Raw genomic sequence first — 57,671 nt, 5'->3', positions numbered from 1 at the left:
CGCATCCAGGAACACCACGCCGGTCACGTCGTCATGCGTGGCGGCGTATTGGGCAAACACATGGCGCATGGCCGGGAAATCCTGGCGCTCCACCACGGGCAGGGTAGCCAGGAAGGCCACGTCGCGTTGGCGCTCCTCCATCCAACGTTCGATGAAGCCTTTGTCGTACTCCAGCACGTGGTGCAGGGTCTCGTAGGCCCTGTCCTTCAGATAAGAGAGGGCATAGACGGCGAAAAAGCCCAGGCCGAGCGTCGGCGGCAGCAGGATGAGCGCAAGGCTCAGCAGCCGCAGCCGGCTCTTGATGGTGTTTCCCTGGAGTAATACGCGCATGGCATGGAGGGGTTTTGGTGCAGAAAGGATATCCATGCCATGATTCTTCTCAGATTTCAAACAAGTCCTTGCGGTGTGCGCCTGTGGCGGACGCCCGGCTGGGCGCAAAAAAACCGGGGGAAGCGGAAGTGGTTCCGCTCCCCCCGGCATGGAAGGCAATCCGGACTACGTCAGAATTGCTTAGGCGTAGGCAGAATCGTTCCGGCGCGGCTGGCGGGAGTCCTGGCCAGTGCGGCTGGTGCGCTGGGGTTGGCCGGGGCGTGGCCCGGCACGGCGGGCGTCACCGCTGCGGTCGGCCGCGGCACGGCGAGGCTCGGGCCGGCGGTCTTCCGTCTGGAGTCTGCCCTGGTCCTGGCGGGGGGCGTTGGCCACCAGACAATCGCACTGCGGGAAGACTCCGCGTTCGATGCAGCAGCCCAGGGCGCGTTCGATGTCGCGCATGAGCCGGCGGTCGCTGCTCGTCATCAGGGTGACGGCCATGCCGGAGCGCTCGGCGCGGCCGGTGCGGCCGATGCGGTGCGTGTAGGCTTCCGCAGTGTCCGGCGGATCGAAGTTGATGACGTGGCTGACGCTCTTGCAGTCGATGCCGCGGGCGGCGATGTCCGTGGCCACCAGGACGCGGTACTTGCCGCTCTTGAAGCCGGACATGGCTTCCTGGCGCTTGTTCTGGGACATGTTGCCCTGCAGCGAGGTCACGGTCAGGCCCTTGCCACCCAGCTTGAGCGCCAGGGACTTGGCCCGGTGCTTGGTGCGGGTGAAGACGATGACGCTTTCGGCGTCTTCCTGCTTGAGCATGGTTTCCAGCACGGCCAGCTTGAGGCCGTCTTCCACGGGATACACCGTGTGCGACACGCTGGCTGCGGGCGCAGTGTTGGAGACCTTAATCATCTGCGGCTTGGTCATCATGCCCTCGGCCAGGGTGCGGATCTGGGCCGGCATGGTGGCGGAGAACAGCAGCGTCTGGCGATTCGTGGGCAGCTTGGCCAGAATGGCCTTGATGGCCGGCAGGAAGCCCATGTCCAGCATGGTGTCGGCTTCGTCGAGCACCAGGGCGTCCACATTGGAGAGATCTGCCAGGCGCTGATCCATGAGATCCAGCAGCCGGCCGGGGCAGGCCACGCACACGGAGGCCCGGCGCAGGGCTTTCACCTGGCCAAACTGGCTCACGCCGCCGATGACGGCCGCGCTGCGGTAGCCGGTGTGGCGGCCCAGGGCCGTCCAGTCCTGTTGAATCTGCACCGCCAGCTCCCGGGTGGGGGCCAGCACCAGGGTGCGGATGGGACCTTCTTTTCTGGCCCCGGAAGCGATCATGCGCTGCAACAGCGGCAGCACGAAGGCGGCGGTTTTGCCGGTGCCGGTCTGGGCCAGACCGATGACGTCGTGCCCTTCGAGCAGGACGGGAATGGCCTGGGCCTGGATGGGCGTAGCCGTGGCGTAGCCGGCATCGCGGACGCCAGCCATGATTTGCGCATTAAGCGCAAATGCTTCAAAATTCACAAAAAGCTCCTACGTTGGAGAAGAAAAGGCGCCGCCGGCGTGACAACGAGCAGCGCAGCCGCAAGGCGGCTTGTGTGGGGTCGGACTCTGAAAACGAGAATCTGTCGTGGCGGGGATGCGCCGGCCGGGGAGGCGTCGAGAGAGGGGCTCGTATCCAATCACGCAGAGCCAAATGACAATACGCGTTTTTTTCAAAAAGGCAAGCACAATGTTTGCATGGGCAAATTTTTTACGCCCTCTTTGCACGCCGGGCGCGCCATCAATGTTGGCGACTCCAGGGCAAATCACCTGTGTCGCAAGGGAGTTGTGCGGGGGAAGATCCTGCTGCAAGGAAGATGTTCCCCCGACGACTCTTTTCGAGAATCCCGAGTCCCGGTGTTGCGTCCTCAAAATACGTGTGCGTACAAGCAACCCCAGGAACAGGCCCAGAGGCTACATCGCGCAGTCCGCTTCTTTGGTGGAGCCGGGACCAGCCAGCGGGCGGAAGCATTTTTTGGTGGCCCGGCAGATGGGGCAGAACCAGTCTTCGGGCAGGTCTTCGAAGGTGGTTCCCGGCGGGATTTTCTTGCGCTTGTCGCCTTTGTCCGGATCGTAGATGTAGCCGCAGTTCACGGTCTGGCATTGCCACATGTCTTCGGGTCTGGCCATGCGATCCCCCTTGTGTGCATGCAGTAAATTACCCCGGGCAGGCCGGGACGAGTCTCCCTTCCTACCAGGGGAGGAGCGGAAGTCAAGCCGACGCAACAACATTGCACGCCACGCCGCCGCCCCGGCACACGGGGTGGACATGCATTGTCTCAGCCGCACAAACAGGATATGGTGGCGGCCTTCACACGTTCAAGGAATAACACATGCCTAAAACTATTCAAGAAATCAACGCAAAGATCAAGGCCGGCAAGGCCGTGGTCCTGGATGCCGAAGAGATGGTCCAGGCCGTGCGGGACATGGGCGTCAAACAGGCGGCGGAAAAGGTGGATGTGGTGACCACCGGCACCTTCTCCCCCATGTGCTCCTCGGGCATGCTCTTCAACTTTGGCCAGGAGCCGCCCACCATCAAGGCGTCGTCCGTCAGCCTGAACAGCATCCCGGCCTATGGCGGCCTGGCTGCTGTGGATGCGTACCTGGGCGCCACCGAGCTGCCCAAGGACGACCCGCTGAACAAGGTCTACCCCGGCCAGTTCAAATACGGCGGCGGGCACGTGATCGAGGATCTGGTGGCCGGCAAGGCCGTGCGCCTCAAGGCCAAAGGCTACGGCACGGACTGCTACCCCCGTCGCGAGCTGGAAAAGCAGGTCACCCTGGCCGACCTGCCCTACGCTCAGCTGCTCAACCCCCGCAACGGCTATCAGAGCTACAACGTGGCTGTGAACCTGGGGGGCAAGATCATTTACACGTACATGGGCCCCATCAAGGCCAAGCTGCGCAACGCCAACTACGCCACGGCCGGCTGCCTCTCGCCCCTGTTCAACGATCCGCTGTTCAAGACCATCGGCCTTGGCACCAAGATCTTCCTGGGCGGCGGCGTGGGCTGGGTGCTTGGTGCAGGCACGCAGCACAACCCCGCACCCAAGCGCACGGAACGGGGCATCCCCCTTTCCGCCGCAGGCACCCTGATGGTTCGCGGCGACATGAAAGGCATGCAGGCGCGCTATCTGCGCGGGGTCTCCTTTGTGGGCTACGGCTGCTCCCTGGCCGTGGGGCTGGGCATCCCCATCCCCATCCTCAACGAGGAGATGGCCTTCTACACCAGCGTGAGCGACGACGACATCCCCATGCCCGTGAAGGACTATTCCCACGACTATCCCCAGGGCGTGCCCCGGGTGCTCAAGCACGTGACCTACGCCGAACTCAAGGCCGGCAGCATCGAGGTGGACGGCAAGCAGGTGCCCACCGTGCCCCTGACGAGCTGGGTGCGCTCCAAGGAAATCGCCCAGACCCTCAAACAATGGATCCAGGGCGGGCAGTTCACCCTCACCGAAGCGCAGGAGTTGCTGCCGGCGGGATAATGCAGGAACACACGCTGGACCATTTGCTGCAGCAGCTGCGGGAGGTGCTTTCCCGGCGCACTCCCGCGCTGCTGGCCTGCTCCGGAGGCCTGGATTCCCGGCTGCTGGCGCATCTGTCCCGCCTGTGGGATCTGGACGTGGACGCCGTGTTCGTCACCGGCCCGCACCTGACCCCTCACGAAATCGCCTGGGCCAGGGACTGGATATCCCGGCGCGGCCTGCGGCTGCACGTGCTGCCCTTCAATCCCCTGCACGACGAACGCGCCCGCCAGAACCAGCGCGACCGCTGCTACCACTGCAAGCGGGCCATCTTCACCCGCGTCAGACTTCTGGCGGCAGATCTGGACCGGCCCCACGTGCTGGACGGCACCAACGCCTCCGACACCCGGGAATACCGCCCCGGCCGCGCCGCCCTGGAAGAATTCGGCGTGGCCAGCCCCCTGGCCCTGGCCGGCCTGACCAAGGACCACATACGCCAGGCCGCCAAAGTCACAAATCTGGACTGGCCGGACCAGCCCTCGCGCTCCTGCCTCATGACCCGCCTGGACTACGGCCTGGCCCCCACCGAATCCATGCTGGCCCGTCTGGCCCTGGCCGAAGACGCCCTGACCCGCCTGGGGTTGCGGGACTTCCGGCTGCGGGTGTCCCTGTCGCCGCCGCAGGAAGGCCCGCCACGGCCGCAGTACACCCTGCACATTGCCCAGGCGGAACAAACGCGCTGGCTGGATATCCGGGCCCGGGGCGTGGCCACCTTGCGGATGGAAGGATTCTTCCCGTGCAAGGTGCGCCTGGAAGGGCAGGTGAGCGGCCACTTTGACCGGCCGGCGCCGCCGGTGCTGAAGAATTCTGCTGGACAGGACGGCGACGCCTAGGCTATGCAACTTTCTTTTGAAATCATCATCCGAGATCCACAAAGGAGCACCCATGGGCGCCCACAAGAAAATTGAACGCAAAAAAGAAATCGACCGCCGCCGCCACCGCCGCAAGGAACGGCTGAAGGAACGCATCCGCGAAGCCAAGGCCGCCGCGGCCAAGGGCAAGGCGTAATCCGGCCGCAGCGCGTGCTGCCCGGCTGGCCCGGTTCGTGCATCGTCCCCTCCCATGAGGATCGGGCGGTTGCCGAGAATTGACAATCTCGTGCAGGCTGCTTAGAGGTTCTCCCCTGAGCAAAGGTTTTTGATTGGAGGGAGTCATGCCAATTTACGAATACCGTTGTCAGGATTGCGAGCAGATTTTCGAAGAGTGGCAGAAGGATTTCAAGGAGCGCGAAGTGTCCTGCCCGGTGTGCAACGCCAGGGCGGAACGGCTCATTTCCAGCACGTCCTTCATTCTGAAGGGTACCGGCTGGTACGTGACCGACTACTGCAAGCGCTCTGAATCCGGCGGGGCCTCGGCATCCTCTGGTGGGAACAGCGCCAAGAGCGCCGCGACCTCCGATGCCGCCGCACCGGCGCCTGCTGCAGCGCCTGCGACCCCTGCCGCGCCCGCCGCTTCTGCCGCCACGGCATCTGCTGCGACGGCGGACTAGCGCCGCCGTCATCCACACAGTCCTTTTCGGGCCGCGACTGCCGTTCGTGCTGCCGCGGCCCGAGCTTTTCCCGGAGTCCATCCCATGCTCGACCGCTACAGCCGCCCGGTGATGCGCAATCTCTGGTCCCCGGCCGCCCGCCTGCAGGCCTGGCTCCAGGTGGAACTGGCCGTATGCGAGGCCTGGCACGCCGCCGGCGTCATCCCTGCCGAGGCCATGGCCGAGATCCGCGCCACGACCGCCTTCGACATCGACCAGCCCTTTGTTGATCGCGTGCTGGAAATCGAGGAAACCACCCGGCACGATGTCATCGCCTTCCTGTCCGCCCTGGAAGAGCGTGTGGGACCGACCGCCCGCTTCATCCACCTGGGCTGCACCTCCTCCGACATCGTGGACACGGCTAACGCCGTGCAACTGGCCCAGGCCGGCACGGTGCTGGACCAGGGCTTCCAGCGCATCCTGGGCGTGCTCAAGCACATGGCCCTCACGCACAAGGGCGTGCTCTGCATGGGCCGCACCCACGGCGTGCATGCCGAACCCACCTCCTTCGGGCTGAAGATGGCCGGGTTCTATGCAGAATTTTCCCGCCACTACGAGCGCTTTTGCCAGGCGCTGGAACAGATCAAGGTCGGCAAGCTCTCCGGAGCCGTGGGCACCTACACCCACCTGAGCCCCGAGATCGAGGCCGACGCCTGCGCCCGCCTGGGCCTGGGGGTGGATCCCGTGTCCACACAGATCGTCCAGCGCGACCGCTACGCCCAGTTCTTCACCGCCCTGGCCCTTGCCGCCGGCGGCGTGGAGCGGCTGTGCGTGGAGCTGCGGCACCTGCAGCGCACCGAAGTGCTGGAGGTGGAGGAAGGCTTCGCCAAGGGGCAGAAAGGCTCCTCGGCCATGCCGCACAAGAAGAACCCCATCAGCGCGGAGAACATGAGCGGTCTGGCCCGCGTGCTGCGCGGCAACGCCCTGGCGGCCATGGAAAACATGGCCCTGTGGCACGAACGCGACATCAGCCATTCCAGCGTGGAGCGCATCATCATGCCGGACTCCACCAGCCTGCTGGATTACATCCTGCACCGCCTGAGCGGCGTGCTGGAGCGGCTGGTGGTGCGCAGTGACAACATGCTGCGCAACATGGAGGCCTCCTTCGGCCTGCATTTCTCCCAGAAAGTGCTGACTGCCCTCATCGAAAGCGGCCTGCCCCGGCAGGAGGCCTATGCCATGGTCCAGAAAAGCGCCATGCAGAGCTGGGAAACGCGCACCAGCTTCCCGGCCCTGATACGGCAGGATCCGGCCGTGACGGCCCGGCTTTCCGCCGAGACCCTGGACGCCCTGTTCGACCCCGCCGCCTGTCTGACCCATGAAGCCGCCGTGTTCGCACGCGTGTTTGGAGCCTAGCATGACCGCCGCCTCCATGCAGGATCTCAAGGGCCGCCTGGCCCGCCTGCTGATCCAGAAATCCTACAAGGAAGGGGACTTCACCCTCACCTCCGGCCGCAAGTCCGACTATTATTTCGACTGCAAGCAGACCGCCCTGCACCCCGAAGGGGCGTACCTGCTGGGCCGGCTCTTCCTGCATCTGCTCCACAACGAGCCCGTGGACGCCGTGGCCGGCATGACCCTGGGGGCAGACCCCCTGGTCACCGCCGTCAGCCTGGCCTCCTACCTGGCCTGCGAAGGCACCCTGCCCGATCCCGCCCCGGCCGCACCCTGGCCGGCCTGCATCATCCGCAAACAAAGCAAAGGCCATGGCACCAACCAGTATCTGGAAGGCTTGGCCAACCTGCCCGCCGGCTGTCGCGTGGCCCTGCTGGAAGATGTGGTGACAACCGGCGGCACGCTGGTCACCTCCATCCAGCGCGTGCAGGATGCCGGCTTCACCGTGAGCGTGGTGGCCACGGTCTTGGATCGCGAAGAAGGCGGCCGCGAGCACCTGGAGCGCTCCGGGTTTTCCCTGAAGGCCCTGTTCACCCGCAATGAATTGAAGGCCTTGGGCCTGGCCTGACGCCGGGCGCGCCGCCCTGCGCCCTCCGGCTGCCAACCTCCCGCCGCAGTTGACATTTCCTGGTCGTTTGCGATAGGAGGTATGCATGGCGCAATGGGTGGTGCGGCATGGGGATGTGACGCAAGACGATAGGTAGTGATTCCAGGACATTCGCCAGTCACCCCCAGTGTCATGCGGCATGACCCTGCCGAACACCAGCCTTGGAGCATCGAAGCACGGCAACCGTGCGCGGTGTCCTGGCTTGTGGCGGCACCAAGAGTCGGCTCTGCAAATTGGCCCTGAGGGGTGGCCAATGTGGGGGAAGATGCACGCATCGTTATTGAGAGCAGGAACATTGTGCGGTCGCTCCATGGCCATGATCCGGCAAACGCTGCAAGGCGTGCCGGGTCTTTGTGCGTTCGCACTGGCGGCGCTGTTCCTTGCGGCGGCCCCCGCAATCGGGCACGCCCAGGGACGCATCGTGGGGCAGGTGGTGCAGTCCGGAATGCCTTCCGGCGACGCGGTGCTGGCAACCAGCATCCCGTCGGGCACCTCGCAAGGATGGCTGGCCCAGTTTGCCGGCAACCCGGCCGGCCCGCCGCAATTTTTGGCCGTGAACAAGCAGGCTCAGGAACTGTACGTCTTTGAGCAGAAAAGCCCCCTGGCCATGGTGGAAAAGATCACCTGCACCACTGGCGAGCGCGAGGGCGACAAGCTCGTGGAAGGCGACCTGCGCACCCCGGAAGGCGTGTACTTCATCCAGCAACGCCTCAGTGCCGGCCTCGACTACAAAGACTACGGCACCCTGGCCCACACCCTCAATTATCCCAACCCCGTGGACCGTCTCAAGGGCAAGACCGGCGGCGGCATCTGGATCCATGGCCGCGGCCACCAGATCACCCCGCGCGAGACAAAAGGCTGCGTGGCCCTGAACAACGACGCCATCCTGGAGCTGGACAAGCGTCTCTCCCGCAACCTGCCCGTGCTCATCGCCCACAACGTGGACTGGCGGCCCGAAGACACCAATTTCGCCGAGTCCGAAACCCTGGTCCGGCTGGTGGAAGACTGGACCCGGGCCTGGGAATCGCGCTCCGACACCTTCTTTGACTTCTTCGACGCGGAAAAATTCTCCAAATCCGGCGACGAAAGCTTCCAGGCCTTCAAGGCCCACAAGGCCAATCTGTTCAAAAATCTGCCCTGGCTCCAGGTCCGTTCCCACAATATCCACGCCCTGCCCGGGCCGGATTACTGGGTCACGTGGTTCGAGCAGTATTACCGCTCCCCCTCCCTCTCCAGCGGCGGCATCAAGCGGCTCTACTGGATGAAGGACGCCACCGGCAACTGGCGCGTGGTGGGGAACGAATGGGTGGATGCGGACCAGGAATCCCTGCGCGGCATGGAGGCCCGGTACCTGCTGGACTCCCTGCAGCAGGTGCGCGAGCTGGTGGACGCCTGGCGCGACAGCTGGCTGAAGGCCGACCTGGATCGCTACATGGCCTTCTACGGCAACGCCGCCAGCCAGGGCGGGCGCTACGGCAAGCGCGCCATCCAGGATCACAAACTCGCCATCTGGACCGACAAGCGGCCCACCAGGGTCGAATTCGGCGCCTTGGACGTCAAGCTGCATCCCCAGGGTCTGGTGGTGGGATTCTCCCAGGAGTACGAAGACGCCAAGGGCTACAAGGACAAAGGGTTCAAGACGCTGGTGATGCAACCCCGCGGTAACGGCTGGGAGATCCTTTCCGAGGATTGGCAGGCCATGTAGCGGGCAGCGTTTCTCCATTATGGCTTCCAAAACGTACAATGTCATCCTCATGCGGGATGACGCGCATGTGAGAAGACTGCGCCTCAAGCCCATCTGGCTCAAGCTCGCGGCGTATTTGCTCTCGTGCGTGGTGCTCCTTGCCGCCCTCGCCAGTTGGCTCTCCTTCCAGTTCTGGACCCAAAACGAGGCACTGCTGGACGAAGTGGCGGGCCTGCAGCAGCAAGCCCACGAAAATGCCGTGGAACTGCAGCGGCTGCAGAACATGGAGCGCATGCTCAAGGCCGCGGATCCCCTGGGCCAGCAGCCGGTGCTGGAAACCCTGACCCAAGGCTCGCAAAATCAATCCGCTCCCTCGGGGGTGGATCTCAATGCACTGCTGGGCGAAAAGAATACCGGGCGCGCCGTCGTCAAAAAGGTTGCGCTCACGCAGGGCGACCTCACCTGGAAGCTCTCCTTCGAGCTGTCCAACGCCGAGCCGCAACGCGCCCTGGAAGGCCTCTATCTCGTGCAATTGGTGGGCACGGACGCCAAGCATCACGATGTCAGCCTGGACAAGGAGCAGCTCCAGTTCCAGATCCAGCGCTTCAAGCGCATTGAAATCGAGTTTTCGCCGCCGCCGGACCTCCTGCCCACCGACATTTTCGGCCTCCGGTTGACCATCGACCAGCTCGGTGGCCCCACCCTCTTCTCCAAGGTCTGGCAAATCTCCTCCATTTTGCAGGTTTCCTGAGCCGGGCGCATCCGGCGCTACGGGCAATGCGAGCAACACGGGCGACGCATGGCGATCTTTTTTTCCTTTCCCCTGCGGGCCATTGCGCTGGAACCGGACTGGCCGGCCGCCTTCGCGGCCCGGTCCCGGACGCTTTCGCAGGCCCTGGGCCGCGATGTCTGCGTTGGCCCTGAATTCACCTTCGATTGCACCACCCTGCAAACCCGGCCCGCCGCCTGGTTCACCGCCCTGGGCCGGACCCTGCGCCGCCTGGGCCTGCCCTGCACCGTGCACCTGCCCTTCTGGGACCTGCACCCCGCCAGCCTGGACGACAACATCCTGCGCGCCACCCGCAAGACCCTGGCCCTGGCCGTGGATCGGGCCCTGCGCCTGCAGCCGGCGCACATGGTGGGGCACGTGTCCTTCCTGCGTTACGTCCACCAGCTCGAATACACAGAGTTTCTGGACCGCAGCCAGGCCACTTGGCAGCCCCTGGCAGCCGCAATCCAGGACCGGGAGCGCCCCCTGCTCCTGGAGAACACCCACGACGAATCCCCCCAGGTGCTGGCCGACGTGCTGGGCCGGCTGAACGACGCCAACAACGACGCCGACAACGATGCCAACAGGGGCGCCTGCGGCGTCTGTTTCGACGTGGGGCACTGGAGCTGCTTCAACGGCGGCCTGCGCAAAAAGGATCTGCCCCACTGGCTGGACGTGCTGGGGCCATGGATCCGCGCCTGCCACGTGCACGACAACGACGGGTCCGGCGATCAGCACCTTGCCCCGGGCTGGGGCGGCATCCCCTTTGGGTTGTTCTTTGCCGAGTTGGACCGCAGGAAGATCGCGCCAACCATTGTCCTTGAAGCCCATGGCCAGGATGCGCTACAAGGAGCCATGCAGTTTCTGGAAACCGCGGACGGCCCCTGGCAGCGGAACTTCTGAATCCAAGGCCGCCGCGTTCCAGCCCGCCCGGCGACGCGTCAGGCAAAGGCGGCGTGATGGAAGCATTGGAGCGCAGAGCGCTGGCGGCGCACGGTCGCAACAGGCCGCGGCGGCGCTGGCGCATCGTCCTGGGAATTCTCGGCGGGCTGGTGCTCCTGGCCCTGGCGGCGGCCCTCTTCTGGCTGCGCCCGGAATCCACCACCCCCACGCCCCGGGAGCATGCCGAGCTGCTGGCCGTGTTCGGCGGCAACGCCACTCCGGGTCCCCCCCGGCACACGGGCCTGGTGCGGCGCTCCTTCCACCTGCCCATGCGCGATGGCGTGGATATCGCCGTGGATCTGCACCTCCCCGCCACGCTGAAAGCCGACGAGACCGTTCCCGTCGTCCTGCTGCCCACGCGCTACTGGCGACGCTGGAACCTGCGCTGGCCGGCCTCGGCCCTCAGGGATGCCCCCCTGGCCACGCGCATGCTGGTGGACTACGGCTATGCCGTATTAAGCATCGACGCTCGCGGCACCGGCGCATCCTTCGGGGTGCAGAACTACCCCTGGTCCCGCGATGAGATCGAAGACTACCTCGAAGTGCTGGACTGGGCCGTGCAGCAGCCCTGGAGCAACGGCCGGGCCGGCGTCTCCGGCGTCTCCTATGGCGGCACCTGCGCCGAACGCATGGCCGCCGCAGGCCATCCGGCCCTCAAGGCCGCCATCATCCAGTTTGGGTTGTACGATGTCTTTACGGACGTCGCCTATCCCGGCGGCGTGTTCAACTCCGGATTCGTGGGCCGCTGGGGCCGGTTCAATCAGGCCCTGGACAACGGGACCCTGCCGCAGTTCATGCCCTGGTTCGCCCGTGCCTTCGTGCTCGGCCCCGCCCCGGTGGATGGTCCGCAAGGGCGGCAAAAGCTGGCCCTGGCCGCCCGCGAACACGAGGCCAATGCCGACATCTACCTGGCGGCAGCCGGCGCGGCGGCGCGCGATCAGACCGCCGTGACCGAGCGTGGTGTGGCCGTAGCCATGGACGATTTCAGCCCCCATGTGGCCTGGAAGCGCCCCTCCCGCGCCCCGCGGCCGGCGGTGTACGCCTGGGGCGGCTGGTTCGATGGCGCCTATGCCGCCTCCCTGCTGCGGCGGCTGTGCGAGGTGGACGTGGAACAGCGCGCGGTGCTCGGTCCCTGGAACCACGGCGCCACCCAGGACACCGATCCCTTTGCCCCGGCCGATGCCCCGGCCTCCCCCTCTGCTCGCGTACAACTTCTTGAGCAAATTAGATTTTTTGACTGGTATTTGAAGGATCTCGGCGAAAAGCCCGCGCCCGGGCTGCGGTATCGGCGGCTTGGGGAGCAGGCATGGCTGCAGGCCCAGGGCTGGCCGCCCCGCCCGATGACGGATCTGAACTTCCGCCTGGAGCACGACGCCAGCCTGCAGCCCGGACCGGCGACCCTGCCGGTGGCAGGCACGGGTCGCGTGCTGGCGCAGAGCCCTGCGCCCACCGGCGCGCAAAACCGCTGGCGCACACAACTGGGCCGAAGTGACGTGATCTATCCAGACATGGGCGCGCAACCCGGCCAGCCGGGCCGCCTCTCCTGGACCTCCGCGCCGCTGGAGCAGGGCCTGATCCTGGAAGGCACGCCCCTTGTGCGCACGGCCGTCGCCGTGAACGCCACGGATCTGAGCCTGTTCGCGTACCTTGAAGCCGTCTCCCCGGACGGCAAGGCGCACATGCTCAGCGAAGGGCTCTTGCGGGCCCTGCACCGCAGCGAAATCACCCCCCTGCCCGCCGTCCGATGCGAAGGCGTGCCGGCCCTGCATTCCTTCACCCGGGACGCCATGGCCCTGCTGGAACCCGAAACGCCGACGGTCATGGCCGTGCCGCTGCTGCCCACGGCGGCCTCGGTGCCCCAAGGCTGGCGGCTGCGGCTGACGCTGACCACCTGCGACACCGGGCAGTTCACCTGCCTGCCCTACGAGAGCAACCCGGACGTGACCATCCTGCCCGGCGGCACCCTGCGCCTGCCGGTGCCGGAATCAGCAGAACCGCCCAAGTAAGCCAGATTTCTCTGGAAAAGAGTTTTCGGGGGGAACCCTTTCTGGCGAAAGGGTTCCCCCCGACCCCCCCCTCCCAAAGACTTTTCTTAAAATTACCGAATACTATCAAAGTTTTTGAAGGAGCGAGAGAGGGAAGAACCTGTTGCAACAAGATTTCCCCTCTCGCACGGCCCTTTTTCACGTGTCCTTTTCTCTCGAATGCCCCCTGCTCATCCCGCGATGCGCAGCCGCTTCCACTCCAGCACCAGATGCAGGAGCGTGCGGGTGGCGAAACCCGTGCCGCCGGCGGGGCAATCGGGCGCGGCCTTGGTCTTGAAGGCCGGGCCGGCAATGTCCAGATGGACCCACGGCACCCCGTCGGGCACAAACTGCTTGAGGAACAGCGCCGCGTTCACCGAGCCGCCCATGCGCGTGCCCACGTTCTTCATGTCTGCCACGTCGCTCTTGAGTTCCTCGAAATAAAAGTCCCACAGGGGCATGGGCCACAGCAAATCCCCCACGGGCATGGCCAGCCGCTGGATGGCCGCGGCCAGCAGGGGGCGGTTGCCGTAAATGGCGGCCACGTGATCCCCCAGGGCCACCACGGCCGCGCCGGTGAGGGTGGCCACGTCGATGATTGCCTCGGGCTGGAAGCGGCCGGCGTAGGCCAGGGCATCGCAGAGGAGCAGCCGGCCTTCGGCGTCGGTGTTGATGATCTCCACCGTTTTGCCGGCCAGGGTCTTGACCACATCGCCGGGCCGCACGGCCAGGGGGCCGGGCATGTTGTCCGTGGCCGGGATGATGGCCACCACACGCTGGGACGCCTTGAGCTCGCCCAGGGCCTTGAGGCAACCCAGGATGGCGGCCGCGCCGGCCATGTCGCCCTTCATCTGCTCCATGTTCAGCGCCGGCTTGAGGGAGATGCCGCCGGTGTCGAAAGTCACGCCCTTGCCCACCAGCACCAGGGGCGCGGCGTGGGACTGTCCCGCAGGCTTGCGCCCGCCGTGCGTATCCAGCACCAGCAGCCGGGCATGGTCGGGGTTGGCCTGGAACACGGCGGCGAATGCGCCCATGCCCAGCTCCAGCACCTCGCCGGCGGTGTACACATCCAGGCCGAAGCCATATTCCGCGGCCAGGGTGCGGGCGGTGTCTTCCAGATAGGCCGGCGTGGCCAGATTGGCCGGCGTGTTCACCAGATCCCGGGCCAGCCAGAGCCCGGCCCCACCGGCCAAGCCCCGGGACAACGCCTTGTGCAGCGGACTTCCGGGACCGGGCAGGGGATCATCCGCTGCCAGCCGCAGGTCCGGCATGGGTCCCTGGTCCTTGGGCTTGGATTTGAGGGCCGTGTATGCATACAGCCCGCCCAGGGCGCCGGCCACCAGCTCCTCCACCAGGACGGGCAGATCCACGTCAGCCAGGGCGGCCAGGGGCTCCAGGGCCGGCAGATGCAGGCGCACGGTGCCCGCGCGCAGCTCCCGGCATCGGGTCAGGGCCGCGCCCATGGCCTTGCGCGCCAGGGCCAGGCAGGACCAGGTGTCCTTGCAGGCGGCGGTGTCGCCCAAGCCGACCAGGACCACCCGATCCACTGGCCGCTCCCCCTCCGCAGGGCCATACAGCACCGTGGTGGACAACGCCTCCCCGGAACAATCGTCCCAGGCGGCATGCCCTGACAGCCAGGGCAGCAGCGCACACAGCGTCTCCTTGCCAAGCAGCCGATCCGGCGAGCGCCGATCCTCTTCCGACTGGGCGACAAACGCCACATGCACATCGCCCGGGTGCCGGGCCTGAAGCGGGGTGAAGGAAATATCCATGCAGTCTCCTTGTGAGAACGAACTTCGCGTCTTGCCTCAGTATCGTTCCCGCAGGCCGAAGACAATGCTTTTTGGAATTGCCCCCACAGCGGCCTCAAGATTTGGCGGCCACTGCCGATCTGTTACTACAAGCAACAAGGTGCACTGCCATGGAACTGACAGGACTTGCCGGCGGCTATTCGGCCTTCACCCTCGGCTCCGCCACATCCAACGCCCGATTCGGGACCCTTTCTTCCCCTGGCAGCCAGAGCGGCCTGGGCGAGACCTTTGGGCAGGCCGTGGTCCTGCAACTGCAATCCACCCTGGGCAAGGATGATGCGCAGGCCGGCTCCCTGGCCACAGCCCTGGGCGAGTCCATGGACTCCCTGCGCGCCCAGTTTGGCGACCAGACCGCCCAGGCTGCCATGGCCATGGTGGCCAAACGCCTGGACCAGCCCGCCGAGGGCACCCCGCTGACGGAAGAGCAGTTCAGCCGCGGCCTGCTGGAGGCTGTGCGCCTGGTGGACAAAAGCTACGGCTTTGCCGCCGGCGACGAGGTGATGCGCCAGTTCAACGGCGATCTCAACGACGCCATCAATGCCTATTTCGACAACGGCCTCAAGGAACGTTTCTTCGCCACGGCCGTGGGCGAGGCGCAGGACGCCGCCGCCACCCCCCTCACCGTGAGCGCGAGCCAGATGCAGACGGCGCAGCAAGAGGCCGCCGCCTCGCCCACGGAATCGCTGCTGGAGGCCATGCGGGAAGATCTGGAAGCCTTTCTGGCAGATCCGCCGTCGGATATGGACGACCCCACCGCCGCGGCCCTGCAGTCTGGCGCGGCGCAGTATGCCGCCCTGGCGGCGTCGGCCGGGGGCGTATCCTCCACGCTCTCCATGATGGTCTGATCCTCCGCTTCAGCCGTCGCCTTCCCCTGGACTTTCACCGCGCCTTCGCGGTAGGCTTCGGGCGCATTCCCCGCACTTCTTCATCTTTTCCGGGAGGCCCCATGCCCTTTGTCCAGATTTCCATGTTGGAAGGCACCTCTGCCGAGTACCGCAAGACCCTCGGCGACATCGTCCATCAGGCCATGGTGGAGACCATCAACATCCCGCCCCTGGACCGCTTCCAGACCATCCGCGAGTTCTCCAGGGAAAACTTCCTGTGCACCCCGGAATATCTGGGCATCCAGTACAGCGAACAGTTCATGATCATCCACATCACCCTCAATGAAGGCCGCAGCCTGGAAATGAAGCAGGCCTTGTACAAAACCGTGGCCGAACGCGTGAGCGCCGCCCTGGGCATCTCGCCCGCGGACATCATGATCGGCCTGACCGAAGTGAAGAAGGAAAACTGGTCCTTCGGCAACGGCATCGCCCAGTACGCCTGATCTTTCTGCGCCGCCGGGGAAGCTGCGAGCAGGTTCCCCGGCGAACCTCCCCCTTGGCTGCCGGCGGCAAGGCGTGGTATACACCACCAACCAGCCAACCCCGACAACACACCTGCTCCAACCAGCGTGAGGGAGGACTCATGGACAACATCCCCGTGTTCAACTGCAAAAATGCGGATGACGTGCTCAAGGCCGTCAAGGAAAACAACATCAGCTTCGTGCAATTCTGGTTCGTGGACATCCTGGGGATGCTCAAGAGTTTCCAGATCACGCCCAACGAGCTGGAAGCCGCCTTCGAGGAAGGCATGGGCTTTGACGGTTCCTCCATCCTGGGCTTCACCCGCATTGAGGAATCGGACATGGTGGCCTGGCCGGACCCCACCACCTTCCAGATTGTGTCCTGGCGGCCGTCCGACCGGCCTGTGGCCCGCGTGTTCTGCGACATCAAAACTCCCGACGGCAAGCCCTACGAGGCAGACAGCCGCTATGTGCTCAAGCGCATCCTGGAGAAGGCCGCAGCCAAGGGCTACACCTATTACGTGGGGCCCGAGCTGGAATTCTTCCTCTTTGCCTCGCCCAAGTGCCCGGAAATTCTGGATCAGGGCGGCTACTTCGATGCCCCGCCCCTGGACCTGGCCAACGATGTGCGGCGCGACATCATTTTCAATCTGCAAGCCATGGGCATTGCAGTGGAATACTCTCACCACGAAGTCGCACCCTCGCAGCATGAAATCGACCTGCGCTACAAGGAAGCCCTGGCCATGGCCGACACGGCCGTGACCTATCGCGTGGTGGTCAAGGAAGTGGCCAGAAAACACGGCTGCTACGCCACCTTCATGCCCAAGCCCCTGTTTGGCGAAAACGGCTCGGGCATGCATGTGCATCAGAGCCTGTTCAAAAACGGGCGCAACGCCTTCTTCGACGCCGGCGCGGAATTCAATCTCTCCGGGGACTGCAAGGCCTACATCGCCGGCCTGCTGAACCATGCGCCGGAACTGGTCTGCGTGACCAACCAGTGGGTCAACAGCTACAAGCGTCTGGTGCCGGGCTACGAAGCCCCGGTGTACATCGCCTGGGCCAACCGCAACCGCTCGGCCCTCATCCGCGTGCCCATGTACAAGCCCGGCAAGGAAGCCGCCACGCGCATCGAACTGCGCTGCCCGGACCCGGCCGCCAACCCGTACCTGTGCTTCGCCGTCATGCTGGCCGCAGGGCTCAAGGGCATCGAGGACGGTTACACCCTACCCAACCCCGTGGAAGAAAACATCTTCCACATGCAGGAAGACGACCTCTCCAAGCACGGCATTACCAGCCTGCCCGGCTCCCTGTACGAGGCAGCCATGAACCTCAAGCATTCCCAATTGATGAAGGAAGTCTTGGGCGACCACCTGCACACCCAGCTGGTTGCCAACAAAATGAAGGAATGGGACGCCTACCGTACCCACGTGTCGGAATTCGAGATCGACAAGTACCTGCCCATTCTGTAAGGCGCGGTTCCACATTCTGCGCAGGCGTTGCGAGGGGGAGAGTACTTGTTATTTCAAGTGCTCTCCCCTTTCCTGTGTTTACGCCAAGGGCTCCCAAACCAGTTGCGACGGGGAACCCGCGCGCGAAGGGGCATCCCGCAGTTACGGCCAGTTATTCAAAAAGTGACAGGCGTCGCCGAACCACTTGGCCGCTCTGTCCAGATGATCTCCGGAGCTGCGCAGCCGCCAGGGGTTTTTGTCCGATTCGTAAAGGCCCCCGGCGTTGTACGCGGCGGCCACCAGAATGGGATCGCTCCCTGTCTTGTCCCAACGAATCTTGATTTCCGCGGTGCCGATATCGATGTTCACCCGCGGATCATACAGGGGCAGCGCCTGGGGAGCGGTGGCCGGTTGTTCCTGGATGTGTGGGGCGATGGCATGGGCATCGTACGGCAGCTTCATGGCCGTAATGACCCATCGGGCGGTACTGGCCAGGGTCTGCATCGGGCCGGCGCTGTAGTCGCCAGTGTCGATCTGCCCGCCGATGCTCACCTCGACATGGGGCTCCCAGCGAAATGTTGTTGGACCAGTAAATCCCTGGTTGCGAGCTGCCGCGCTTTCCGTGGCAATGGTCATGAGGATAAGCTGAGGACAGATCTGGTATTTCTTCGAGGCCTCAAGAATGTACTCGCCGTACAGCGCCATGATGGCCGGGATGGTGACCAGCCTGCCCGGGGTGCGCAGCGGCTCAGCCGGGGAGCCATCCGCGCACAGATACACGCCGTTGACATCATAACGCCAGGATCTGCCGCCGAACATGCTATGGCAATCCGCCTTGCCGCACGTCAGGCCTTCTTCGACTTCCAGCAAATCCGCCGCATTGGCCAGGGGAGGCCTATCCTGGTCGGTGGCAGGCGGCACAGGGGCGGGAGGAGATCCGGTCCATTGTTGGATGTGCCAAGTCAGGTTCACGGCCCAAGAAGCATCGCCTTGCGGCGGATAGCTGCCGGCTTTGAGCTCGGCCATGGAGTCCTTCCACTGCACATGGGGCATTTCCCAGCTAAGCACCTCCAGCCCCAGGGCCTGCGCTTGGGCTCGCATGCGCTTCCACGAATCCGCCGCCGCGCCGCTGGCAGCCCAGCTCCAGCCGGCATCCGTCTTGAGCACAATGTCTGCGGCAAGCCCATACTGATGAAAGGATTCCCAGGCCCGGGCATTGGTCACCACGGCACCGGGCCGCGTCCGGCCTTGGGCATGCAGCCAGGCTTGCCGCGCCGGCGAACGGAACCCCTCGAACAAGGCAAAGGGGAGTTTCTCGCTCTTGCACCACTCCAGCAATGCCTGCACGGCCTCGCGAAACAATGGATGAAGTTTGGCAGTGTCCCGATCAACAAGTTCAGGCGTAACACCAACGAGCACTTTCATAAGCTCCTCACTTTTTCCGCCATATTAGCACATGGTTCGCTTTATGCAATAGATCCATGCAATTCCATGATGGATAGCAAGCATTCCTGAACCACAATATTTTGTTTTTATTTATTAATAAATTAATTATTATCCCGAGCACGTCGCCGGCGGGACAGCAAAAAGAACAGCCCCCCGCCACAGGCGAGGGGCTGCCTCAATGCATGCATGCCAGGTGAATACCGCCGGGCTACACCGGCTGCGCCGCGAACTGCTTGCGCTGGGTCAGGAACAGGGCCAGGGAGCCCACAGCCACGGCGATGCCCACCCCGGTGGAGATGTCCATGGGCAGGTTGAAGCCAATCTTGGCGAAGCACAGGTAGGTCACGGTCACGCAGGTCATGAACGTGGCCGGCAGGGTGGCCAGCCAGTGGATCATGCCGCGGCGGACCAGATACGCGGCCGCAGCCCAGAGCACCACCGTGGCCAGGGTCTGGTTGGCCCAGCCGAAGTAGCGCCAGATGATGTCAAAGTTCACCTGGGAGAGCGCCGCGCCCACCACGAACAGCGGCACCGCGATGATCAGGCGGTTGATGTTCGCCTTTTGGGAATAGCCGAATACGTCGGCAATGGTCAGCCGGGCGGACCGGAAGGCCGTGTCGCCAGAAGTGATGGGCAGCACCACCACGCCCAGGATGGCCAGAATGCCGCCCACGGGACCCATGAGGGTGATGGAGACGTCATTGACCACCTTGCCCGGGCCGCCGGCCGTCAGCGCGGCGTTCAGGGCCTCAGGGGTCTGGTAGAAGCTCATGCCCAGGGTGGCCCAGATGAGGGCGATGATCCCTTCGGCAATCATGGCGCCATAAAACACGGGGCGGCCGCAGTTTTCATTCGGCACGCAGCGGGCCATCATGGGCGACTGCGTGGCGTGGAACCCGGAAATGGCCCCACAGGCGATGGTGATAAACATCAGCGGCCACAGGGGCAGGCCCGTGGGGTGCTGATTGGCAAAGTGGGCCGAAGGATAGAACTCGTAGCCGCCGACAATCATCGCGCCCGTCAGCCCCACGGCCATGACGATCAGGATGACAGCGAACAGCGGATAGATGCGGCCGATGATCTTGTCCACCGGCAAAATGGTGGCCATAAAATAGTAGGCGAAAATGATGAGCACCAGCGTCAGCAGGTCGATGCCTGTCATGCTGGCCAACAGCTTGGCCGGCCCGGTGACGAACACCACGCCCACCAGCAGCAGCAGGATCACCGAGAAGTAACGCATGAAATGCTTGAAGCCGTTGCCCAGGTTGGCGCCCACCACATCAGGGATGGACTTGCCTTCGTGGCGCACGGAGAGCATGCCGGAGAAGTAATCGTGCACGCCGCCGGCGAAAATGGAGCCCAGCACGATCCACACCAGCGCCCACGGCCCGTACAGTGCGCCCAGAATGGGTCCAAAGACCGGCCCCAGCCCGGCGATGTTCAGCAACTGGATCATGAAGATCTTCCAGGGCTTCATCTTCACGAAGTCCACACCATCGGCCATGGTGCAGGCGGGCGTGTCCTTGCAGTTGTCGGCCCCGAACATGCGTTCGATCACCCGGCTGTAGATGGCATAGCCGCCAATCAGCACCGCGACGCTCAAAAAGAAATACATAACCGATGGCATGGTGGTTCTCCTGTCGTTGTGCCCTGGAGTCGGCAGGGCGAGAATTCTGGAGACCACAAACCATGCATGCGACGGTGTGACAATCCCCCGGCGCGCGAGATGTCATTTTTGACGGCTGAACCGTGCGCTGGGCTGCGTGAAATGCATCACAAGAACGGCAAGAGAGGACATCTCTCCCAAAAAGGACGCGGGGGAAGGACCTTTCTTTAGCGCACGTTTTTTGAAAAGAACCCTCGGGGGAAAACCTTTCNGCGAGAGGGGAGAACCTTTTGCAAAAGGTTTCCCCCCTCGCAATATCTTTTTTCAAACTTAAAATGCTCTAGAAAGGTTTCCCCCGCGCACCATTGCAGAAACAGGGCTTACTTGCCTTGCCGTTCCTTTTTGAGCCCGACGCCGATGCGCCAGCAGTCGCCCACGGGCTCGGGCCGGAGGCCCCAGTATTTGCGGCTGCTCATGTCGAAGAGCAGGGGACGGATCTTCGACAGGTCCAGTTTGCCGTCGGTCAGGGCGTCCTCACGGGCGTGGGTTTCCACGATCTCGCCAATGAAGACGTGATAGCCCTTGACCTCATAGGTATCCACCAGCTGGCATTCCATGCACACCGGGCATTCCTCGATCATGGGCGCGGCGGGAAGCTCGCCGTAGAACAGGGTGAACAGGGAGGACTTGTCCTCCTTTGCCCCGGAAACCACGCCGCAGAAGTCGGTCTCGCGGATCAAATCTTCCGAAGGGACGTTGATGCTGAACTGCCCGTGCTCGCGGATGCCCTGGGGGGTGAAGTGCCGCCGGGCCATGGCCACGGAGATGAGTTCCCGCGCCCCTTCCGCGCCGGGGCCGTAGTTCAGGATGCCGATGTGGGCAATGGTGTTGAAGTTCGGTCTGCCATTGACCATGGCCCCCACCAGCACCGTGGGGGTGGGATACAGGGCGTTGACGCCGCCGAGTCTGGTTCGCATGGGGAGCTGCTCCTTGAAAAAAAGATGAATGCGGACAAGGGAAACCTGATTTCCGGCCCTGGCGGTTACGCCGCGGCCAGTCGGGGAATGCGGAAGTGGATGCGTGTGCCCTGGCCCGGCGCGCTGTGGATGCGCATGGCGTAGGACGGGCCGAAGAGCTGCACCAGCCGCTGGTTGCAGTTGCGGGCACCCACGCCCTCGCTCAGGGATTCGGGACCGTCGGCCCTGAGGATGGAGCGCAACACGTCGGGGCTCATGCCGGTGCCGTCGTCCTCCACGAGCACGGCGAGGTGATCCTGGCCGTCCTGCCGGGCCACCAGACGGATGGCTCCGCCCTCGGTACGGCGCAGAATGCCGTGTCGCACCCCGTTTTCCACCAGGGGCTGGATGAGCAAGGGCGGCACGGGCCAGTCCTCCAGGTCCGGGTCAACCTGGAACTCCATCTGGATGCGCTCGCCGAACCGGGCCTGCTCGATCATCAGATAACACCGCACCTGCTCCAGTTCCTCGCGCAGGGGGATGAGGCCGCGGCTGGAATCCAGGTTCCGACGCATATAGTTGGAGAGGTCCAGGATCAGTTCCCGGGCCTGGGCCGGGTCCGTACGGCAGAAGGAGGCCACGGTGTTCAGGGAGTTGAACAGGAAATGCGGGTTGATCTGCGCCTGCAGCCGGCGGATCTCCGCATGGGCCAACAGCTGATTCTTCACGCCGATGTCTTCCAGCTCGATCTGCGTGGAAAAAAGATTGGCCAGCCCCTTGGCCACCTCGAACAGCGTCTTGTTCAGGGGCTGCATGCGTGCGCCGTAGAGCTTGAGGCAGCCCAGAATGCGTTCGCCTTTGAACAGGGGCACGATGATGGCGCTGTGCAACGGGCAGCCCGGATGCCGGCAGCCTATCTCCTCCTGCTGTGTCAGAAACATGGGCGTGCCTGTGCGGATGGCCCGCCGGGTGGCATCGGTACGCACGGGTTCGCCAGCCAGATGATGATCCGACCCCTCGCCCAGGTGGGCCAGCACGGTATCCAGATCGGTCACGGCCACGGCAGCCGCGCCGGTTTCCTTCTTGATGATGGCCGCCGTGGCGGCGGCGGATTCCAGGGTCAGGCCGCGGCGCAGGTGCCCCACGGTCTGGTTGGCGACGGACAACAGGGTGGGCGCCTGGGCCGATTCGCGCATGTCGCGCCAGTGCATTTGCAACCGCAAGGCCTGGATGATGAGGGCCGCGCCGATGGAATTGATGAGGATCATGGGCACGCCGATCACCCGCACCAGATCCAACGCATCGGCAAAGGGCCGCGCCAGGGCCAGCACCAGGCCCATGTGCATGGTTTCCCCCAGCATGCACAGCCCCAGGGCCGCCCGCCAGTCCAGGCGCAGGGCAGGATAGCGCATGGCGAAGAGCCCCGCCCCCAGCCCCTCCAGCAACGTGGCCAGCCCGCAGGGAAAGGCGCTGAAGCCGCCCACATCGATAAGATACCGATGCCCGCCGGCAATGAGCCCGGCCAGGCCGCCCACCACGGGCCCGCCGAACAACCCCGCCGCAATGACGCCCATGGCCCGCAGATTGGCGAAGGACTGGAACACCAGGTTGCCGCTGTACGTGCCCAGAATGCTGAACATGCCGAACAGGGCCGCCAGAAGCGCCATGGAGGCCACATCGGCGGGGCTCCACCGCCCGCTGCCCAGGCTCTGGGGCGCGCCCTCCCACTGCCGCTGCAGGCGGAGCTGGATCTTGTCCAGCGGGGCCAGCATCACCACAGCCAGGCCGCCGGCCAGCAGCAGCCCGAAACGCTGGGACAAGGTGACGAACAATTCCGGAATATGTGGCGGCAATTCCAGCATGCGGTCCTCACACCCCCAGCCGCAGCTTGAAATCCCGCACGCGGTTGCGACTGACGGTGATTTCGCTGCGTTCCTGGTCGTGCATCACCAGTTGATACTTTCCATTGAACCAGGGCGTGAATTCGGCAATGCGCTCCAGGTTCACCAGCACGGCCCGGCTGGCGCGAAAAAAGGGCAAGCCTTCCAGACGCTCTTCCAGCCTGCACAGGGTCTGCGGCCCATGGCAGACGAGCTTGCCGGCGTCGGTCATGGCCACCAGCCGGCGTTCCTCCGCCTCAATATAACTCACCTCGCGGGTATGGATGAGGGCGATGCGCCCCCCCTGGACCACGGCCAGCCGCTCCAGGGGGGCCAGCCGGTCCGCGAACCTGGGCGACTGGGAAGAGCCGGTCTCGCCCATGCGCTGGTGCAGCATATGCAAAAGCCGCTGCATGTCCGGGGCGTCTTCCTGCTCCTGCCCTGCGCCGGCACGCTGGCCCAGGCGCTGGCGGATCCGGTCCAGGCAGCGGGCCAGCCGCTCCGGAGCCACGGGCTTGAGCAGATAATCCACGGCGTTATGCTCAAAGGCACGGATGGCGTGCTGGTCGAAGGCCGTGATGAACACAAACAATGGCGGCTGGGGCATGGTCGCAGCAGTGGCAAGCACGTGGAAGCCGTCCTCGCCGGGCATCATGATGTCCTGGAACACCACGTCCGGCCGGTGGGACTCGATGCGCGCCAGGGCCTCCCGGGCCGATGCCGCCTCCAGGGCGGCCACGTCGGCATGGGCCGAAAGCAGATAGGCCAGCTCGTCCCTGGCTGGCCGTTCGTCGTCCACTATGAGCGCCGTCAACGTCATGCCGCCACCACCCCCCCGTTCTTGCGCAGCTCCTGGTGCCCGCCCCTTGGAGTAAAACCTCACTGCGGCCCTGTAAAGCCCGGGACGGGACGAATGCCCGGGAAAACGCCGGACGGTCTTGCAGGCACTCGCGTTTGCGTCTATGTTTCCCACAACTGGCTGCGTTGCGCAGCCCACTCCGGGGGAACATCCATGGCAGCCGACGACCACTTGGAAACACGCCAGTTTCTGACCTTTGTGCTGGAAGACGAGCTTTTTGCGCTCAACATCACCTCGGTGCGCGAGGTGCTGGAGTACACGTCCATCACCCGCATTCCCCGCACGTCGGAATACATGCGCGGCATCATCAATGTCCGCGGCAGCGCCGTGCCGGTCATCGATCTGAACCTGAAATTCGGCCGCAACAGAACGGTGCACTCCATCAACACCAGCATCATCATTGTGGAAGTGAACCTCGAAGGCGAGCTGACCACCATCGGCGCGCTGGCAGACTCGGTGCAGGAAGTCTTTGAGCTGCGCGACGATCAGATCGACCCGCCGCCGCGCATGGGCGCCAGCGTGAAGACGGATTTCATCATGGGCATGGGCAAGCACGAGGACAAATTCATCATGATTCTTGATGCAGACAAGATCTTCTCCATCGATGAAATCGCCGTGCTGCAGTAGCGGCCGCATATGCCCCTTATAGATCGCATCACCCGCGCGCCCCTGTGGCGTTCTCCCAGCCTGCCCTACGGCCAGCGGCAACTGGTGGTGGCCTGTTTCGAGTCCGAAATACCGCACCTGGCCACGGTCATCACCCCGCAAAACTGCCAGCAGATCGAACGCCTGGTGCTGTTCGATCATCACCCCGGCCTGCCGCGCGCCGTCGTGCTGGGCATGGAACACGGCGCACCGCGAAAAATCCCGGTGTCCGCCCCTGAGTCCCTGCGGCACCGCCCGCATTGCGAACTCATCTTCTTCAATTACTCCTACAACTACGAAAACCTCTCCGCCGGGCACGCCATTCTGGCCGGCCTCGGTTTTCCAACCTATCACGTGGCCATGCCCTATCTGTACAACGAAGGCCACCAGACCATCCACGCCCCCACCTATTACGAAGATCATCGCCCCGAGTTGGACGCGGCCTACGCCCTGCTGGAAGACGAGACCAGCCGCCAGGTATTCGCCTCGCGCATCCGCGCCCTGTGCACAGGCAATGTGGGATTCCTGCAGGTGGCGGACTATCCCCAATATGTTCATCCGCTGGTGCGGCCGCAGCAAGGGGATGTGGTCATTGATGGCGGAGTCTCCGCCGTCATCGGGGAGCAACAGGCCCTGCTGGCTGCCGTGGGAGACACGGGACGGGTGTTCGGGTTCGAGCCGGACCCCCAGGGGCATGCCGCGGCACAGCGGCAACTGGCCGCCCTCCCCGGGGCCAGCCGCTATACGTTGCTGCAACAAGGCTTGTGGCACGAGCAGACCACCGTGCGCTTCTCCCCTGCCGGCGTGGGGTCCCACGTGAGTGCCGGAACCGAGGCAGGCATTGCCGTGCAGATGACCACTGTGGACGCCGTGGCACAGGAATACGGCCTGCAGGACGTCCACTTCATCAAACTGGATGTGGAAGGCTCGGAATGCAACGCCATCCGGGGCGCGGCGGAGACCATCGCCCGGTGCAAGCCCAGGCTGGCGATTTCGGTGTACCACCGGCTGGAGGATCTGTACCGCATCCCGCAGCAGCTGCGGGCCATGGTCCCGGAGTATCGATTCCACCTGGGCCATCATCACCCGGTGTTGTTCGAAACCATCCTGTATGCCCGCCCTTCCGGCGCTTGCAAATGCTGACGCCGCCCTGGCATGTGGAAACCGTGGGGGCTGTGGCCGGCTTTCTGACCACCGTGGCGTTTCTGCCCCAGGCAGTGCAGACATGGCGCAGCAAGTCCGTGCGGGATATCTCCCTGACCAGCTATATCTGCCTGGTGTGCGGGGTGGGGCTGTGGCTGGTGTATGGGCTGCTCATCCACTCCTGGCCCATCATCATTGCCAACGGGGCAGGCCTGCTGCTGCAAGGCTCCATCCTGGCCATGAAGGTGCGCTACGGCCGGGCCTCGGCCACGGAGTAGGCGCCGCTCTTCTCTTTCGTCCCGGTGGCGGCCAGGGCGTCCTGAAGCATGCCCAGTTGCTCTGCCACAACTTTTTTGAATTCCTTCATGTACTTGTCAGGCAGGGACCCGCCCTTGATGTTCACCAGATTGGTGGGGTTGATCCACTTGCCGTCCTTCTTCATCCGGAAATCCAGGTGTGGTCCGGTGGAGAGCCCCGTGGAGCCCACATAGCCGATGACTTCCCCCTGCCGCACCCGGCCGCCGCGCGAAAGGCCTGAGGCGAAGCGGGAGAGGTGCAGGTACATGCTCTCGTACCCGCTCTGGTGCTTGAGCGAGACATAATTTCCGGCGCCGTTGCCCCACCCGTTGAAGGCCACCACGCCATCAGCCACAGCCATGACCGGCGTGCCCTTGGGTGCGCCGTAATCCACCGCCGGATGCGGCCGGACCACGCCGGTGACCGGGTGCCGCCGGGCCATGGAAAAGCCGGAAGTCACCCGCGTGAAGGCCAGGGGGGCCTTGAGAAACGACTTGCGCAGGGAATTGCCCTCGGCATCGTAATACGTGGCTTTTCCAGTTTCGTCATGAAACAGGAAGCCGCGATATGTTTTGCCGTTGTTGACGAATTCCGCAGCCAGCACGTCGCTGTACCCCGCCAGGGCGCTGTCCAGAAAACGCTTCTTGATGAGCACGCGAAAGGAATCGCCCTCGCGGATGTCGCGCAGGAAATCCACATCGCAGGAGAAAATTTCCGCCAGCCGCAGGGCGATTTCCGGCTTCTCCCCCATGCGCTCCACAGCCCCGAACAGACTGGAGCGGATCTCCCCGGCCAGGGCCTCGGTCTTCACGTCGTAGACGATGGGGATACGGCCGGCGGCGAAATCGTCCCCCTTGCGTTCCACCACAAGCAGGCCCTTGTCGTCCTCTTCGTACACGAACTGCTGCAGCAACCCGCCCACGGTGGTGATGCGATACGTCTTGCCCACGCGCAATGACGCCACATTGAAAAGCCCCTTGCAGGCGCTGGTGAATTTTTCCAGTTCACCCGCCCCGATATAGGGGTTGAGCAGGATGGAGAGGGTATCGCCAGGGTTGACCATGTCCTCAATCAGGCAGGGGGCACGAGGATCCGCAGGCGCCTGCTGCAGCAGGGGCTCGGGCGGGTCGGCAAGGACCAACTCGTCCTGCGGCAATTCACCCCGGGGAACTTGCGGCTGGGTCAGGATGGCAGGCGGCGGGCACGAGCCCCCCCCGCCCCCCTGCCGCGCCAGATGCGGCACCGGCAACGAACCCAACTCCTCGGGCTCGGGCATGGTCACCACCTCGCCCTCTTCCAGCGGCTCGTGGATGGGATCCTCAAACAGGGCGAACAACGGGATGGTAGGCAAGGGGACGCCGTAAAACAGCACAAAAGCGAGACACGCCACCAACCCAAGACGCTTCTTTCCGCGCATGGGTTCCCGGACGGGGCCGCTGCCAGCCATCCGGGGCAATTTGGAACGAAACCGGGGGGTGCGAACGATGGCCGGGTGCGGCGGGCGTCTCAGCAACTGCGTCCTCCTGCATTGTGCTGGAACATCAAGACGGCGCTTCCGTCACCAGGAAGCGGGGCAAGGAGTACTCCCGTCAGGGTATGGGAACATTCCTCATTTGTCCAGATTGTTAAATCCAGTTTACATTTTTTTTAGAGTGTGCTGGATACGTTCGGCCCCCCGGAATCCAGGGGGGAAGATGAAAAAAAATTAGGCATTATTTCAGCATATTAACGTCTTGGCACCGCTTTTCGTGTGTGCTATACAACTACATTGCGCCACTGCCCGCGCGCGCCGCTTTTGGCAGGCACTGCGGGCGGCGTTCCGCTGTGTTCGCGTCGGCAATACAACCCAGACTGGTCGGACTGTTGTGAAGAGTTCCCTGCGTCAGCATCTGTCCCAGCGCTGCCCGGAGCACGAGCTGCGGCAATGGTTCGACCCGTTGCGCATCGCCGCCGAGGAAGACGAAAAACGCCTGATGGTGACGTTTCCCCACGGCTTTTTTGCAGACTGGTTTCGCACCACGGTCCAGGATTTTTTCGAGGCGGCCATCTCCCAGTTTCTGGAGCCGGGCTACACGGTGGAGTACACCATCGGCAACGCCACGGCCACTGGCCCACAGGTCAGCGCAGCCAGCCCCTCGCCCACGCGTATGGATTTTCCGTTTGGCCGCGAGTTCACCTTCGAGACGTTCATCAGCAACAAGAAGAATTACTTCCCGGTGGCATCGGCCAAGTCCGTGGCCAAGAACCAGGACGCTGCCTACAACCCGTTTTGCATCTGCGGGGACTCGGGTTCCGGCAAAACCCACCTCATGCGGGCCATCGCCAACGAGGTGAGCAAGACCTGCGACAAGGAGCAGATCTTCTTCGGGGCCACGGAGGATGTGGCCTCCCTGGTGGCCACCGCCCGCCGCGAAGGGGGCCAGCCCCGCCAGGTGTTGCAGCCGTACCGCTACCTGTTCGTGGACGATTTCCACCGCGTGCGGGACAACTTCACGCTGCAGGAAGAGTTCATCCAGATTTTCGACGCCTTCCACAACAGCCGCCGGCAGATGGTCTTCAGCTGTCCGGAGAAGGTCACCGCCAGCGACTACCTGCTGCCTGCCCTCAAGTCCCGCCTGGAATGGGGGCTGGTGGTCCTGCTGGCCCGCCAGGATGTGGACATCCGTGCCCGCTACATCCAGCGCATGTGCGACGCCAAGAAGGTCCGCCTCACCAAGGAACAGATGCTCACCCTGGCCCAGCGGTTTGAGGACTTCCGATACCTCCAGGGCATCATGCTTAAGTTGTTTGCTTTCAGAGAGTTAGTCCACAGGGACATGCAGGACGAAGACTTTACCCGCATCCTGGAATATACTGAAAACCGGCCCGAAGGCCGGCTTTCCGCCGAAGAAATCCAGACCCGCGTGGCCGAGCACTTCGGGCTCACCGTGCGGGATCTGGTGAGCGACCGCCGTCAGCACCCCGTGGTGTTCGCCAGGCAGGTGGCCATGTACCTGTGCCGGGAACTCGCCGGCATCTCCTACCCTGGCCTGGGCCGGCTGTTCGGCGGCAAGGACCACTCCACCGCCATGTACGCCGTGCGCAAGGTGGCCAAACTCCAAAAAGAAAACAAGGATGTGCGCGCCATGATCACCCAGTTGAAGAAAAAATGTTCGTAACGTGTGCGCTCTTGTGCGCTGCCACGCCCCAAACGGCAGGTTGGCAGCCCAAAATGTGCGTATGTTCCCTTGGCGTGCCTTTTATTGTTCGTAATTTTTTCAATAAAATCAGCCTGATAACCGAGTCACGAACAAACCTTCAGGCCCCTCTTCTACAACAAGGGAGATCTCTATGAAAATAAGATGCTTTAAAGACGACATCATCGATGGCCTGCAGAAAGCCGCCGGGATCATCCCTTCCAAAACCGGCGCTGCCTATCTGCGCACCATCTGGATCAAGGCAGACGATGCCGCGGTGACCATCTACGCCACGGACACCAGCCTGGAATTCACCGGGAAGTATCCTGCCGAGGTCCTGGCGCCCGGCCTGGCCGGCGTGCAGGGCAAGGCGTTTGTGGATCTGGTCCGCAAGCTCCCGGCCGGCCCCTTGCAGCTCTCTCTGGACAGCGAAGGCAAGACCCTCTCCATTGAGCAGGGCTCCCGCCGGTACAAGCTGCCCACCAACGACGCCCAGTGGTTCCAAAACTACACCCCCTACCCTGCCGAAGGCTCCGTGCCCTGGGCCGGGGACTTCCTGCAGGAGCTGCTGGACCGCGTGGCCTTTTGCATCAGCGACGAAGACAGCATGGAGGCCATCGCCTGCCTGTCCCTCAAGAAGGCGCCGCTCAAGCCCGGCCAGTCCGCGGAAGATCCCGAGCTGGTGGTGGAAATTTGCGGGCTCAATGGCCACCAGTTCGCCATGATCCGCTTCCGCAACGACGAAATCCATTCCCTGATCCCCGACGAAGGCCTGCTGCTGCATCGCAAGTACGTCCAGGAGCTGCGCAAATGGCTGGCGGCAGACGCCTTTGAACTGGCCATTGAAGACCGCCGCCTGTTCTGCCAGTCCGGCGACGGCTCCGAGACCTTCAGCATGCCCATCGCCAGCTATCAGTACCCGGACTATTACAATTTCCTGGCCCGCCTGGCCGGGGAGAACACGTCCCGCCTGACGGTCAATCGTCAGGATCTGGCCGAAAGCCTGGACCGCCTCTCCATTTTCAACACCGAAACCAATCGCTGCGCGTTCTTCCACTTTGCCGACAAGGGCACCCTCACCCTCACAGCCCAGGGCCAGGACATCGGCTCCGCCACGGAGCAGCTGGACGTGACCTATCAGGGCGACCTCAAAAAGATCGCCTTCCCCACCAAGGGGCTGCTGGAGGTCCTGGCCCACTTTACCTCCAAGGAACTGGCGTTTGTTCTCACCGGCGCCGAGGGCCCCTGTGGTGTCACCGGCGTGGACGATCCTGAGTACACGGTGATCATCATGCCCATGAAAATCGTGGAAGAGACGTATTACAGCGAGGAAGAGGTTCGTTAAATGACGGATTCGCATAACACCGAGCCCCTGGCGCAGCCGGGTTCTCAGCCTGTGGGCCAGAAAGGCTACACGGCAGATTCCATCACCGTGCTGGAGGGCCTTTCGGCCGTCCGCAAGCGCCCGGCCATGTATATTGGCTCCACCGACGTGCGGGGCCTGCATCATCTGGTCTGGGAAGTGGTGGACAACGCCGTGGACGAAGCCATGGCCGGCTGGTGCACACACATCACCGTCAAGGTGCATGTGGACAATTCCATCACCGTGTCTGACAACGGCCGCGGCATTCCCGTGGACATCCACCCCAAGGAAGGCCGGCCGGCGGTGGAAGTGGTCATGACCGTGCTGCACGCCGGCGGCAAGTTCGACAACGACGCATACAAGGTGTCCGGCGGCTTGCACGGCGTGGGCGTGAGCGTGGTGAACGCCCTTTCGGAATACCTGGAAGTGTGGGTCCGGCGCGAGGGCAAGCGGCACCATCAGCGCTACGAGCGCGGCCGGCCAGTGACGGAGCTTGCCTGCGAAGGCAACTCGCCCAACCGTGGCACCACGGTGAAGTTCAAGCCCGACGAAGAAATCTTCGAAGTCATGGAATTCAACTATGACACGCTGAAGAAACGCTTCGAGGAACTGGCGTACCTGAACCGGGGCCTGCAGATTGAACTCATCGACGAACGCAGCGGCGAAAAAGCCGTCTTCAAGTTCGACGGCGGGGTGAAGCAGTTCGTCAAGGATCTGAATTCCGGCGACATGGGCGTGCACGCCCTGGTGTATGGCGAAGGCGAGGCCGAGCACATTACCGTGGAATTTGCCCTGCAGTACAATGCCGGGTACAAGGAAAACGTGCTCACCTTTGCCAACAACATCCGCACCAAGGAAGGCGGCACGCACCTGGTGGGGTTCAAGACGGCGCTCACACGGGCCATCAACGTCTACATCAAGAATTCGGACATCTCCAAGAAGCTCAAGCAGACCATCAGCGGGGACGACGTCAAGGAAGGCCTCACGGCGGTGGTCAGCGTCAAGGTGCCGCACCCGCAGTTCGAGGGCCAGACCAAAACCAAGTTGGGCAACAGCGAGGTAGCCGGGCTGGTGGCCTCCCTGGTGTATGACCGATTGAGCGTCTTTTTTGAGGAAAACCCCAAAGACGCAAAGTTGATTGTGGAAAAGGTTGTGGATTCCGCCCGCGCCCGCGAGGCTGCCCGCCAGGCCCGGGATCTGGTGCGCCGCAAGGGGGCCCTCTCCGACAATTCCCTGCCCGGCAAGCTCTGGGACTGCCAGGCCAAGGATCCCGCGGAAAGCGAGCTGTACATCGTGGAAGGGGACTCCGCCGGCGGCTCGGCCAAGGGCGGGCGCGATCCCAAGTTCCAGGCCATCCTGCCCCTGCGCGGCAAGGTGCTCAATGTGGAGCGCACGCGCTTTGACCGCATGCTGGCCAACAAGGAAATCCGCACCCTCATCCAGGCCCTGGGCGCGGGGATCGGCGAGGAGGACATGGACCTCGCCAAGCTGCGCTACCACAAGATCATCATCATGACCGACGCCGACGTGGACGGCGCGCACATCCGCACCCTGCTGCTCACGTTCTTCTTCCGCCAGTACGGCGAGCTCATCGAAAAGGGCTACCTGTACATCGCCCAGCCCCCGCTGTACCTCATCAAAAAGGGCAAGTCGGAAAAGTACATCAAGGACGATGACGCCATGCAGGCGTACCTCATGGACCGCCTGGCCACGGAACTGGTCATTGCCGGGGAAAACGGCACGGAGTTCGCCGGTGCGGCCTCCATCGATCTCTTGCAGCAAATCCGCCTCATCAAGCACAAGGCCGACGAAGCCGAGGGCATGGCCATCCACCTGCCCCTGTTCATGGCCCTGCTGAGCTTCCAGGAGCGCATCCAGCCCGCCTCGTTCCAGGAAATGGACATTGCCCTGCATCCCCTCGCCGCGCATCTGGAGACCCACGGCTACGCCCTGGACGCCCTGGACGAGGCAGACGAGCTGGAAACCCGGCGCTACCTCCTGGCCATGGATCAGAATGGGCATGCCACGCGCATTGGTATGGAATTCTTCGGCACCCGCATGTACCGCGCCGCCCACGAGGCCTACTGGGAGTTGCGCGCCAGAACCGGCGGCGCCAGCTACTTCCTGCGCCGGCGCGATCAGGACCCCGAACAGGCCCGGCCCATCGAGAACATGTTCCTGCTGCTGGCAGAGGTGTTCCAGGAGGCGCGCAAGGGCCTGGGCATCAAACGCTTCAAGGGCCTGGGCGAAATGAACGCCGAGGAACTCTGGGTCACCACCATGAATCCCGAGCACCGCACCCTGTTGCAAGTGAACGTGGAAGACGCCGAAGCCGCGGACGAAATCTTCTCCAATCTCATGGGCGAGAAGGTGGAGCCGCGCCGCCAGTTCATTGAGCGCAACGCCCTGATGGTGACGGAACTGGACATCTAACCGCAGGCACTGACAAGGTTTACCCGTGAGCGAATTCGGCATTCAGCCCATCAGTATTGAGCAGGAGATCAAGAAGTCGTATCTTGAATACTCCTTGAGCGTCATCATTGGCCGCGCCATTCCGGACGTGCGCGACGGCCTCAAGCCTGTGCATCGCCGCATCCTCTTCGGCATGCACGAGCTCTCCAACACCTGGAACCGGCCCCATCTCAAGTCTGCCCGCGTGGTGGGCGATGTCATGGGTAAGTACCATCCCCATGGCGACGCCGCCATCTACGACGCCCTGGTGCGCATGGCCCAGCCCTTCTCCATGCGCGATGTGCTCGTGGACGGCCAGGGGAACTTCGGCTCCATTGACGGCGATTCCCCCGCCGCCCAGCGTTACACCGAAGTGCGCATGGCCAAGCTGGCCAGTGAAATGCTGGCCGACCTGGACAAGGAGACCGTGGACTTCCGGCCCAACTACGACGACTCCGAAAAAGAGCCCGTGGTGCTGCCGGCCAAGGTGCCGAACCTGCTGCTCAACGGCTCCTCCGGCATTGCCGTGGGCATGGCCACCAACATCCCGCCCCACAACCTGGGCGAACTGTGCGACGGCGTGCTTCACCTGCTGGACGACCCGGACTGCTCCATCGTGGACCTGATGCAGCACATCAAAGGCCCGGACTTTCCCACCGCCGGCCAGGTGTTCGCCGGCCAGGGCCTCTATGATGCCTACTGCACCGGCCGCGGCTCGGTGCGCGTGCGCGGGGTCATTCGCCAGGAGGAGCGCAAGAAGGGCTTCGAATCCCTGGTGATTACCGAACTGCCCTTTGCCGTGAACAAGACCTCCCTGGTGGAGAAGATCGCCTCCCTGGTCAACGACAAGAAGATCGAGGGCGTGAGCGACCTGCGCGACGAGTCCAACCGCAAGGGCATCCGCGTGGTGCTGGATCTCAAAAAGGGCGCCATGCCCGAGATCATCATCAATGCCCTGTTCAAGTACACCCCCCTGGAATCCAGCTTCGGGGTGAACATGCTGGCCGTGGTGGACAACCGGCCCAAGCTCCTGAACCTCAAGGACGTGCTGCGGCACTTCCTCTCTCACCGGCGTGAGGTGGTCATCCGCCGCACCCGCTATGAGCTGCGCAAGGCCGAGGACCGCGCCCACATCCTCGAAGGCCTGCGCATCGCCATCGACAACATCGATGAGATCATCGAACTCATCAGGACAAGCGCCAATCCGCCCGATGCCAAGGCCCGGCTTATCGAACGCTTCGTGCTTTCCGAAGTCCAGGCCCAGGCCATCCTTTCCATGCAGCTGCAGCGCCTCACCGGGCTGGAAGTGGAAAAGATCATCGAGGAATACGAAGAACTGCTCAAGCGCATCCAGTACCTCAAGAGCATTCTGGAAAGCCCCGAGGTGCTCAAGGGCGTCATCCGGGCCGAGGTGGAGGAAGTCCGGCAGCTGTACGTCACGCCGCGCAAGAGCGAGATCCTGCCCGACGACCTGAGCGAATTCGTCATTGAGGATTTGATTCCCGACGACGAAGTCATCCTCACTCTCTCCCGGCGGGGCTACATCAAGCGCACCACCCTGGACAACTACCGGGTGCAGGGTCGTGGCGGCAAGGGCGTGGCTGCCGTGCAAACCAGCGACGGCGACTTCATCCACACCTTCTGTGCCACATCCAACCACCAGACACTGCTGCTCTTTTCCAACAAGGGCCGCATGTATTCCGTCAAGGTGCATCAGGTGCCCGAGGGCAGCCGCACGGCCAAGGGCATGCACATCGCCAACCTGCTGCCCCTGGAGCGCGAGGAGTGGATTGCCACGGCGCTGACCATGCGCGAGTTCGTGGAAACCCGCGCCCTGCTCTTCGTCACCCGCAAGGGCGTGGTCAAGCGCTCGGAAGCCACCTTGTATTCCAACGTGCGCCGCGCCGGCATCATCGCCCTGAACCTGCGCGAGGACGACGAGCTGATCATGGTCCGCGAAGTGGGCGACACCGACGAATGCGTCCTCACCACGCAAAAGGGCCTGGCCATCCGCTTCCCGGTTAACGAAGTCCGCCTCATGGGCCGGGCCAGCGCGGGCGTCAAAGGCATGACCCTGGCCAGCAACGACGACGTGGTGGCCGGCGTCATCCTCAAGGCCGGCAACGGCGTGCAGGAGATTCTCTCCATCTCCAGCAACGGCTACGGCAAGCGCACCCTCATCGAGCATTACCGGCTGCAGTCCCGCGGTGGCAAGGGCGTGATCAACATGAAAGTCACCTCCAAGACCGGGGATGTCATCGGCGCCATGCCCGTGAGCGAAAGCGATGAACTCATCCTGCTGACCACGGCCAACAAGGCTATCCGGACCTCGGTGCGGGAAATCAGCCTGGTGGGCCGTGCCACCCAGGGCGTGCGCATCGTGCGCATGGACGAGAAAGACAGCGTGGCCGCCTTCGATCTGGTCCGGGAAACCCTTACCGACGCCTGTCAGGTGTAGCCATGCGGTGCCTTGCCCTTGCGTTGCTCGTGCTGCTCACCCTGGCCGCGGCCTGTGGTACGGAAAAGAAGGAACGCGCCCAGGCCGTGCAGCATCTGGTGGAAGCTCGCACGCAGTACATCAAGGGCGACTATGCCGAGGCGGAAAAGAAGTACGAGCAATACCTGCGTCTGGCGCCGGACGGCGAGTTCAGCTGGGAGGCCTGGAACCGGCGGGTGTACATCTGGCTCACCGTGCACCGCAACAGCGCCCAGGCTGCGGAACTGCTCAAGGAGATGGCCGTGGAGTTCTCGGACGAACCGGCCCGTCTGCCGCAGATCCTCCTGCAACTGGCCAACGCCTACGAGACCGCCGGAGAGCTGGCCAACGCCCTGGAGGCCTGGAAAGCCTATCTGGAGCTGGAGGAGCTGGACGCCATGAACGCCACCAGCGCCTACCACCACATGGCCCGGCTGGAGCAGGACCGTCGCGAGTACGATCAGGCCATGCACGCCCTGGACCGATGCATGGCCCTGGCCGACACGACGAACCAGACCCAGCCGGGCCCCCCGGCTGGGGCCCTGCGCGACCGGCAGTTGGAATGCCGCTACGAACAGGCCCGTACCCGGCTGCTGCAGCAGCGCTACGAGGATGCCCAGATCCTGCTGGACGCCCTGCTCAAGGAGCCGGGTTTTGACCCTGAATTGAACGCCACCGCCGGCTATGTGCTGGCGGAAATCTACCGCAACCAGAACAATCCGGATAAGGCCGTGGCGCTGCTCAAGGCCATTCAGGAGATGTACCCCAATCCTGGTGTGGTCAAGAGCCGGCTGGAGAAGATCGAGCAGTCCAAGAAATGAGGCCTGGAGGCGCGGCTTGATCTGTTGCGACAAGGCCGTTGCGAGAGGGAAACCCTCCTGAAAAAGGCTTCCCTTCTTGCAACGCTCTTTTTTCAACGATAACCGGCGTTATTGCAGCCGGGCGATGAGTTCCCGGGCCACCTTCTCCCCGGAGAGCAGCATGCCGCCGAAGATGGGGCCCATGCGATAGGAGCCGTGGGTGGCATTGGCGGCCATGCCGGCCACCCACATGCCGGGGAACACTTCCCGGGTATTGAGCACAGTGTCGGTCTCGGCCCGGCCGGCCCACATGGATTTCTCGCCCACCACGCCGCCGGTGGCGGTGTCCAGCTGCACATCATTCTTGCGCACCAGGGTGCGCAGCACTTCCATGTCGTGCCCGGTGGCTTCGATGACTGCCTTGCAGCCGATGGTCACAGGGTCCACGTGCAAGCCGGCGATTTCCACGGGCGAGGAATTGATCACCAGGCCGGTCACCCGGGCTCTGGGACCCTCGCCGCGCAGCATCACGTCTTCCACGCTCATGCAGTTGAAGATCTTGGCTCCGGCCAGGCAGGCCTTGGAGGCCAGGGTGGACGCCACGCTCACGGCATCGGCCACAAAGCAGCCGGGCTGGGCCTCGGTCAGGGGCACGCCGGCCTCGTCCAGCACGTGGCGGCTTTCCTCCTGCACCACCAGCATGTTCCAGGTCATGCCGCCGCCCCAGACGCCGCCGCCCAGGGAGAGCTTGCGTTCAAACAACGCCACATTCAGCCCGGCTTCGGCCAGTTTCCAGGCTGCAGTCAGGCCAGACGGCCCGCCGCCGACAATGGCCACGTCGCACTCGGTGGCGGCAAGGAACTTGTCGAAGTAGGCGCGGGCGATGACGCGGGTGGTGGCGATTTCGTCGAAGGGAAGCGATGCAGAAGCAGCAGAAGAAGAAGCCATGCGGATACTCCCAGGTTGCAGACGCAGCGTCCCGGAGAGTTCCTGCCTGCTGGCGGGGTGGATGATGAGACGATGCACCACAGCCCGCAGGGTCCGAATTTCCTCCGGCGGTACGAGCCGCGTCAGGTTCTATGGGTATGATCTCAGCCCGCCGGCATGGCCGGGGGGCACCCCAATCGGATTGCTGTGGGTGGTATCGCGTTTGGCGGAGAGTGGCAAGGGGAACGCAGGAGGCTCCCTGCCCGCCCTTTCGAAAAAGCTGTCAGTTACCTGAACATACAAAGGAAAGTCTTTGGGAAGGGAAGCTGCGGGAACCCCCATTCCAAAGACTTTTATTGTGATTCAAGATTGTTATTAAAGTTTTGGAAGGGGANTTTCCCCTCTCGCAATATCCTTTTTCAAGGTTAAAATGCGCTATTCCTCCGCCTGTTCGCCGGAGGTTTCCCCCAGCTCCCGCATGTAGCGGCAGCTCTTGTTGGGGCAGGCGATGTGCTCGCCCTTGGCCTTGGTGGTCTTGCGCACCAGCACCGGGGAATCGCACACCGGGCAGGGCTCGGGGATGGGCCAGTCCCAGAGGGCGAAATCGCACTTGGGGAAGGTGCTGCAGGAATAGAATATCTTGCCGCGCTTGGAGCTTTTTTCCACCAGATCGCCGGTGCAGCCCTCGCGCGGGCAACGCACGCCCGTGGAAAACGGCTCGGCGTGCTTGCACTTGGGGTAGTTGGAACAGGCAATGAACCGGCTGCCGGTGCGGGATTTCTTGATCACCAGATCATGCCCGCAATCCGGGCAGGTGCCCACTTTTTCCCATTGCACGGGTTCGGCTTGCACCACGGTGATGTTGCCGTTTTCGTCCCGGGTGAAGTTTTTTGTGTTGGAACAGTCAGGATAGCCCGTGCAGGCCAGAAACGGCCCGGCCTTGCCGAATTTCACCACCAGGGGCTTGCCGCACTGCTCGCAGATGAGCCCGGTTTCCAGCCCGGCCTTGACGCTCTGCATCTGCTTTTCGGCATCCTTGAGGGTGGCGTAAAAGCCGCCGGCAAACTGCTTGAGCAGGTCCACCCAGTTGGCATCGCCGTCGGCCACCTTGTCCAGGCGTTCTTCCATGCCGGCGGTGAAGTCCACATCCATCAGTTCCTTGAAATGCTCGGCCAGCAGATCGCTCACGGTTTCGCCCAGGTCCGTGGGGGCAAAGAGCTTCTTGTCCAGGCGGCAGTAGTCGCGGTCCAGAAGGGTGGAGATGATGGCGGCATAGGTGGAGGGCCGGCCGATGCCCTTTTCTTCCAGCTCGCGCACCAGGGAGGCTTCGGAGAAACGCGGCGGCGGCTGCGTGAATTTCTGCTCGCCCTGGAGCTTGACCAAGGCCAGCGCCTGGCCGGATTCCAGTTTGGGCAGCTCCTGGGTGGCGTCCGACTCGCGGGTGACGATCAGAAAGCCCGGGAAGAGCAGTCGCTCGCCCTTGGCCTTCCATTCCGTGTCTGCCGCGGCCACCAGCACGGTGGTGTCCCAGAAGCGCGCCGCAGCCATCTGCGAGGCCACGAAGCGTTCCCAGATGAGTTTGTAGAGGTGATATTGATCGCTGGGCAGGTCGCCCTTGAGGGAGTCCGGCCGGATGGTCAGGTCAACCGGGCGGATGGCCTCGTGGGCGTCCTGGGCGCCGCCCTTGGTCTTGAAGTGGCGGGGCTGGGGCGGATAGTATTCCGGCCCGAAGGCCTCGGTGATGAAGGCCTTGGCTGCGTCCCGGGCATCGTCGCTGATGCGTACGCTGTCGGTACGCATATAGGTGATGAGGGCCTGGGCGCCGCGCTCGCCAAGGTCCACGCCTTCGTACAGCCGCTGGGCCGTGCTCATGGTCTTCTTGGCTGGATACCCCAGCCGCTGGTTGGCGGCCTGCTGCAAGGTGGAGGTGATGAACGGCGGCGGCGGCGTGCGGGAGCGTTCCTTCTCCGTGACGTCCGAGACCGTGAACGAGGCCGCCTTCACCTTCTTTTCCAGGGCCGTGGCTTCGTCCTTGGAGCCGATCCTGGCCTTCTTGCCGCCAATCTTGGTCAATTCCGTGGTGAACTGGGGCGCGTCGGCATTTTGACCGGCAGCCAGCAGGGCCTTGAAGACCCAATACTCCTCCGGCACAAAGGCGCGGCGTTCCTTCTCACGGTCCACCACCAGCCGCAGGGCCACGCTCTGCACCCGGCCGGCGGAAATGCCGCGCTTGACCTTGCTCCACAGCAGCGGGGAAATCTTGTAGCCCACCAGACGGTCCAGAATGCGCCGCGCCTGCTGGGATTCAAAGAGTTTTGTGTTTATTTCGCGTGGATGCTCCAACGCTTCCTTGACTGCCCGGGGGGTAATCTCGTTGAACTGGATGCGCTGGATGTTGGGATTCTTGGCCTTGATGAGCTCGGCCACATGAAAGGCGATGGCCTCTCCTTCGCGGTCCGGGTCCGGGGCGAGGAACACCAGACGAGACTTGGCGGCCTGGCTCTTGAGTTTGTTGACGACCTTCTCCTTGCCGTCAATCACTTCATATTCCGGGAGAAAGTCGTTGCCTTCATCCACTCCCAGGCGGCGCGAGGGCAGGTCGCGCACGTGACCGACGCTGGCCTCCACTTCGTAGTTGGAGCCCAGGAACTTCTTGATGGTCTTCACCTTGGCCGGCGATTCGACGATGATGAGGTCTTTTGCCATGCGCAGGTAGATACGCACCGCCCCCTGCCTTGGCAAGTGATGCCTCGCCGCGGCGGAGCAGGCCCGGCTCTGGGACTCTGGAGAAAATGCAGAGCATCCTTCTTGTTTGATTCCATCTCATGCCTTTTGGCGCATTCGTTGCTTATCTCCTTCGCAGACGCCACGAGCGGTGGCGGTCCCCGTGTTTTTTTGCGGGCGACGTTTCGGATTCCGGCAGGCCGCCCCGGGCCAATCCGGACAGGATGTACAACTTTGTTTTGAAATGATGCATGATTATATTGACTGGAGGGATGCCGCATGATCCAGAACCTCGCCGCGTTGTCGCAGACGAGAACAGGAACCTCAGCCACGTCGGCGGAAGACGCGCGGCTGCGCCGTCGGATCACTGACGCCGTGTTCTCCAGCGGGGCCCAGAAATCCTGGGCCGAGAACCAGGCCAGCCGGCACGGTCTCTCCTTTGCCGACAAACTGTTCGGCTACAGTCAGGCCACCACCACGTCCACGGCGCAAGGGGACGCCATAGACGCCATCAAGTCCCCTTCCACCCGGCTGGACCGCAAGGCCCTCACCGTGGTGGCCCAGTTGCAGGAAGAATATGGGGACAACAAGCACGCCCTGCGCAAGCCGGTGAATCGGCCCGAGGGCGCAGCCAAAGACCTGCCCAACACCCATGTGTCCGGCATCCCCAAATCTGATACGCCACAGCCCCGCACGCGTGCCGCAGCGGCCCCGAAGGAGGAGGCCAAGGCCCTCCACTCCAACGACGGGCTGGTGCGCGGCTCGGTGCAGCGGTCCTACCGCAGTTCCCCCAGCTACGAGGCCCTGGCCCGGGAGCACAAGGAACTGCTGCAGGAGCGGATCAACGGCTTGAAGGAAGACAGTTTTCTGGAGGAGGATCCCCTGGAGCTGGGCGGCCTGGCCGCGCAGTTTGAATCCGGCCCCGAGGGCGTGGCGGCCATCGGCTATGACCGCGTGGGCGGCACCTCCTACGGCAAATACCAGATTTCTTCGCGTGCCGGCACCATGAGCCGGTTCATCGCCTACCTGCGCGAGGAAGAACCGGACTGGGCCAATCGTTTGACAGCCAGTGGCAAAGCCAACACCCGCGGCCGCCGCGGCGCCATGCCGGACACCTGGAAGGCCATCGCCAAGGAGAATCCGGCCCGGTTCGAGGCCCTGCAGGACGATTTCATCCTGCGCACCAACTACCACCCGGCCCGGGAGGCCATCATGGAGGCCACCAAGGTCGATGTCTCCAGTTGTTCCCCGGTGCTGCAGGACGTGCTCCACTCCACGGCCGTGCAGCATGGCCCGGGCGGCGCGTCCCGCATTTTCATCAGCGCCTTGCAGCGCACCGGAGCCACGCCGGACAAGGTGGCCGAAGAAAAGCTCATCGAGGAGATTTACCGCACCCGCAAGCGCAATTTCGGTTCGTCATCCTGGCGGGTGCGCCGGGCCGTGGCCGAGCGCCTGACCACGGAAAAGGACATGGCCATCGATCTGCTCAAGCAGGGGGCCATGCTGGCGGACAAGGACGCCTGACCCCTGTTCAGGCTCCGGCGTCTGCGTCCGTGGCGGCGGCCCACTGGGCTGCCAAAGCCCTGGCTCGTTGCGAATCGATCTGCCAGCCTTTCACCGGCGCCTGTTGCCCTTTGACGGCCTCCGGCTCCAGGGTGCGCGGCTGGGCCTGCAGGGCGGCATAAAACGCCTCGTTGCGCTGCGTGAGCTCCCAGGCCATGACCTGGCTGAAGAGCACGCCATCCACATCGCATTGTTTTTCCAGACGCGAGGCAAGGTTGATGGTGTCTCCCACGAAGGAGATTTCCAGCTCGTCCTCGCCGATGTTCAGCACCCAGATGCGGCCGGCGTCTATGCCCACGCGCGTGCCCGTCTCCACCACAAGGTTCATGCGTTCGGCCAGCCCGCCGAAGATGGTGTCGCCCAGGGCGATCATCTCCACCCCAAAGCGCACGGCGTTTTCAAAGGCTGCGTCGTCTGGCTGGGGATAGTTGAAGACCGCCAGCACTGAATCGCCGATGAACTTGTCCAGCACGCCGCCGCGCTCGCGCAGCAGTTCCCTGGCCCGCTTGTAATACTGGTAGAGATGCTCGTTGAGGATTTCCATGTCCGCAACCTTGACCAGCCGCGAGAAATTCTTGATGTCCGTAAAGACCACCACCACCTTGTCCAGACTTTGGCCAAAGTGGAAGAATTCCTCCTGACTTGTGCCGGAACGGGCGAAGGCTGCAGCCACCTGCGGCGGCATTTTGCGCACAATGGCCAGACGGGAGGCGTCCAGCTCCAGGACGCTTTGTTCCTCGTCGCGCAGGATGCGGGACACGCGGGCGCTTTTGGCGGCCACGGCCGGGGGCAGCGGCTGGTCCGGGCTTGTCCCCCGGGACCAGCCTGGTCGGGGAAGCAGCGGGGTCGAAGGAATGGCCTGGAGGGGGTGGGCCAGGGCGGCAGGGGCGTCGAATCCGGCTTCCAGATTCGAGGCCAGATGCGCTGTCCTGAGTTTTTCCGCCGCCGCCGGGGAGGTGATGGCCTTGGCGTCCGGCTCTGTCACCCCGATGTCGCGGGCGAACTGCTCCACCGTCTGCCAGGAGAGGATGGGCGCGATCTGCCGGTAATGCTGGCGAAACAGCGCTTCCTCATACGGATTCGGATGGTACGGCGTCAGCATGACGAAGCGGCGCAGGGGCAGCTGCGCGGCGCGGAGCTTTTCGGCCATGAGGTTGAACATGGCCGTGGGCACCTTGGAGCGGATGTCTACGGCGGTGAGGCCGTATTCCGGGTCATCATACAAATAATTGATGGAGTTTTGCAGGGCGAGGGGAATCCTGCGCATGGTCTTGCCCATGAGCGACAGCAGTGAGCCCACAGAGCTTTGCAAGGCGACATAATTGGAAATGGACACGGGCCAGATCCTGGTTTGCGTGGCGATTTCGCAAGCATATCGCAGTGCCGCCGGCAGGGCAAGGCCGGTTGGCCAATCAGGTGGCCTGCGTGTGCCGGGTGCGCACCAACTGCACGCGTCGTGGGGTGAACCCGAAGCGCTCGTACCAGTGCAGGGCACGGTCGTTCCCCGAGACCACAGCCACGGTGACGGGCGCGGCGTCCTGCTGTTCCAGCCAGTCCAGGGCATGACGCATGAGCACTTCCCCAAGCCCTGCGCCGCGGTGCGCAGCCTGGACGAAGATGGAATCCACCTCCCCGGCGCCGGAGGCTGCCACGCTGCCGATGCAAAACCCCACGGCGGCATCGTCCGCCATGGCCAGTTCCACACGCAGGCCGCCCTGGGCATGGGCCAGGATTTCCGCGGCCCGGTCCGCAAAGGGACGACACCGGAACATTGTGGCAAACACGGGCGCCACCTGGGCATGGTGCTCGCACAGCTCCACCCACAAGGGCTCCACGGCTGCCAGAAGCTCCGCGCCGCCTACCACATGCTGATATTCCCGCCATTCGGTCATGCGTTGTCTCGGGTGTCGCTGGTTCGGTCGTGCCGGACGCCATGCTGCAGGACCACACACGCGCACGCAGGCGCCGTGCGCCCTTCGGTTGCGTTCCGCGCAGGGACATACGCATTTTCCTGCAGTTCCGCCAGTGTTGCGATGGACTGGCAGGGCTGGTCGTAATCCCCCATCACGTCAGGTCCTGACCCTGGACATCGCTCTCCACCTGTGTTTTTCTGGGGTTGAGGGAGACACACCAATCCATCAGCGCGTGGGTCGTCGGGGTCCGGGGGGATGCCATGGATGGAGAGGCGACATACAAGGCCACGGAACAGGGAGACACTGTGCCCAGGGCAGCCACCAACGTCAGTCCCGGGAGGCCGGGGCGGACGCATTCGCTGAACTATCTCATTGTCATTCCACTTTCGTTGCTTGTTGTCGTCGCCATCGGGCTGACGTCGTTGCTGGTGTTCAAGGCCGCCCGCATGGCCGTGCATGACATGGCCCTGCAACTGCGGACCGAAGAACTGGCCCGGGTGCGTGACAAGCTGTCGGATTATCTGGCCGTGCCCCAGGCCGTGAACGAAAGCAATGCCCATGCCCTGCGTGCCGGGCTGCTGCGTCTGGACGATCCCGAAAGCGTGCAGCGCCATTTTTACGCCGTGCTCAGGCAGCATCCCGCCCTGGCCTATTCCTTTTTCGGCACCGTGGAAGGCGAGTTTTACGGCGCACGCCGGCTGCCGGACGGCACGCTGCAGATTGTGCGCGCCGGCAGGCAAACCGGTGGCGATTCCCATAATTATGTCACCACGCCCCTGGGTGACGCCGGGACCCTGGCGCAGGTGTACAAGAATTTCGATCCCCGCGTCCGCCCCTGGTACAAGGCCGGGGTCCAGGCCGCCGGCCCCACCTGGACACCACTGTACCGGCACTTCGTCATCAAGGATCTGGCCCTCACCGCGTCCCTGCCCTATTACGACGCGTATGGGGAGTTGGTGGGCGTGTTCGGGGTGGATTACGTCCTGGGCCTTGTGCATCGGTACCTGCAGTCCATCCAGGTCAGCCCCAACGGGTTGCTGTTCGTCATGGATCCCGCCGGCCAGCTGGTGGCCGCCTCGACCCTGGGAGGGCAGGACTTGATCCGCGAGGCGGATGGCTCCTTCCATCCCGTGGCGGCCAACGCCTCGGGCGTGCCGCGCATTGAGGAGGCTGCGCGCAGCCTGGAGCGCCTCCCCGGCGGTCTGGCCGGAGTGGACCAGCATGCCTTGCTGTCCTTTGAAAGCGAGGAAGAAACGCAGTACCTGCAGGCCGCGCGCATGACACCTGCGCCGGGGCTGGATTGGGTGCTGGCTGTGATCATGCCCGAGTCGGACCTGATGGGGGGCATCACCCGCATGACCAGATCCGTGGCCATGCTCGTCGGCGCAGTGCTGCTGCTGCTAAGCATCACCATTGGCGTGTTCATGGCCTCGCGCATCATCCGGCCCATCCAGACCCTCGGGCAGGACGCCGAAACCCTGGCCCAGGGCAACTGGCATATCGTGCCCCGGTTCACGGCCATCAAGGAGATCGATCAGGTTGCCGCGGCTTTCCGGACCATGGGCGGCCAGCTCCGGCAATTGTTCGACGAACTGACCACCCAGCAACAGCTGGTGGCCCGGCAGAACGAGGCCCTCGAACAACGGGTGGCCGAACGCACTGCCAGCCTGGATGAAGCCAACCACCGGCTGCGGGCGTTCTTTGAAAACATTCCCGGCCACATCAATGTGGTGGATACGGAATTCCGCATCATTGGCGCCAGCCGGGGCCTGCTCCGTGCCTTCGGCATTCAGGACGTCGATGAGGTGAAAGGCCTGCCCTGCTACGAGGCCTTCCAGGGCAGGCAGTCCCTGTGCGCGCATTGCTCCCTGCCGCAGTGCTTTGAGGAAAAGCAGCCCACGGTGCGCTATTCCACGCCGGAAGAGGAGGCCTTGACCGGACGGGCGTTCCAAATCTACAGCGGCCCTATTCTGGACGGCAAGGGCGAGCTCCTCGGCGGCATGGAGTATGTGGCCGACATCACCGACCTGCGCGCCATCGAAACACAGCTGGTCCAGGCCAAGGAGGCGGCCGAGGCCGCCAATCAGGCCAAAAGCGAATTCCTGGCCCGCATGAGCCACGAAATCCGCACGCCCATGAACGCCATCCTGGGCATGACCGAGCTGGCCCTGCTCACCGGCATGAACGCCGAACAGCGCGAATATCTGGACACGGTGCGCGTCGCCGCGGGGCATCTGCTGGAGGTCATCAACGATATTCTGGAGTTGTCCAAGATCGAGGCCAATCGGCTGGAGCTTTCGCCCACGCATGTGGATGCCCATCAGGCGCTGCAGGCGGTGGTGACCACCATGCGAGTGCAGGCGCAGGCCAATGGCCTTGCATTGGATCTGCACATCGACCCGACCGTGCCGCAGTTCCTGTATGTGGACATGCTCAAACTCCGCCAGATCATGGTGAATCTCATCGGGAACGCCATCAAGTTCACGCCTGCCGGGGGCATTGTCGTGCGGGTGAGCACGATACCCGGCGAGGAGTCGCCCTCCCTGCGCCTGCGCCTGGACGTGGAGGACAGCGGCATCGGTGTCTCCGAGGCCGCGCGCGCGAGCATCTTTGACGCCTTCACCCAGGAAAACGGCACCACCAGCAGGCAATACGGCGGCACCGGCCTGGGCCTTGCCATCTGCCGCCGTCTGACGACGCTCATGGGCGGAGAAATATGGCACGAACCCAGGCCCGGCGGCGGCAGCATCTTCTCGTGCACCCTCCTGGCCGCGCCGGGGGAAGCCGCCCTGGCCCGGGAACAGCAGGCGGAGCAATCGCCTGCCTCCGGCCCTGGTCTGCCCATGGATCACGCGGCGGGCTCTCCCTCGTTCCGGGTGCTCATCGTGGACGACACCCCCGTGAATCTCCGCCTGGCCGAACGCGTCCTGGCCAAATCCGGCCACACCTTCCGCAGTGCCTCCAACGGGCTTGAGGCCCTGGACGCCCTGCGGACCGACACGTTCGACATGGTGTTCATGGATGTGGAGATGCCGGGCATGAACGGGTTTGAGGTGACGGAACGCATCCGCGCCGGAGAGGCCGGCGAGGCGCAACGCCATATCCACATCATCGGCCTCACGGCGCATGCCCTCTCCGACTACCAGGCCAAGGGCATGGCGGTCGGCATGGACGACTATCTCACCAAGCCGTTCACCCTGGCCGCCCTGCGCGCCGCCATGGCCCGGGTGGACCCGGCCCGGGCAACGACCGGTGAGCCTGGACCCCGGAAACTCGAACAGCCAGCGCAGGGCCAGCTACTCGGCGTGTTGAACCTTGCTGCGGCCATCCAGCGTTTTGGCGGGGATACGGAGCTGCTGCAGGAAACCATCGTCCAGGTCATGGACGTGCTGCCCGGCAGGATGGCAAGCCTGCACACCGCCATACACCGTGGCGCGCAGGCCGATGCCGCGCGCGTGGTGCATTCCCTCAAGTCCAACCTGGCCATGATCGGTGCGGAGCAGGCGGCACAACAGGCAGAGCAACTGGAAGCAATGCTGGCCGCCGGCCAGTTGACCGAAGCCGAGCGCTGCATGGAACTGCTGACCCGGGGACTGCAACAGCTTCGCCAGGCGCTTGCCGCCCAGGAAGCCGCCGGCGAGCTCCTGGCCGGTCCGTTGGCATCACCGTCGAGTCCTGGGTCGGCAGATGAATCCTGACGTGTATGCCCTGCCCCTGTACATTGCCTCCCTGGTGGGGAGCATCGCCTTTGCCTTGTCCGGGTTTTTGGCGGGCGTGCGCAAGGACCTGGATCTGATGGGCCTCTTCATCCTGGCGTTCATCACGGCCAATGGCGGCGGCGTGATCCGGGATGTGCTGCTTTCCCGCCCGGTGGCCCTGATGCAGGATGCCGAACCGTTCTTCATCGCCGGCGGCGTGCTGCTGGTCGCGTCCATGCTGCGGCTGCACCGGCTGCAGCAGCTGGAAACCCGCTGGTATGTGGTCGTCAGCGACAGCATCGGGCTTGTTGCCTTCGGGGTGACTGGCGCCATGATCGGCATGGAGGCGCAGACGCATTTCTTCGGCGTCCTCTCCCTGTCCCTGCTCACGGCCGTGGGTGGCGGCGTGCTGCGGGACATCCTGGTGAACGAAAAGCCGGTGGTGCTGCACAGCGGGTTTTACGGTACCGTGGCCCTGGTGCAGGGCGGGGTGCTCTTTGTCTTGCAACAGGCCCATTGGCTGACGCCTGCCTCGCTGCTGCTGGTGGCCTGCGCCGCCCTGGCGCTGCGGCTGGTGGCCTTCACACGCCGCTGGAGCATCCCGAAGCTGCGGTGGGAATAGCGAACCCCGCCCTTTGCAGGCGGATTTCTCTGAAAAACAACCCCTATACGGGAAAAAAATTGCCGAGGACGCCATGGACGAGCAACACGCCATGATGATGGCCATTGAGGATCGTATCAGGCAGGGGAACTTCCGAAAAGATGTCTTGCAGTTAATGGATGATGATTGCAATGCCGTGCTGGAATTCGGGTACGGGGATGGCACCCTGCTCTTTGCCGCAAAGCTCCTGAAAGGCGCACAAAAGATTTATGGGATTGATGTGGCGCAGTCGGAGGCCAGCTCGCTTTTTGACGGCGCATGGCATCTCGACCTGAGCCGCGAAGAGAGCGAACTTGGTGACGAGTGGGCTGAAGCGTTTGACTGCGTCATCTCGTGTTGTGTCATCGAGCATGTGTATGATCCCTGGGCTGTGCTGTCCAAGTTGCGGAAGTATTTGAAGCCGGATGGTCGAATCATATTCGAAGTTCCCAATATACAATGCTGGGAAAGTTTGTACCGCATTGCAGTGGGCGAATTTCCCTATACATCTGGCGCGCATTTCGACTCTACGCATATTCGTTGGTACACCGTGCATAGCTTTGCGGAGATTCTTGAATTTGTAGGCTTTGAACTGGAAAGCGTGCTGCCGTTGACCTTTGGGGCGGATCTTTCCTTTTTGCAGCATGTGAATGAGCTGAAAACGATTACGCTTCCGCCGCCCGGGGTCAACTCCGATGCCCCACCAATAATCATGAAATTTCCGGTGGATATGAAGGCCATGTACCCGTTTTTCGTGGCGCCGCGCTTCATTTTCACCGCAAGGCGCGGCCCTGCCCCGCTGCGAGACCGAAAAGCAGGCTACCATGACGAATTTGAAGCGTTCCGGCTGCAGCATAGCAGCGGATGCCGTTTCATGGAGAAGATCATTGCCGATCCCGTCAATGCAGCGGTTGCGCGGCGATTGAGTGAGAAATTCAAGGTATCAATCCGGCATGTTTTGTAGCGCCTGGACTGGGACCAGTGGCGCATGAAGATTGTGTCCCTCTTGACCGCGGGCGGTTCGATAAAAAAGGCCGGAGCAGGCGAAATACTTCGCCGCCCCGGCCTGCCCCCCACTTCGCAGCGGTATTATTCCAGCGTGGCTGTGCCGTCGGATTGCAACGTCACTTTGCTGACCTTGCGCAGGTCCAGGTTCTTGAATTCGATCTGGGCGCCTTCGTCGTCCACGGCGGCCAGATCCCAGTTGTTGGCATCGCCCTTGATGTTGATGCGCAACCCTTCGCCGGGTTTCAGGATGTCGTCGCCCAGCAGGTCGTCGCCCCAGTCGTCAGCCTCGCTGGGCGAAAGACCCAGGCCGTGGATCTCAAAATTGGTGCCATTCATCACCACCACTTCCTTGGCCAGGGCCACCCCGGCGCACAGCAGGCACAGGAGCATTACAGCCAGGCCGGTGACAATACTTTTCTTCAACACAGGAATGTTCCTTTTCGTTATGGTGAATGGAGAACTGCTCAGGCCCCGACAATGCCGTATTCGGTGTATCGATTATTGGCATCCCTGCCTGGCTTCACGAACCAGTACAGCAGCACCACGCAGCCCAGTACGGTGAATGCCAGCAGGAACCACCATCCCGAGCGGTTGACGTCGTGCAGCCGGCGCACGCTTACCGCCAGGGAAGGCAACCAGGTGACCAGCATGATCAGAGAAGCGCCCAGTTGCATGCCTGGTTCCGCCGCCATCCCGCCGCCCATGGCGGAGTCCACGATCATGGCCGCCACGGAAAGCAACCAGGTGAAGAGTGTCCAATACCAGAACTCGGAACGCGAGGCCCGACCCTTGAACGTGGCATACTTGCCCAGACACGTCTTTATTGCGGTGACAAAATCCATATTCTGCACGGTCCTTGGGTTGAGTGGTTCAACGTGGCGGAACCTGAAATTGCCCAAGGCGAGGAAATAATCCATCGCGCAAAAGAATGAACGTGCAGAACAAGACCTCATCAAAAAGAGTGATTTGGATTATCTATTTAATATTTCAATATGTTCCACAGATCAAGCAAGGAAGTGCCGTCCTGTTTTGCACGATTTTTGACGTTGCCCCCTGGGTGCCAAACCCGGCGCCCAGGCTGTTTTCCCGTGCGTCCTGCGCGTACGGCAACCCTTCCGGAAAAGGAGATCGCATGCCCGTGCGTGCTGGCCGGCGTGTTCTGTTGATGTTGTTGATGCTCGTCCTGATACCCGCCATGGTGACTGTCCTTGGCCCTGTTTCCCTGCACGCCCAGGCCACGCAAGGCGCGCAAGACACGCAGGACGGCGGCCCCTTGAGCCCTGAGGCGGCCCGGCAATTCCTCCAGGAACATCCCGGCGTCTTTCTGATCGATTTGCGCACGGACCGGGAATTCTCCCTGGGCCACCTGCCCGGCGCCGTGAACATTCCGGCCCGGGAGCTGGAACCGCGGGCGCAGGAAGTCCCCGCCGGTCGGCCCGTGCTGGTGTATTGCGGCCTGGGCTTCCGTTCCGCTACCTCGCAACGGCAGCTTCGGCACCTGCGCCCGGATGTGGGCCCGGTGTATTACATCACGGGGCGGCCGATGTTCTAGAATATTTTAACCTTGAAAAAGGACATTGCGAGAGGGGAAACCTTTCGGAAAAGGTTCTCCCCTCTCGNAGAAAGGTTTTCCCCCGAGAACTCCTTTCAAAAGTAAAATGCCCTAGCCGTCCATGCGCTCGTTGATGAACAGGGCCATGAGCGCGCTGCGGCTGGGGGTGTTCGTCTTGCGCAAGAGATTGCGGATGTGCGTTTTGACGGTATGTTCGGAGATGAACAACCGTTCGCCCATGGCCTGGCTGCCCGTGCCCAGCATGATGAGCTCCAGCACCTCTTTTTCCCGTGGGGTCAGGCCGTATTTATCCACAAACCAAGCCAGACGGGGGACGGCGAGCACGCAGCCCACGGCGGTGGCATCGTTCCCGGGCACCGGCACGGCGCTTTCCACCCGCGTTTCGGAATAGCCGGCCATGGCCACCACATAGTGCACTTTTAACGAGAGATGACTGAACGTACAGCATAAAAACAAGGAAACCAGCAGGATGCAGGCCGTACCGGGATGGAAGACCTCCACAAAAATAAGCACGCCGAGGTACGCCCCGTGCTGCAGCAGGTACGGCAGACAACGCATCATGCCGTTCCACCGCAGGGTGCGGGCCAGGTGGGCCGCCACCACCGTGGTGAACAGAAACGCCCCGTGCCGGCCAATGATGTCCATGGAAAAGACCACCCAGTACATGGGCGTGCTTTGGGATGTGGCCGTGAGCGCCGGTGAGACAAGGCAAAAGGCCAGGAACGTGAGGAAGGTGACCACGCCAAAGCCTTTCTTGTCCAGCAGCAGCCCCGTCAGGGGATATGCCAGCCAGATATACAGACCGATTTCCCTCGGGATGGGGCTGTCCACCTTGTCGTAACGGAAAAACAGCACGTCCAGGAAGGAATCGAGTACAAAAAACACGGCGGTGATGCCGGCCAGGTACAGCAACGTTTTGCGGATCTGGGCCGGCGGGCTGGTGTCCATGGGGATTTGCTGCGCCGGTTCGATTTCGTGGTCCGTTCGCAGCAGGGCCGCCAGACCAAGGCAGAGCTGGGCGGCGGCCAGATAGAGCCCCAGGGCGAAACCGTCTCCCGGGGGGCGCATCAGCAGAAAAATCCAGAACACCTCCGCCGCCGCCAGGGCCAGGCCCATCATCAGCCCCTGCCGCCGCCGGGGTACGGCCTGAAAGAACCCCCGCAGCAGTCCCGGCAGTTGCATCCCGGCACACACCGAGCCCAGGCAGAACAGCACCTGCGCCCGCGTTGGCGTCTCGGCCTGTTCCCCCAGCAGGCAGGCGGCAGCCCCCAGCATCGCCAGGGTGACTGCCACCCCCTTGCGCCACCTGCCCGTGCGCAGGGGAAGCGCCACTCCGTCCAGCGCCCCGGCCACCAGCACGCCAGCCAGATTGGCGCCCAGCATCCATTCAATGGGCTGCGCCATGCCGGCATAGGCCCGGCCGGCGGAATAACAGACATATTCGAAGACGAAGAAAGCGGCCAAGCCCAGCATGCCGGCCACAGTGGTGCGTGTCATACGGTCATCTTCCTGTGGGGTCGCGTCTGAACTAGGCTGCTTTTCACGCTGGGCTGTCGATGTCAATGCGGACGTGCTGGCGTCCCCAAGGGGATTTGAACCCCTGCTACCGGCGTGAGAGACACGTTGCAGCCCCGCACCCCCCAATGATTTGAGCTAGTTATTCCGGCACAGAGATGCCTCAGGTACATGCAGATGCATGGCTGGGGATGCCCACCCTGCGTGGGCAGTTGCCCCTGTAAAGGGCGTGTCCTGCCCCGACAGGGGGTGGTCCGAGATGCTCTGGCTCGTGTGACCTGCTCACTGTTTGTCGGGGCCTCATCATGTTCTGTGGGAGGACATGCTGGGCTTTTGTAGGCAAATAGTCAGTAATAGCTGGGTGTTGCGTGGCTATCTGTGGCGATTTCCGGTTGACGCCATGTCCAAGTTGGTGTATATAAACGTCACCGGACGGCAGATAATTGCTCGAAGCAAGCGCTTCCAACGGGCCCGGCGATCACCATATTCCAGATATTCCCGGACGTCTTTTTCCGTTTTGCCGAAGTGGCGATGGTAGACGGGTTCGGGGATGTTCTTCACCAGGACTATGATGTCGTTTATAAACCGCCCGCCGCAGATGTAGCCTATTCCAAGGGCTTCGGCCGAACTGAAGAGAGAGCCCGGTCAGGCAGTCGATTATGACCTGGACACCCTCGATGAAATGGCTTTATTGGCGTTGCGCTTGTTACTCCATTCCTCCACCCGTTGGGTGCCGACAGTTTGAATTTCGACTGGTTTTTTAAATAATATCAGATAGATGCCCAGTTGAAAATTGCAGTAATGCCAAAATAAATCGCTCAGATTAGGTACGTGTCTGCACTTGTTCGAGTCGGCGCGAAACTCAATGGAAGAAGTGCGTATGAAAATCATGGTCTTGGGTCTTCTAGCGCTTTGCATCATGTCGTTGCAGGCCTGCGAAAAGCGATCACAGAATCCACCTGAACTCAAAACAGCCAACCCGGAAAGCGTCGGGATATCTCCCCAGAAGCTCGCGGCCATCGACAATTTGATCGAAAAGGCAATTGATGAGCACATTGTTCCCGGTACGGTCGTTCTGGTGGCAAAGGACGGCAAGGTTGTTTACCACAAGGCCTTCGGTCGGGCCAATCTCGACCGTCCGATGAGCACGGAGACCATTTTCCAGATATATTCCTGCAGCAAGATTGTCACCAGTATTGCCGTCATGCAATTGGTGGAGCAGGGCAAATTGCATTTAGATGATCCCATCTCAATGTATATTCCCGAATTCGCTTCCGTCAGCGTCAAAGAGACGCTGCCCGAGGGCTCCAACCCGCCTTTCCGACTCGTGCCGGCGCGAAGCGCGCCCACCCTGCGCCAAGCCTTGTCTATGACCACAGGCATTGTGGGGTACATGGATACCAGCGTCATCCATTACGGTGTGGACATCGGCATAGGCGACCCGGATTTTGACCTAGCAGAAAATACGCGCCGTCTGGCCAGGATGCCGCTGGAGTTCCATCCTGGCACCCAATTCGGCTATGGCTTGAGCAACGATGTGGCCGGAAGAATTATTGAGGTCGCTTCGGGGATTAACCTTGCCGAGTATTACCAGAAACATATCTTCGGCCCCTTGGGAATGCAGGACAGCTTTTTCTATCCACCGGTAGAAAAAGCCTCGCGTGTGGCCCCTTCCTGGGAGGGAGACGGGCGCAGGCTGACCGGCAAGGTCGTTCCCTATGCGTTCAAGAACCGCAGGCTGTATTCGTCAGGCAACGGCCTGTTCACCACCACATCCGATTACGCCCGGCTGGGACAGATGCTTCTTGACGGCGGAGAGTACGAAGGGGTGCGAATTCTGAAACCCGAGTCAGTCAACGAGATTCGCACGAACCAGATCAGCGAGTTGCAAGGGTTGGAAGATTTCGTGTTTTTCCAGAAGGGGTATGATCGGTATGGACTGGGCTGCTTCATCAACGGCAAGGAAAGCGTCCGTGACCCCGGCTCCATCAGCGTCTTGGGCCTGGGGGGCAAGAACCTGGACCTGAACTTCGAGCGCAGGCTGATGGTCCTGATTATGCAAACTGTCTTCCCTCCCAAGCTCGCCTGGGAGATTTCCGAAGAGGTGTCGCGCCTTGTCACCGCCGCGATCAAATAAACCGCCATGACGCTGCGCAACACCATACTCATCAGGATGTTCCTCCTGATCTGCGCCCTTGCCCTTGCCCTTTCCGCAGTCTTCTTCTGGATATTCAGCAATGACGTACGACAACGCGCCCAGAAAACAGTTGATGCGACCTTCGCGTTTTTTGAGGACAGCCTGCAGCGCAGGCAACGGGATATCACCCGTGAGGTCGAGAAGGTTCACCAGCCGATACATGCTGGACTTCTTCAAGAGGCTTTGGAGCATAACGGGAAACCGGTCCAGCATGACGACGCTGCAAGCTTCCGGATTGCCGACATTGTGGCCGCTACCCAGCCGTTGGCGGATCAGCTTTTCGCATTGGCCGAGGCCTTGGGAACGCGGGGGATACGGATCGCCTTATACAACCAACAGGGCACGCTGCTGCTGCTTTTTTTTAACGATGCCCCGAGGTACTATACTGTAGGTCTCTACCTGCCGGAATTCGCACCCGGACGTCTGCTCGTGCAACGCCGCGTGATCGTGCAGGCCGAAGGCTCGGTGACGCAGGTCGTCCAAGACGAGCAGCGTCTCCTGACTCCATCGATCCTTGGGAACATGGATTTCGTCGCCCTTCCGCCGGGGCAGGCGGAACAAGTCCAGAGAGCAGTCGTGGCTGGATATCCCCAGGGACAATTCGCCCTACTCGACCAAATGCCCGCCTTGCAATTGCTGATTCCGGTGCATGGCACGCCATCCAAATTCAGCTACTTTGCATTGAGCACCAGTTCCAACAACGATGAAACAAACAGCGGGCTGCTGGAATTGACTCTGCAGATGACGCCCGGCGACATCCAGCATGTCGCGGCGCTGACCCACACCCAGATCAATGCCTTCGTGGAAGGCGAATTTTCCTGCGGCACACTGGAGACCTATCCAAAGCTTGAAAGCACCCCCCCTGTGCCAGTCGGCTTCAACGAATTCATCAAAAAACCAAAGGCCAGTCCCGTCGTATCCAGAAACGCTGGCGGGCAAAGTTATTATGAAAGCCTGATGACCTTCGGCAACAGCGAGGGCCCGGTGGCGACCATCGCTGTGCTGCTTCCCAGAGATGCAGAGCTACGAGCCACACTGATTTTGTTGTTGAGCATAGGGGGCGCGGGCCTGCTATTTGTGCTGCTGGCCGGTGCGGAGGCGGTCCGTGTCAGTCGGATGGTCTCCGATCCGATCAGCCGTTTAGTTACTGCCATGCAACGGCTGGCCAGGGGGGAGGTCGCCCTGGTAGAGGAACTCGATAACCGCCCCGGACAGGCTGGTATTGCCGAGGTGCGTCACATGAATCATGCCCTGCATGTTCTTATGCGCACCAATGCCGAAACCATCGCCCTGGCCGAAGCAATAGCCGCTGGCGACTTTCTAGCACAGGTCACGCCCCGCTCCCCCCAGGATCGGATAATGCTTTCTTTAAACGCCATGGTGCAGCAGTTGTACAAGCATCAACGTCTCACCACCCAGGCCATCGAAGAGGCACGGGTCGCCAATCTGACCTTGGCAGATGCCAATTCCAAGCTTGAGGCGTTGAGCAGTACCGATGCGCTGACCGGAATCGCCAACCGGCGGCGGTTCGATGAAACCCTGGAGAGGGAATATGCCAGACATGTCCGCTCAAAGGCAGAGATGTCGCTCATCCTGCTGGATGTCGACTATTTCAAGCGCTACAACGATTATTACGGCCACCAACAAGGCGACGAATGTCTGCGCCGTATCGCCAGGGTGTTGTCAGAATGCGCCAAGCGTCCTTCCGATCTTGTTGCCCGCTATGGTGGAGAGGAGTTCGTCTGTATCCTTCCTGACACAGACATCAGCGGAGCAATTTATATTGCAGAGTGCATACGACATAATGTCATGGCACAGGCCATTCCCCATGCGCGATCGGAAGTTGCCGACTGGGTAACTGTTAGTCTGGGCGTCACGAGCTCGCGTTACCACTCCGGAACGTCTCCAGCTCATTTGCTTGAGCAGGCGGACCAATATCTGTACCGAGCCAAAAACGCCGGGAGAAACCGGATTGAAAGCCGCCATTCTGATGCGCCTTGAGCTGGACGGGGTCGTCATGTTGAGAAGAAATTTACATATAATATCCCGTAATATCAAGGTAAAAATCCTAAGCCACCTGTGAAAACTTCACGGTTTGATGCCCCTGGCTGTACGAAAGTCCAGACCGCCCAGAAGCCAGGCGAGCTCTCGCCCCTGGATGCGTAAAACATCGTCCGGTGTCTCTGGCCAGCGGAACCGTTCGCGCTCCAGACCATCTGCCAGACTGACGGCTACTCTGGGTACAACGCCCTGGGCGAGCGTAAAGGCATCCGCCATGTCGGCTGTCTTGCCCACGTGCGCCGTAAGTTTCACGATGTGACCAAGGCTGGCGGGGGGAAGAGTACTCATGCTGCGATAGGTCAGCTGTGACAGATGACCTGGGACTCCTGCTTCTTCGTGTGGAAAACCCTGGACGATGCTTCAGACTTTTGCCCCTGGACACAGCTCGGCGCCAGTGCAGGAAAAAATACAGCCGATGATGCACAAGACACCGTCGATTTGAACTGGTGTCAGGGGGGGGTGGGATGCGGACGTGATGCGGCCAGCACGAAAAAAGCCTTGCACGGAGTGTGCAAGGCTTTGATTTCGGTGGCGTCCCCAAGGGGATTNCAGGCTAGACGATGGGGACGCGATGCCGGTTGCCGCCGATGACTCCAACACTACAGCCAGACCTGCCCAACGGCAGAACGAAAGCCATCTTTGCGACGGGAGACGAAATAAAAAGATGCGGGCCATTCGTCAAGGAAAAGTTGCGATGCGGTCGGGCCTGTGGATGGTTGCCTGCAGGAAGGTGGAAGGAAAGAATTCGGCTTCCATGCCATTCGCCTCCTGACGGCCAGCATCATGTACCGCGAAGGCCAGCCGGTGGCGGTGATTCAGGCCGTGCTGCGTCACAAATCACCCCAGACGACGACGCGGTATTTGCAGTCCCTGGGATTGAAACAGACGCACGAAGCAATGGAGGCGGTGGTGGGGCAGCGAGGGCCGGGGAAGGTGGGGACGGTGCGGGAGATGGCGGAGGGGCAACCGTGAAAAGTTTGGAAATCACAGCCATCGGCCTATCAACGACTATTTTTCTTCTATAGCAATATTCGAGCTAAAATAGTGTTGGAAATTATTGTCTAGTAGATGTATGTTCAGCTAACCGGAAAAATGGCGAAGAGTTGCAATCCTGGTCTTCTGAAGCGCTTTGTTATCGTAAGTGATAAGGTTTAATGTTATTAGCCTATATTTTTTATGTAATAAGAGTTCGACCATCATGTTTCGATCAGATATGCATGGTTACGGCCTCATACGACGGAGTACCAATGACGCAAACTACAATCCCTACGTGTCATATAAACCAAGCCAAAACATGTGTCGCCAAGTGGCTAGCCCGCATATTGCATG

At 62.6% G+C, this 57,671-nt stretch carries 46 protein-coding genes, 1 pseudogene and 1 riboswitch (1 of these 48 running past the window's edge); of the genes and pseudogenes, 30 read left to right on the top strand and 17 right to left on the bottom strand.

The genetic code is table 11. The annotated features are described in order from the left end of the window. The 3 genes from DGI_RS16995 to DGI_RS05530 all read right to left on the bottom strand — a co-directional run. On the bottom strand, positions 1-366 hold the beginning of the coding sequence (locus tag DGI_RS16995) for a sensor domain-containing diguanylate cyclase (RefSeq protein WP_158407292.1). 1,284 nt of this gene lie to the left of the window's left edge; the window shows 366 of its 1,650 coding nt (coding positions 1-366); its start codon is at positions 364-366; its stop codon lies off the left edge, out of view. 144 nt (positions 367-510) lie between these two features. Continuing rightward, a complete protein-coding gene (locus DGI_RS05535; RefSeq protein ID WP_235619948.1) occupies positions 511-1,791 on the bottom strand; it encodes a DEAD/DEAH box helicase in 1,281 nt (426 codons plus the stop codon). A gap of 468 nt (positions 1,792-2,259) precedes the next feature. Further along, positions 2,260-2,475, bottom strand: a complete 216-nt coding sequence (locus tag DGI_RS05530) for a rubredoxin (protein ID WP_021759797.1) — start codon at positions 2,473-2,475, stop codon at positions 2,260-2,262. A gap of 203 nt (positions 2,476-2,678) precedes the next feature. Between DGI_RS05530 and DGI_RS05525 the strand changes: the two genes are divergently transcribed. The 10 genes from DGI_RS05525 (at position 2,679) to DGI_RS05485 (ending at position 12,803) form a co-directional block, all read left to right on the top strand. After that, positions 2,679-3,833: a homocysteine biosynthesis protein gene (locus DGI_RS05525; protein WP_021759796.1), complete on the top strand. Its 1,155-nt coding sequence runs from the start codon at positions 2,679-2,681 to the stop codon at positions 3,831-3,833. Continuing rightward, a complete protein-coding gene (locus tag DGI_RS05520) occupies positions 3,833-4,705 on the top strand; it encodes an adenine nucleotide alpha-hydrolase family protein (protein ID WP_021759795.1) in 873 nt (290 codons plus the stop codon). The genes DGI_RS05525 and DGI_RS05520 overlap by 1 nt, the downstream gene beginning before the upstream one ends. A gap of 52 nt (positions 4,706-4,757) precedes the next feature. Beyond that, on the top strand, positions 4,758-4,880 hold the full coding sequence (locus DGI_RS19400; protein WP_021759794.1) for a hypothetical protein: 123 nt from the start codon (positions 4,758-4,760) through the stop codon (positions 4,878-4,880). 145 nt (positions 4,881-5,025) lie between these two features. Further along, positions 5,026-5,361: an FmdB family zinc ribbon protein gene (locus DGI_RS05515; protein WP_021759793.1), complete on the top strand. Its 336-nt coding sequence runs from the start codon at positions 5,026-5,028 to the stop codon at positions 5,359-5,361. A gap of 84 nt (positions 5,362-5,445) precedes the next feature. Further along, the gene (purB, locus tag DGI_RS05510) at positions 5,446-6,756 is read left to right on the top strand and encodes an adenylosuccinate lyase (RefSeq protein WP_021759792.1); all 1,311 of its coding nucleotides are present in this window, start codon (positions 5,446-5,448) and stop codon (positions 6,754-6,756) included. A gap of 16 nt (positions 6,757-6,772) precedes the next feature. Further along, the gene (gene pyrE / locus DGI_RS05505; protein WP_021759791.1) at positions 6,773-7,363 is read left to right on the top strand and encodes an orotate phosphoribosyltransferase; all 591 of its coding nucleotides are present in this window, start codon (positions 6,773-6,775) and stop codon (positions 7,361-7,363) included. 334 nt (positions 7,364-7,697) lie between these two features. Further along, positions 7,698-9,107: a L,D-transpeptidase family protein gene (locus tag DGI_RS05500; protein ID WP_158407291.1), complete on the top strand. Its 1,410-nt coding sequence runs from the start codon at positions 7,698-7,700 to the stop codon at positions 9,105-9,107. 19 nt (positions 9,108-9,126) lie between these two features. After that, complete coding sequence (locus DGI_RS05495; RefSeq protein WP_021759789.1) at positions 9,127-9,837, top strand: hypothetical protein; 711 nt, start codon at positions 9,127-9,129, stop codon at positions 9,835-9,837. A 48-nt stretch (positions 9,838-9,885) separates the two neighbouring features. Continuing rightward, positions 9,886-10,758 carry a sugar phosphate isomerase/epimerase family protein gene (locus DGI_RS05490; protein ID WP_021759788.1) on the top strand — a complete coding sequence of 291 codons (873 nt, stop codon included), beginning with the start codon at positions 9,886-9,888 and terminating at the stop codon, positions 10,756-10,758. A 56-nt stretch (positions 10,759-10,814) separates the two neighbouring features. Continuing rightward, positions 10,815-12,803 (top strand): CocE/NonD family hydrolase, encoded by a 1,989-nt coding sequence (locus DGI_RS05485; RefSeq protein ID WP_051286567.1) that lies wholly within the window; start codon positions 10,815-10,817, stop codon positions 12,801-12,803. Between the two features lie 209 nt (positions 12,804-13,012). On the opposite strand, the gene DGI_RS05480 is transcribed toward DGI_RS05485, so the two are convergent. Continuing rightward, positions 13,013-14,593 carry a leucyl aminopeptidase family protein gene (locus DGI_RS05480; RefSeq protein WP_021759786.1) on the bottom strand — a complete coding sequence of 527 codons (1,581 nt, stop codon included), beginning with the start codon at positions 14,591-14,593 and terminating at the stop codon, positions 13,013-13,015. A gap of 149 nt (positions 14,594-14,742) precedes the next feature. Here DGI_RS05480 and DGI_RS16990 point away from each other — a divergent pair, with 149 nt between their 5' ends. The 3 genes from DGI_RS16990 (at position 14,743) to DGI_RS05465 (ending at position 17,446) form a co-directional block, all read left to right on the top strand. After that, positions 14,743-15,477, top strand: coding sequence for a hypothetical protein (locus tag DGI_RS16990; RefSeq protein WP_021759785.1), 735 nt, complete (start codon positions 14,743-14,745; stop codon positions 15,475-15,477). 101 nt (positions 15,478-15,578) lie between these two features. After that, positions 15,579-15,959: a tautomerase family protein gene (locus DGI_RS05470; RefSeq protein ID WP_021759784.1), complete on the top strand. Its 381-nt coding sequence runs from the start codon at positions 15,579-15,581 to the stop codon at positions 15,957-15,959. A gap of 140 nt (positions 15,960-16,099) precedes the next feature. After that, complete coding sequence (locus DGI_RS05465; protein WP_021759783.1) at positions 16,100-17,446, top strand: glutamine synthetase family protein; 1,347 nt, start codon at positions 16,100-16,102, stop codon at positions 17,444-17,446. A 141-nt stretch (positions 17,447-17,587) separates the two neighbouring features. Here the strand turns inward: DGI_RS05465 and DGI_RS16985 are convergent, their stop codons facing one another. The 5 genes from DGI_RS16985 to DGI_RS05440 all read right to left on the bottom strand — a co-directional run bounded on the left by DGI_RS16985 (position 17,588) and on the right by DGI_RS05440 (position 24,133). Next, positions 17,588-18,850, bottom strand: coding sequence for a transglycosylase SLT domain-containing protein (locus DGI_RS16985; protein ID WP_081696863.1), 1,263 nt, complete (start codon positions 18,848-18,850; stop codon positions 17,588-17,590). A gap of 229 nt (positions 18,851-19,079) precedes the next feature. Continuing rightward, on the bottom strand, positions 19,080-20,498 hold the full coding sequence (locus DGI_RS05455) for a carbon starvation CstA family protein (protein WP_021759781.1): 1,419 nt from the start codon (positions 20,496-20,498) through the stop codon (positions 19,080-19,082). 359 nt (positions 20,499-20,857) lie between these two features. Beyond that, complete coding sequence (locus DGI_RS05450) at positions 20,858-21,454, bottom strand: flavin reductase family protein (protein WP_021759780.1); 597 nt, start codon at positions 21,452-21,454, stop codon at positions 20,858-20,860. Between the two features lie 65 nt (positions 21,455-21,519). Beyond that, on the bottom strand, positions 21,520-23,295 hold the full coding sequence (locus tag DGI_RS05445) for a LytS/YhcK type 5TM receptor domain-containing protein (protein WP_144284127.1): 1,776 nt from the start codon (positions 23,293-23,295) through the stop codon (positions 21,520-21,522). 7 nt (positions 23,296-23,302) lie between these two features. Next, positions 23,303-24,133 (bottom strand): LytR/AlgR family response regulator transcription factor, encoded by an 831-nt coding sequence (locus tag DGI_RS05440; protein ID WP_021759778.1) that lies wholly within the window; start codon positions 24,131-24,133, stop codon positions 23,303-23,305. Positions 24,134-24,325: 192 nt separating this feature from the next. On the opposite strand from DGI_RS05440, the gene DGI_RS05435 reads away from it, so the two are divergent. Genes DGI_RS05435 through DGI_RS05425 form a run of 3 tightly spaced genes read left to right on the top strand, consistent with a single transcriptional unit; the run spans position 24,326 to position 26,238 of the window. Then, complete coding sequence (locus tag DGI_RS05435) at positions 24,326-24,799, top strand: chemotaxis protein CheW (protein WP_021759777.1); 474 nt, start codon at positions 24,326-24,328, stop codon at positions 24,797-24,799. Positions 24,800-24,808: 9 nt separating this feature from the next. Continuing rightward, positions 24,809-25,960, top strand: coding sequence for an FkbM family methyltransferase (locus DGI_RS16980; protein ID WP_021759776.1), 1,152 nt, complete (start codon positions 24,809-24,811; stop codon positions 25,958-25,960). After that, complete coding sequence (locus tag DGI_RS05425) at positions 25,954-26,238, top strand: SemiSWEET transporter (protein WP_021759775.1); 285 nt, start codon at positions 25,954-25,956, stop codon at positions 26,236-26,238. The genes DGI_RS16980 and DGI_RS05425 overlap by 7 nt, the downstream gene beginning before the upstream one ends. On the opposite strand, the gene DGI_RS05420 is transcribed toward DGI_RS05425, so the two are convergent. Further along, positions 26,211-27,674: a M23 family metallopeptidase gene (locus DGI_RS05420; protein WP_144284126.1), complete on the bottom strand. Its 1,464-nt coding sequence runs from the start codon at positions 27,672-27,674 to the stop codon at positions 26,211-26,213. The two genes, DGI_RS05425 and DGI_RS05420, sit on opposite strands and share 28 nt — an antisense overlap. Before the next feature lie 448 nt (positions 27,675-28,122). On the opposite strand from DGI_RS05420, the gene DGI_RS05415 reads away from it, so the two are divergent. From DGI_RS05415 to DGI_RS05395, 5 genes are all read left to right on the top strand, one after another. After that, on the top strand, positions 28,123-29,415 hold the full coding sequence (locus tag DGI_RS05415) for a DnaA ATPase domain-containing protein (RefSeq protein WP_027193157.1): 1,293 nt from the start codon (positions 28,123-28,125) through the stop codon (positions 29,413-29,415). A 172-nt stretch (positions 29,416-29,587) separates the two neighbouring features. Beyond that, the gene (dnaN, locus tag DGI_RS05410) at positions 29,588-30,778 is read left to right on the top strand and encodes a DNA polymerase III subunit beta (protein WP_021759772.1); all 1,191 of its coding nucleotides are present in this window, start codon (positions 29,588-29,590) and stop codon (positions 30,776-30,778) included. Next, positions 30,779-33,229 (top strand): DNA topoisomerase (ATP-hydrolyzing) subunit B, encoded by a 2,451-nt coding sequence (gene gyrB, locus DGI_RS05405; protein WP_081696862.1) that lies wholly within the window; start codon positions 30,779-30,781, stop codon positions 33,227-33,229. Between the two features lie 25 nt (positions 33,230-33,254). Next, positions 33,255-35,705, top strand: coding sequence for a DNA gyrase subunit A (gene gyrA, locus DGI_RS05400; RefSeq protein WP_021759769.1), 2,451 nt, complete (start codon positions 33,255-33,257; stop codon positions 35,703-35,705). A gap of 2 nt (positions 35,706-35,707) precedes the next feature. Then, positions 35,708-36,544 (top strand): tetratricopeptide repeat protein, encoded by an 837-nt coding sequence (locus DGI_RS05395; RefSeq protein WP_021759767.1) that lies wholly within the window; start codon positions 35,708-35,710, stop codon positions 36,542-36,544. A gap of 108 nt (positions 36,545-36,652) precedes the next feature. On the opposite strand, the gene DGI_RS05390 is transcribed toward DGI_RS05395, so the two are convergent. Beyond that, a complete protein-coding gene (locus tag DGI_RS05390) occupies positions 36,653-37,471 on the bottom strand; it encodes a sulfide-dependent adenosine diphosphate thiazole synthase (protein ID WP_021759765.1) in 819 nt (272 codons plus the stop codon). An 81-nt stretch (positions 37,472-37,552) separates the two neighbouring features. Next, positions 37,553-37,656, bottom strand: a riboswitch (TPP riboswitch). Between the two features lie 229 nt (positions 37,657-37,885). Further along, the gene (gene topA, locus DGI_RS05385) at positions 37,886-40,156 is read right to left on the bottom strand and encodes a type I DNA topoisomerase (protein WP_021759761.1); all 2,271 of its coding nucleotides are present in this window, start codon (positions 40,154-40,156) and stop codon (positions 37,886-37,888) included. Positions 40,157-40,453: 297 nt separating this feature from the next. On the opposite strand from topA, the gene DGI_RS16975 reads away from it, so the two are divergent. Further along, complete coding sequence (locus tag DGI_RS16975) at positions 40,454-41,698, top strand: VgrG-related protein (RefSeq protein WP_051286561.1); 1,245 nt, start codon at positions 40,454-40,456, stop codon at positions 41,696-41,698. Positions 41,699-41,705: 7 nt separating this feature from the next. Here DGI_RS16975 and DGI_RS05375 read toward each other — a convergent pair whose 3' ends face one another. Continuing rightward, on the bottom strand, positions 41,706-43,073 hold the full coding sequence (locus DGI_RS05375; protein WP_021759755.1) for an adenylate/guanylate cyclase domain-containing protein: 1,368 nt from the start codon (positions 43,071-43,073) through the stop codon (positions 41,706-41,708). A 76-nt stretch (positions 43,074-43,149) separates the two neighbouring features. Then, complete coding sequence (locus DGI_RS05370; RefSeq protein ID WP_021759753.1) at positions 43,150-43,629, bottom strand: GNAT family N-acetyltransferase; 480 nt, start codon at positions 43,627-43,629, stop codon at positions 43,150-43,152. Positions 43,630-43,910: 281 nt separating this feature from the next. On the opposite strand from DGI_RS05370, the gene DGI_RS05365 reads away from it, so the two are divergent. The 3 genes from DGI_RS05365 to DGI_RS05355 all read left to right on the top strand — a co-directional run bounded on the left by DGI_RS05365 (position 43,911) and on the right by DGI_RS05355 (position 48,952). Further along, complete coding sequence (locus DGI_RS05365; protein WP_051286559.1) at positions 43,911-47,348, top strand: response regulator; 3,438 nt, start codon at positions 43,911-43,913, stop codon at positions 47,346-47,348. After that, positions 47,338-47,970, top strand: coding sequence for a trimeric intracellular cation channel family protein (locus tag DGI_RS05360; protein WP_034607650.1), 633 nt, complete (start codon positions 47,338-47,340; stop codon positions 47,968-47,970). The genes DGI_RS05365 and DGI_RS05360 overlap by 11 nt, the downstream gene beginning before the upstream one ends. Positions 47,971-48,043: 73 nt before the next feature. Continuing rightward, a complete protein-coding gene (locus DGI_RS05355) occupies positions 48,044-48,952 on the top strand; it encodes a class I SAM-dependent methyltransferase (protein WP_021759747.1) in 909 nt (302 codons plus the stop codon). A 125-nt stretch (positions 48,953-49,077) separates the two neighbouring features. On the opposite strand, the gene DGI_RS16970 is transcribed toward DGI_RS05355, so the two are convergent. Next, a complete protein-coding gene (locus DGI_RS16970) occupies positions 49,078-49,422 on the bottom strand; it encodes a hypothetical protein (protein ID WP_021759746.1) in 345 nt (114 codons plus the stop codon). A gap of 38 nt (positions 49,423-49,460) precedes the next feature. Further along, complete coding sequence (locus DGI_RS05345) at positions 49,461-49,838, bottom strand: DUF805 domain-containing protein (protein WP_021759744.1); 378 nt, start codon at positions 49,836-49,838, stop codon at positions 49,461-49,463. Between the two features lie 290 nt (positions 49,839-50,128). On the opposite strand from DGI_RS05345, the gene DGI_RS16965 reads away from it, so the two are divergent. Next, positions 50,129-50,548, top strand: coding sequence for a rhodanese-like domain-containing protein (locus DGI_RS16965; RefSeq protein WP_051286558.1), 420 nt, complete (start codon positions 50,129-50,131; stop codon positions 50,546-50,548). A 111-nt stretch (positions 50,549-50,659) separates the two neighbouring features. Here DGI_RS16965 and DGI_RS05335 read toward each other — a convergent pair whose 3' ends face one another. Beyond that, positions 50,660-52,066, bottom strand: coding sequence for a helix-turn-helix domain-containing protein (locus DGI_RS05335; RefSeq protein ID WP_027193153.1), 1,407 nt, complete (start codon positions 52,064-52,066; stop codon positions 50,660-50,662). An 898-nt stretch (positions 52,067-52,964) separates the two neighbouring features. On the opposite strand from DGI_RS05335, the gene DGI_RS05330 reads away from it, so the two are divergent. The 4 genes and pseudogenes from DGI_RS05330 (at position 52,965) to DGI_RS05315 (ending at position 57,314) form a co-directional block, all read left to right on the top strand. Continuing rightward, the gene (locus tag DGI_RS05330) at positions 52,965-54,221 is read left to right on the top strand and encodes a serine hydrolase domain-containing protein (RefSeq protein WP_051286556.1); all 1,257 of its coding nucleotides are present in this window, start codon (positions 52,965-52,967) and stop codon (positions 54,219-54,221) included. Between the two features lie 6 nt (positions 54,222-54,227). Continuing rightward, on the top strand, positions 54,228-56,282 hold the full coding sequence (locus DGI_RS19000; protein ID WP_021759739.1) for a GGDEF domain-containing protein: 2,055 nt from the start codon (positions 54,228-54,230) through the stop codon (positions 56,280-56,282). A gap of 219 nt (positions 56,283-56,501) precedes the next feature. After that, a pseudogene (locus tag DGI_RS17825) lies at positions 56,502-56,636 on the top strand (IS66 family transposase); the annotation flags it as partial. 414 nt (positions 56,637-57,050) lie between these two features. Then, positions 57,051-57,314 carry a tyrosine-type recombinase/integrase gene (locus tag DGI_RS05315; RefSeq protein ID WP_021759737.1) on the top strand — a complete coding sequence of 88 codons (264 nt, stop codon included), beginning with the start codon at positions 57,051-57,053 and terminating at the stop codon, positions 57,312-57,314. Positions 57,315-57,671: the final 357 nt, after the last annotated feature.

It is taken from the genome of Megalodesulfovibrio gigas DSM 1382 = ATCC 19364 (assembly GCF_000468495.1).
Lineage (GTDB): Bacteria > Desulfobacterota > Desulfovibrionia > Desulfovibrionales > Desulfovibrionaceae > Megalodesulfovibrio > Megalodesulfovibrio gigas.
This window is presented reverse-complemented; position numbering and strand designations above follow the sequence as displayed.

What these genes read in the sequence shown, in the direction of transcription:
- DGI_RS05490 (WP_021759788.1), top strand. Translation starts at nt 9,886, where the DNA reads ATGGCGATCTTTTTTTCCTTTCCCCTGCGGGCCATTGCGCTGGAACCG.
- DGI_RS05360 (WP_034607650.1), top strand. Translation starts at nt 47,338, where the DNA reads ATGAATCCTGACGTGTATGCCCTGCCCCTGTACATTGCCTCCCTGGTG.
- dnaN (WP_021759772.1), top strand. Translation starts at nt 29,588, where the DNA reads ATGAAAATAAGATGCTTTAAAGACGACATCATCGATGGCCTGCAGAAA.
- DGI_RS05465 (WP_021759783.1), top strand. Translation starts at nt 16,100, where the DNA reads ATGGACAACATCCCCGTGTTCAACTGCAAAAATGCGGATGACGTGCTC.
- DGI_RS05335 (WP_027193153.1), bottom strand. Translation starts at nt 52,066, where the DNA reads ATGACACGCACCACTGTGGCCGGCATGCTGGGCTTGGCCGCTTTCTTC.
- DGI_RS05525 (WP_021759796.1), top strand. Translation starts at nt 2,679, where the DNA reads ATGCCTAAAACTATTCAAGAAATCAACGCAAAGATCAAGGCCGGCAAG.
- DGI_RS05355 (WP_021759747.1), top strand. Translation starts at nt 48,044, where the DNA reads ATGGACGAGCAACACGCCATGATGATGGCCATTGAGGATCGTATCAGG.
- DGI_RS16965 (WP_051286558.1), top strand. Translation starts at nt 50,129, where the DNA reads ATGCCCGTGCGTGCTGGCCGGCGTGTTCTGTTGATGTTGTTGATGCTC.
- DGI_RS05440 (WP_021759778.1), bottom strand. Translation starts at nt 24,133, where the DNA reads ATGACGTTGACGGCGCTCATAGTGGACGACGAACGGCCAGCCAGGGAC.
- DGI_RS05470 (WP_021759784.1), top strand. Translation starts at nt 15,579, where the DNA reads ATGCCCTTTGTCCAGATTTCCATGTTGGAAGGCACCTCTGCCGAGTAC.
- DGI_RS05420 (WP_144284126.1), bottom strand. Translation starts at nt 27,674, where the DNA reads ATGCGCGGAAAGAAGCGTCTTGGGTTGGTGGCGTGTCTCGCTTTTGTG.
- DGI_RS16990 (WP_021759785.1), top strand. Translation starts at nt 14,743, where the DNA reads ATGGAACTGACAGGACTTGCCGGCGGCTATTCGGCCTTCACCCTCGGC.
- DGI_RS05425 (WP_021759775.1), top strand. Translation starts at nt 25,954, where the DNA reads ATGCTGACGCCGCCCTGGCATGTGGAAACCGTGGGGGCTGTGGCCGGC.
- DGI_RS05345 (WP_021759744.1), bottom strand. Translation starts at nt 49,838, where the DNA reads ATGGATTTTGTCACCGCAATAAAGACGTGTCTGGGCAAGTATGCCACG.
- DGI_RS16985 (WP_081696863.1), bottom strand. Translation starts at nt 18,850, where the DNA reads ATGAAAGTGCTCGTTGGTGTTACGCCTGAACTTGTTGATCGGGACACT.
- purB (WP_021759792.1), top strand. Translation starts at nt 5,446, where the DNA reads ATGCTCGACCGCTACAGCCGCCCGGTGATGCGCAATCTCTGGTCCCCG.
- DGI_RS19400 (WP_021759794.1), top strand. Translation starts at nt 4,758, where the DNA reads ATGGGCGCCCACAAGAAAATTGAACGCAAAAAAGAAATCGACCGCCGC.
- DGI_RS16975 (WP_051286561.1), top strand. Translation starts at nt 40,454, where the DNA reads ATGATCCAGAACCTCGCCGCGTTGTCGCAGACGAGAACAGGAACCTCA.
- DGI_RS05535 (WP_235619948.1), bottom strand. Translation starts at nt 1,791, where the DNA reads ATGGCTGGCGTCCGCGATGCCGGCTACGCCACGGCTACGCCCATCCAG.
- DGI_RS05395 (WP_021759767.1), top strand. Translation starts at nt 35,708, where the DNA reads ATGCGGTGCCTTGCCCTTGCGTTGCTCGTGCTGCTCACCCTGGCCGCG.
- DGI_RS05495 (WP_021759789.1), top strand. Translation starts at nt 9,127, where the DNA reads ATGGCTTCCAAAACGTACAATGTCATCCTCATGCGGGATGACGCGCAT.
- DGI_RS05455 (WP_021759781.1), bottom strand. Translation starts at nt 20,498, where the DNA reads ATGCCATCGGTTATGTATTTCTTTTTGAGCGTCGCGGTGCTGATTGGC.
- DGI_RS05530 (WP_021759797.1), bottom strand. Translation starts at nt 2,475, where the DNA reads ATGGCCAGACCCGAAGACATGTGGCAATGCCAGACCGTGAACTGCGGC.
- DGI_RS05435 (WP_021759777.1), top strand. Translation starts at nt 24,326, where the DNA reads ATGGCAGCCGACGACCACTTGGAAACACGCCAGTTTCTGACCTTTGTG.
- DGI_RS05445 (WP_144284127.1), bottom strand. Translation starts at nt 23,295, where the DNA reads ATGCTGGAATTGCCGCCACATATTCCGGAATTGTTCGTCACCTTGTCC.
- DGI_RS05520 (WP_021759795.1), top strand. Translation starts at nt 3,833, where the DNA reads ATGCAGGAACACACGCTGGACCATTTGCTGCAGCAGCTGCGGGAGGTG.
- pyrE (WP_021759791.1), top strand. Translation starts at nt 6,773, where the DNA reads ATGCAGGATCTCAAGGGCCGCCTGGCCCGCCTGCTGATCCAGAAATCC.
- DGI_RS19000 (WP_021759739.1), top strand. Translation starts at nt 54,228, where the DNA reads ATGACGCTGCGCAACACCATACTCATCAGGATGTTCCTCCTGATCTGC.
- DGI_RS05390 (WP_021759765.1), bottom strand. Translation starts at nt 37,471, where the DNA reads ATGGCTTCTTCTTCTGCTGCTTCTGCATCGCTTCCCTTCGACGAAATC.
- DGI_RS05370 (WP_021759753.1), bottom strand. Translation starts at nt 43,629, where the DNA reads ATGACCGAATGGCGGGAATATCAGCATGTGGTAGGCGGCGCGGAGCTT.
- DGI_RS05365 (WP_051286559.1), top strand. Translation starts at nt 43,911, where the DNA reads ATGGATGGAGAGGCGACATACAAGGCCACGGAACAGGGAGACACTGTG.
- DGI_RS05515 (WP_021759793.1), top strand. Translation starts at nt 5,026, where the DNA reads ATGCCAATTTACGAATACCGTTGTCAGGATTGCGAGCAGATTTTCGAA.
- topA (WP_021759761.1), bottom strand. Translation starts at nt 40,156, where the DNA reads ATGGCAAAAGACCTCATCATCGTCGAATCGCCGGCCAAGGTGAAGACC.
- DGI_RS05330 (WP_051286556.1), top strand. Translation starts at nt 52,965, where the DNA reads ATGAAAATCATGGTCTTGGGTCTTCTAGCGCTTTGCATCATGTCGTTG.
- gyrB (WP_081696862.1), top strand. Translation starts at nt 30,779, where the DNA reads ATGACGGATTCGCATAACACCGAGCCCCTGGCGCAGCCGGGTTCTCAG.
- DGI_RS05450 (WP_021759780.1), bottom strand. Translation starts at nt 21,454, where the DNA reads ATGCGAACCAGACTCGGCGGCGTCAACGCCCTGTATCCCACCCCCACG.
- DGI_RS05480 (WP_021759786.1), bottom strand. Translation starts at nt 14,593, where the DNA reads ATGGATATTTCCTTCACCCCGCTTCAGGCCCGGCACCCGGGCGATGTG.
- DGI_RS05485 (WP_051286567.1), top strand. Translation starts at nt 10,815, where the DNA reads ATGGAAGCATTGGAGCGCAGAGCGCTGGCGGCGCACGGTCGCAACAGG.
- DGI_RS16980 (WP_021759776.1), top strand. Translation starts at nt 24,809, where the DNA reads ATGCCCCTTATAGATCGCATCACCCGCGCGCCCCTGTGGCGTTCTCCC.